45 protein-coding genes (1 of these 45 cut by a window edge) are annotated in these 43,677 nt (G+C 41.2%); 23 read left to right on the top strand and 22 right to left on the bottom strand.

Going from position 1 to position 43,677, the window contains the following annotated elements; translation table 11 throughout:
• Window positions 1–94: 94 nt before the first annotated feature.
• On the bottom strand, window positions 95–967 hold the full coding sequence (locus R2Q85_RS21400; RefSeq protein WP_316813837.1) for a hypothetical protein: 873 nt from the start codon (window positions 965–967) through the stop codon (window positions 95–97).
• 140 nt (window positions 968–1,107) lie between these two features.
• Here R2Q85_RS21400 and R2Q85_RS21395 point away from each other — a divergent pair, with 140 nt between their 5' ends.
• The 6 genes from R2Q85_RS21395 to R2Q85_RS21370 all read left to right on the top strand — a co-directional run bounded on the left by R2Q85_RS21395 (window position 1,108) and on the right by R2Q85_RS21370 (window position 8,487).
• Window positions 1,108–1,701, top strand: coding sequence for a TetR/AcrR family transcriptional regulator (locus R2Q85_RS21395; RefSeq protein ID WP_316813836.1), 594 nt, complete (start codon window positions 1,108–1,110; stop codon window positions 1,699–1,701).
• A 40-nt stretch (window positions 1,702–1,741) separates the two neighbouring features.
• A complete protein-coding gene (fabF, locus tag R2Q85_RS21390) occupies window positions 1,742–2,995 on the top strand; it encodes a beta-ketoacyl-ACP synthase II (protein ID WP_316813835.1) in 1,254 nt (417 codons plus the stop codon).
• Between the two features lie 134 nt (window positions 2,996–3,129).
• A complete protein-coding gene (locus tag R2Q85_RS21385) occupies window positions 3,130–4,758 on the top strand; it encodes an acyl-CoA carboxylase subunit beta (RefSeq protein WP_316813834.1) in 1,629 nt (542 codons plus the stop codon).
• A 101-nt stretch (window positions 4,759–4,859) separates the two neighbouring features.
• The gene (gene trxB / locus R2Q85_RS21380; protein WP_316813833.1) at window positions 4,860–5,828 is read left to right on the top strand and encodes a thioredoxin-disulfide reductase; all 969 of its coding nucleotides are present in this window, start codon (window positions 4,860–4,862) and stop codon (window positions 5,826–5,828) included.
• A 116-nt stretch (window positions 5,829–5,944) separates the two neighbouring features.
• Window positions 5,945–7,855 (top strand): beta-N-acetylhexosaminidase, encoded by a 1,911-nt coding sequence (locus R2Q85_RS21375; protein WP_316813832.1) that lies wholly within the window; start codon window positions 5,945–5,947, stop codon window positions 7,853–7,855.
• Window positions 7,856–7,866: 11 nt separating this feature from the next.
• A complete protein-coding gene (locus R2Q85_RS21370; protein ID WP_316813831.1) occupies window positions 7,867–8,487 on the top strand; it encodes a hypothetical protein in 621 nt (206 codons plus the stop codon).
• 11 nt (window positions 8,488–8,498) lie between these two features.
• Here R2Q85_RS21370 and R2Q85_RS21365 read toward each other — a convergent pair whose 3' ends face one another.
• Both R2Q85_RS21365 and R2Q85_RS21360 read right to left on the bottom strand, forming a co-directional pair.
• Entirely contained in the window at window positions 8,499–9,131 is a 633-nt protein-coding gene (locus R2Q85_RS21365; protein ID WP_316813830.1) for a response regulator transcription factor, read from the bottom strand.
• A complete protein-coding gene (locus R2Q85_RS21360) occupies window positions 9,088–12,042 on the bottom strand; it encodes a two-component regulator propeller domain-containing protein (RefSeq protein ID WP_316813829.1) in 2,955 nt (984 codons plus the stop codon). The genes R2Q85_RS21365 and R2Q85_RS21360 overlap by 44 nt, the downstream gene beginning before the upstream one ends.
• A 265-nt stretch (window positions 12,043–12,307) precedes the next feature.
• Between R2Q85_RS21360 and R2Q85_RS21355 the strand changes: the two genes are divergently transcribed.
• From R2Q85_RS21355 to R2Q85_RS21345, 3 genes are all read left to right on the top strand, one after another.
• A complete protein-coding gene (locus R2Q85_RS21355; protein ID WP_316813828.1) occupies window positions 12,308–12,670 on the top strand; it encodes a hypothetical protein in 363 nt (120 codons plus the stop codon).
• Window positions 12,671–12,687: 17 nt separating this feature from the next.
• A complete protein-coding gene (locus R2Q85_RS21350) occupies window positions 12,688–13,545 on the top strand; it encodes an AraC family transcriptional regulator (RefSeq protein WP_316813827.1) in 858 nt (285 codons plus the stop codon).
• Between the two features lie 84 nt (window positions 13,546–13,629).
• The gene (locus R2Q85_RS21345; RefSeq protein WP_316813826.1) at window positions 13,630–14,055 is read left to right on the top strand and encodes a hypothetical protein; all 426 of its coding nucleotides are present in this window, start codon (window positions 13,630–13,632) and stop codon (window positions 14,053–14,055) included.
• A gap of 143 nt (window positions 14,056–14,198) precedes the next feature.
• Here the strand turns inward: R2Q85_RS21345 and R2Q85_RS21340 are convergent, their stop codons facing one another.
• A complete protein-coding gene (locus tag R2Q85_RS21340) occupies window positions 14,199–14,798 on the bottom strand; it encodes a hypothetical protein (RefSeq protein ID WP_316813825.1) in 600 nt (199 codons plus the stop codon).
• Window positions 14,785–15,282, bottom strand: a complete 498-nt coding sequence (locus tag R2Q85_RS21335; RefSeq protein WP_316813824.1) for an RNA polymerase sigma factor — start codon at window positions 15,280–15,282, stop codon at window positions 14,785–14,787. The genes R2Q85_RS21340 and R2Q85_RS21335 overlap by 14 nt, the downstream gene beginning before the upstream one ends.
• Window positions 15,283–15,414: 132 nt before the next feature.
• Between R2Q85_RS21335 and R2Q85_RS21330 the strand changes: the two genes are divergently transcribed.
• The 4 genes from R2Q85_RS21330 (at window position 15,415) to rpmA (ending at window position 18,243) form a co-directional block, all read left to right on the top strand.
• Window positions 15,415–16,842 carry a dicarboxylate/amino acid:cation symporter gene (locus tag R2Q85_RS21330; RefSeq protein ID WP_316813823.1) on the top strand — a complete coding sequence of 476 codons (1,428 nt, stop codon included), beginning with the start codon at window positions 15,415–15,417 and terminating at the stop codon, window positions 16,840–16,842.
• 2 nt (window positions 16,843–16,844) lie between these two features.
• Window positions 16,845–17,360: a hypothetical protein gene (locus R2Q85_RS21325; RefSeq protein ID WP_316813822.1), complete on the top strand. Its 516-nt coding sequence runs from the start codon at window positions 16,845–16,847 to the stop codon at window positions 17,358–17,360.
• A gap of 88 nt (window positions 17,361–17,448) precedes the next feature.
• Window positions 17,449–17,760 carry a 50S ribosomal protein L21 gene (gene rplU, locus R2Q85_RS21320; protein WP_008241463.1) on the top strand — a complete coding sequence of 104 codons (312 nt, stop codon included), beginning with the start codon at window positions 17,449–17,451 and terminating at the stop codon, window positions 17,758–17,760.
• A 54-nt stretch (window positions 17,761–17,814) separates the two neighbouring features.
• On the top strand, window positions 17,815–18,243 hold the full coding sequence (rpmA, locus tag R2Q85_RS21315; RefSeq protein WP_316813821.1) for a 50S ribosomal protein L27: 429 nt from the start codon (window positions 17,815–17,817) through the stop codon (window positions 18,241–18,243).
• Window positions 18,244–18,326: 83 nt separating this feature from the next.
• On the opposite strand, the gene R2Q85_RS21310 is transcribed toward rpmA, so the two are convergent.
• Complete coding sequence (locus R2Q85_RS21310) at window positions 18,327–18,692, bottom strand: helix-turn-helix transcriptional regulator (protein WP_316813820.1); 366 nt, start codon at window positions 18,690–18,692, stop codon at window positions 18,327–18,329.
• A 204-nt stretch (window positions 18,693–18,896) separates the two neighbouring features.
• Here R2Q85_RS21310 and R2Q85_RS21305 point away from each other — a divergent pair, with 204 nt between their 5' ends.
• Window positions 18,897–19,859 carry a response regulator gene (locus R2Q85_RS21305; protein ID WP_316813819.1) on the top strand — a complete coding sequence of 321 codons (963 nt, stop codon included), beginning with the start codon at window positions 18,897–18,899 and terminating at the stop codon, window positions 19,857–19,859.
• 1 nt (window position 19,860) lies between these two features.
• Here the strand turns inward: R2Q85_RS21305 and R2Q85_RS21300 are convergent, their stop codons facing one another.
• Entirely contained in the window at window positions 19,861–20,829 is a 969-nt protein-coding gene (locus R2Q85_RS21300) for a polyprenyl synthetase family protein (protein WP_316813818.1), read from the bottom strand.
• 20 nt (window positions 20,830–20,849) lie between these two features.
• Window positions 20,850–22,979, bottom strand: a complete 2,130-nt coding sequence (rnr, locus tag R2Q85_RS21295; protein ID WP_316813817.1) for a ribonuclease R — start codon at window positions 22,977–22,979, stop codon at window positions 20,850–20,852.
• A 101-nt stretch (window positions 22,980–23,080) separates the two neighbouring features.
• On the opposite strand from rnr, the gene R2Q85_RS21290 reads away from it, so the two are divergent.
• Window positions 23,081–23,992 (top strand): mechanosensitive ion channel family protein, encoded by a 912-nt coding sequence (locus tag R2Q85_RS21290; protein ID WP_316813816.1) that lies wholly within the window; start codon window positions 23,081–23,083, stop codon window positions 23,990–23,992.
• Here the strand turns inward: R2Q85_RS21290 and R2Q85_RS21285 are convergent.
• Entirely contained in the window at window positions 23,989–25,695 is a 1,707-nt protein-coding gene (locus R2Q85_RS21285) for an ABC transporter ATP-binding protein (RefSeq protein ID WP_316813815.1), read from the bottom strand. The two genes, R2Q85_RS21290 and R2Q85_RS21285, sit on opposite strands and share 4 nt — an antisense overlap.
• A gap of 96 nt (window positions 25,696–25,791) precedes the next feature.
• On the opposite strand from R2Q85_RS21285, the gene R2Q85_RS21280 reads away from it, so the two are divergent.
• Window positions 25,792–27,102 carry a nicotinamide mononucleotide adenylyltransferase gene (locus R2Q85_RS21280; RefSeq protein WP_316813814.1) on the top strand — a complete coding sequence of 437 codons (1,311 nt, stop codon included), beginning with the start codon at window positions 25,792–25,794 and terminating at the stop codon, window positions 27,100–27,102.
• On the opposite strand, the gene R2Q85_RS21275 is transcribed toward R2Q85_RS21280, so the two are convergent.
• Both R2Q85_RS21275 and R2Q85_RS21270 read right to left on the bottom strand, forming a co-directional pair.
• Window positions 27,099–27,542 (bottom strand): GNAT family N-acetyltransferase, encoded by a 444-nt coding sequence (locus R2Q85_RS21275; RefSeq protein ID WP_316813813.1) that lies wholly within the window; start codon window positions 27,540–27,542, stop codon window positions 27,099–27,101. The two genes, R2Q85_RS21280 and R2Q85_RS21275, sit on opposite strands and share 4 nt — an antisense overlap.
• A gap of 61 nt (window positions 27,543–27,603) precedes the next feature.
• A complete protein-coding gene (locus tag R2Q85_RS21270; protein ID WP_316813812.1) occupies window positions 27,604–28,095 on the bottom strand; it encodes a YajQ family cyclic di-GMP-binding protein in 492 nt (163 codons plus the stop codon).
• Window positions 28,096–28,234: 139 nt separating this feature from the next.
• On the opposite strand from R2Q85_RS21270, the gene R2Q85_RS21265 reads away from it, so the two are divergent.
• The 3 genes from R2Q85_RS21265 (at window position 28,235) to R2Q85_RS21255 (ending at window position 32,186) form a co-directional block, all read left to right on the top strand.
• Window positions 28,235–29,113 (top strand): hypothetical protein, encoded by an 879-nt coding sequence (locus tag R2Q85_RS21265; protein WP_316813811.1) that lies wholly within the window; start codon window positions 28,235–28,237, stop codon window positions 29,111–29,113.
• A gap of 110 nt (window positions 29,114–29,223) precedes the next feature.
• A complete protein-coding gene (ppk1, locus tag R2Q85_RS21260; protein WP_316813810.1) occupies window positions 29,224–31,284 on the top strand; it encodes a polyphosphate kinase 1 in 2,061 nt (686 codons plus the stop codon).
• 5 nt (window positions 31,285–31,289) lie between these two features.
• Window positions 31,290–32,186, top strand: coding sequence for an exopolyphosphatase (locus R2Q85_RS21255; protein WP_316813809.1), 897 nt, complete (start codon window positions 31,290–31,292; stop codon window positions 32,184–32,186).
• Here the strand turns inward: R2Q85_RS21255 and R2Q85_RS21250 are convergent.
• From R2Q85_RS21250 to R2Q85_RS21200, 11 genes are all read right to left on the bottom strand, one after another.
• Window positions 32,177–32,647 carry a 4'-phosphopantetheinyl transferase superfamily protein gene (locus R2Q85_RS21250; protein WP_316813808.1) on the bottom strand — a complete coding sequence of 157 codons (471 nt, stop codon included), beginning with the start codon at window positions 32,645–32,647 and terminating at the stop codon, window positions 32,177–32,179. The genes R2Q85_RS21255 and R2Q85_RS21250 overlap by 10 nt on opposite strands.
• Window positions 32,637–32,897, bottom strand: a complete 261-nt coding sequence (locus R2Q85_RS21245; protein WP_316813807.1) for an acyl carrier protein — start codon at window positions 32,895–32,897, stop codon at window positions 32,637–32,639. Before R2Q85_RS21245 ends, R2Q85_RS21250 begins: the two co-directional genes overlap by 11 nt.
• Window positions 32,890–34,167: a beta-ketoacyl-[acyl-carrier-protein] synthase family protein gene (locus R2Q85_RS21240; RefSeq protein ID WP_316813806.1), complete on the bottom strand. Its 1,278-nt coding sequence runs from the start codon at window positions 34,165–34,167 to the stop codon at window positions 32,890–32,892. Before R2Q85_RS21240 ends, R2Q85_RS21245 begins: the two co-directional genes overlap by 8 nt.
• Entirely contained in the window at window positions 34,160–34,606 is a 447-nt protein-coding gene (locus R2Q85_RS21235) for a 3-hydroxyacyl-ACP dehydratase FabZ family protein (RefSeq protein ID WP_316813805.1), read from the bottom strand. The genes R2Q85_RS21240 and R2Q85_RS21235 overlap by 8 nt, the downstream gene beginning before the upstream one ends.
• 179 nt (window positions 34,607–34,785) lie before the next feature.
• On the bottom strand, window positions 34,786–35,838 hold the full coding sequence (locus R2Q85_RS21230; protein WP_316813804.1) for a type III polyketide synthase: 1,053 nt from the start codon (window positions 35,836–35,838) through the stop codon (window positions 34,786–34,788).
• Complete coding sequence (locus R2Q85_RS21225; RefSeq protein WP_316813803.1) at window positions 35,835–36,560, bottom strand: methyltransferase domain-containing protein; 726 nt, start codon at window positions 36,558–36,560, stop codon at window positions 35,835–35,837. Before R2Q85_RS21225 ends, R2Q85_RS21230 begins: the two co-directional genes overlap by 4 nt.
• Window positions 36,551–37,693 carry an NAD(P)/FAD-dependent oxidoreductase gene (locus R2Q85_RS21220; RefSeq protein ID WP_316813802.1) on the bottom strand — a complete coding sequence of 381 codons (1,143 nt, stop codon included), beginning with the start codon at window positions 37,691–37,693 and terminating at the stop codon, window positions 36,551–36,553. Before R2Q85_RS21220 ends, R2Q85_RS21225 begins: the two co-directional genes overlap by 10 nt.
• Before the next feature lie 64 nt (window positions 37,694–37,757).
• Window positions 37,758–38,744, bottom strand: coding sequence for a type IX secretion system membrane protein PorP/SprF (locus R2Q85_RS21215; protein ID WP_316813801.1), 987 nt, complete (start codon window positions 38,742–38,744; stop codon window positions 37,758–37,760).
• 12 nt (window positions 38,745–38,756) lie between these two features.
• Window positions 38,757–39,704 (bottom strand): gliding motility-associated C-terminal domain-containing protein, encoded by a 948-nt coding sequence (locus tag R2Q85_RS21210; RefSeq protein ID WP_316813800.1) that lies wholly within the window; start codon window positions 39,702–39,704, stop codon window positions 38,757–38,759.
• A 37-nt stretch (window positions 39,705–39,741) separates the two neighbouring features.
• Window positions 39,742–40,431: a hypothetical protein gene (locus R2Q85_RS21205; RefSeq protein ID WP_316813799.1), complete on the bottom strand. Its 690-nt coding sequence runs from the start codon at window positions 40,429–40,431 to the stop codon at window positions 39,742–39,744.
• Window positions 40,432–40,448: 17 nt separating this feature from the next.
• Window positions 40,449–41,318, bottom strand: coding sequence for a hypothetical protein (locus tag R2Q85_RS21200; protein ID WP_316813798.1), 870 nt, complete (start codon window positions 41,316–41,318; stop codon window positions 40,449–40,451).
• 181 nt (window positions 41,319–41,499) lie between these two features.
• Between R2Q85_RS21200 and R2Q85_RS21195 the strand changes: the two genes are divergently transcribed.
• From R2Q85_RS21195 to R2Q85_RS21180, 4 genes are all read left to right on the top strand, one after another.
• Entirely contained in the window at window positions 41,500–41,994 is a 495-nt protein-coding gene (locus tag R2Q85_RS21195) for a PPC domain-containing DNA-binding protein (protein ID WP_316813797.1), read from the top strand.
• A 303-nt stretch (window positions 41,995–42,297) separates the two neighbouring features.
• Window positions 42,298–42,576, top strand: coding sequence for a hypothetical protein (locus tag R2Q85_RS21190; protein WP_316813796.1), 279 nt, complete (start codon window positions 42,298–42,300; stop codon window positions 42,574–42,576).
• A 500-nt stretch (window positions 42,577–43,076) separates the two neighbouring features.
• A complete protein-coding gene (locus R2Q85_RS21185; RefSeq protein WP_316813795.1) occupies window positions 43,077–43,268 on the top strand; it encodes a type IX secretion system membrane protein PorP/SprF in 192 nt (63 codons plus the stop codon).
• A 395-nt stretch (window positions 43,269–43,663) separates the two neighbouring features.
• On the top strand, window positions 43,664–43,677 hold the beginning of the coding sequence (locus R2Q85_RS21180) for a putative Ig domain-containing protein (protein ID WP_316813794.1). It continues 6,673 nt past the right edge of the window; only the first 14 of its 6,687 coding nucleotides appear in the window; its start codon is at window positions 43,664–43,666; its stop codon lies off the right edge, out of view.

The following is a 43,677-nucleotide window of genomic DNA, read 5'->3' as shown; positions in this document are numbered from 1 at the left end:
GGCCGCTTTCGGGAAACTGTAAAAATACTATCCATAAAAAAAAGAAAATAGGTAGTTGATGAATAAACAAAGGCCGACATCCAGCGGCCTTTGTTTATTTGATATGCTGCAGCAATGCCTGGTAATAATTTTCCATAGCCTTAGAATGATTGTTCAGGTAAAGATAAGGTTCAATAAGCTCCAGTTCCATCAATACCAGTTCTCCGTTAACAATGAGGCCGTCGACACGTGCGTAAAAGGTATCTTTAGCAAAGTGGTCTATGTAACTTTGCGCTGCTTTGATGTGTTCAGCAGGTGCTTCAGTTTCAAGTATGTTGCCGCCAAAAAATTGTTGTACCCGGAAATCGCCTGATTTTGGAACTTTAAGCAGGCTATGGCTGTACTTGCCGTTAAAAAATAAAAATGACCATTCTCCTTCACGAACCTCTTCCATGAACGGCTGAACCATATAGCTTTCCGCTTGCAGCAGCCGGTATACTTCTTCCTGTAAGGTGTTCAGGTTATCCCTGTCTATAATCAGTGTGTTTTTGGCACCCGCGCTGACACAAGGTTTAATAATCAGTTTTTGTGCCGCCAGGAAACCGAAGAAGTCGACTAAAAATGGCCTGGTGTTTTTTTCCAGGAAAAGAGACGGAATAATTTTAAACCCTGCATCCGAGATTTTTTTCAAATAATGCTTGTCACTGTTCCAGCGGATCAATTGGTAGCTGTTTAAAAGTTTTAATCCTTCTGCTTCCCTGTTGTTCAGCCAGTTGTTAAAATCCGTAAAATTTTCATGATAATCCCAGGGTGATTTGATCACTGCCATATCGAATTGCTGCCAATCCGCATCAGGTTCATTCCAAACCATGCGTTTACAATCCACACCTTTGTTCAATAAAAAATTAAGCAGCGCAGTATCTTCATCATATTCTGTTGCTGCACTGTATCTTTCCTGTATCTGGTAACTTATAAAAGCAATCTTCATCGGGTTAACGTTTTGGTAAAAGTAGCCATAATGTTTAAAAGCAGCTTTATTCGTACAGACATTTAAATATTAAAATGGAGGATAAATTTGGTAAATTATACCGAAAGGTATAATTTTGCCCTTGTCCAGAAGTACAACGTATGACCAAGGCAAACCGTACAAGGAATTTTATAATAGAGAAGACAGCTGCAATATTCAATACAAAAGGATATTCAGCTACATCTTTGTCTGATATGACTGCTGCTACGGGCTTAACAAAAGGTAGTATTTATGGAAATTTTGCCAACCGGGATGAGGTAGCAATTGCGGCATATGAATACAACAGCAAGGCACTGAGTGAGCAGATAGACCGTGCTTTGAATGCTAAAGAAACAGCGAAAGACAAACTGATGTCTTTTGTGGCACATTACCGTACAGCCTGGAAAGATGAATTTGACAGAGGTGGTTGCCCGATATTAAACGCCTCTGTAGAGGCTGATGACAATTTGCCTTTCTTAAAAGAGAAAGTGCAGCAAAGTATATCCAGCTGGGCCTTAAAACTCAGCCAGGTGATTGTAGAAGGGCAGGAGCATGGTGAATTTAAAAAGGAGGCCTCTGCGAGGGATTATGCTTATGTAATGATCACCCTGATTGAAGGGGGAATTATGCTGGGCAAGATCACGAATGATGAAAAGCACCTGTTTTTGGCGCTGGATAGGGTTGTTCAGCTAATTAATAATGAAATAATACGGTAAAATATTATTAAGAACCGTTTGGTGTAATTAACAAGTAAATATGAAAAGAGTAGTAGTAACGGGTTTAGGCGCTATAACCCCATTGGGGAATACAGTAAGCGAATTTTGGAAGAACATTGTTGCCGGAAAGAGCGGTACAGCAGCGATCACAAAATTTGATACTGCTAAATTCAAAACTAATTTTGCTGCGGAAGTAAAGGACTTCGATATTGAGGCTTATATTGATAAAAAAGAAGTTAAAAAGTATGACCTGTATACGCAATATGCGATAGCGGCCAGCGACCAGGCCATTCAGGACTCCGGCCTAAACTTTGAAACTATGCCGGAAACCGAACGTTATGAAGTTGGTGTGATCTGGGCATCTGGAAACGGAGGGATCAGTACATTTGAACAACAGCTGAAAGAGTACCACCTGGGGGATGGAACTCCGAGGTTTAGCCCGTATTTCATTCCAAAAATGATTGTAGATATTGCTGCAGGTGTAATCTCTATCCGCCATAAACTGCATGGTCCCAACTATGCTACCGTGTCTGCATGCGCCTCATCAAATACAGCAATTATCAGCGCTTTTGATACCATACGCTTGGGCAAAGCAAATGTCATGGTTGCAGGGGGATCGGAAGCTGCAATTACAGAATCCTCAGTAGGAGGATTTAATTCTGCACATGCCTTATCCAAAAGAAATGATAATCCGGCAGGTGCTTCCAGGCCTTTTGATAAAGACCGTGATGGCTTTGTTATCGGCGAAGGTGCGGGTGCATTGATTTTAGAAGAGCTGGAACATGCAAAGGCAAGAGGAGCGCATATTTATGCAGAAATTGTTGGTGGTGGTATGGCTGCTGATGCCTATCATTTAACAGGCACACCTCCAGATGGCCTGGGTGCATCGCTCGGTATTGCTAAAGCGCTGGCGGATGCTGGTATTGGCGCAGAAAAAATTGATTACATCAATGCACACGCTACTTCTACCGGATTGGGAGACATAGGCGAGCTGCATGGGATCAAAAAGATATTTAAAGAGCTTCCGGTGGCGATCAGCGCTACAAAGTCAATGACCGGCCATTTGCTTGGCGGTGCAGGTGCTATTGAAAGTGTCATCAGTATAATGGCTATAAAAGATGGCATTATTCCCGGAACCATCAATACAGAAAACATTGATCCTGAAATTCCGGCAGGCTTAAATCTGATCATCGGAAAGTCTGTTCATCAGCCGGTTAACTATGTGTTGAACAATACTTTTGGCTTTGGCGGACATACGGCAACTTCGATATTTAAGAAATATGAGGCTGATTAGGCTATAATTAAACGTATACCTGGATGGGTTCGGCCGTTTTTTGAATGACCGGACCCATTCTTATTTTTCGGGTAGTATACCAAAGCCCGAAACAGACTTTTGCTCTCCTAAAAATAAAAATTTAACTTGGCCTGATGAATATAGAATTCAACAAAAACGAGGATGTCAATAAGCAATCGGTTTACGAATTAAAAACCAGGCTTAAAAAGATATATAAAGGTGGGGGAGATAAAAATGCCGCCAAACAAAAAGAAAAAGGCAAGCTGCTGGCCAGAGAACGCATTGCCTATTTAACAGACAAGGAAACCGAGTTTTTAGAAATAGGCGCCTTTGCTGCAGAGGGGATGTATGCGGAACAGGGTGGTTGTCCTTCGGCGGGTGTAGTATGTGGTATTGGGTATGTTTCCGGCAGACAGTGTATGATCATTGCAAATGACGCAACGGTAAAAGCCGGTGCATGGTTTCCGATGACCGCTAAAAAGAATTTGCGCGCGCAGGAGATTGCCATGGAAAACCGCTTGCCTGTAATTTACCTGGTTGATAGTGCTGGTGTTTACCTACCTATGCAGGATGAAATATTTCCGGACAAGGAACATTTTGGAAGGATGTTCAGAAATAATGCCATCATGTCTTCAGCAGGCATTGTACAAATTGCAGCCATTATGGGTTCATGTGTTGCCGGCGGTGCTTACCTGCCGATCATGAGTGATGAGGCTATGATTGTTGATGGCACGGGTTCTGTATTCCTGGCCGGATCGTACCTGGTTAAATCGGCGATTGGTGAAGAGGTGGATAATGAAACACTGGGCGGCGCAACTACACACTGTGAAATATCCGGGGTTACCGATTACAAGCATCCAAACGACCAGGCCTGTTTAGATAGCATCAGGAACATCATGAGCAAACTGGGGGCGCCTGAAGTGGCCGGATTTGACCGGATTAAGCCTGTTCTGCCCAAAAAAGAGGAAGAAGAGCTTTATGGGATATTGCCTGAAAACAGGGAGAAACCCTATGAAATGCTGGACGTTATTGAGCGTTTAACCGATGCTTCTGAATTTGAAGAGTATAAAAAATTATACGGACAAAGTATCATCTGCGGTTTAGGACGTATTGATGGTTGGGCTGTGGGTATTGTCGCCAATCAGCGCAAGGTTGTTAAATCCAAAAAAGGAGAAATGCAGTTTGGGGGTGTGATCTATTCTGATAGTGCCGATAAGGCTGCAAGGTTTATCATGAACTGCAACCAGAAGAAGATCCCGCTGGTATTTCTTCAGGATGTTACCGGGTTTATGGTGGGGAGCAGATCGGAACAGGGTGGGATCATTAAAGATGGTGCAAAAATGGTGAATGCGGTTTCAAATTCAATAGTGCCGAAGTTTACAATTGTAATCGGAAATTCTTATGGTGCAGGTAATTATGCGATGTGTGGCAAAGCTTATGATCCCCGACTGATCTATGCCTGGCCAAGCGCAAAAATTGCAGTAATGGGCGGGGCACAGGCGGCAAAGGTATTGCTGCAAATTCAGGAGGCCTCATTAAAGGCCAAAGGAGAAACGATCAGCCCGGAAAAGGAAGCAGAACTGCTAAAGGAAATTACCGACAGGTATAACAGCCAGACCACTTCATATTATGCGGCTGCCAGACTATGGGTAGATGGCATTATAGATCCTAAAGAAACGAGAAAAGTGATTTCTATGGGGATTGAAGCAGCAAATCAATCACCTATAAAAAAGCAGTTTAATGTAGGTATCATCCAGACCTGAGCCCAATTATAATCTATATATCACAAAGTTGCATTTGTTGGTGCATTGGTATTTGTGTATAGACAGATAAAGCGTAATTTTGTATCACAATAGAAAAATATATGTTACAAGAACAAGAAATAGAACACGTTCCATGTTTAATTATAGGTTCAGGGCCTGCAGGTTACACGGCAGCAATTTATGCAGCCAGGGCAGATCTTAAACCGGTTATGTATACTGGTATGGAGCCTGGCGGGCAATTGACGCAAACCACTGATGTTGATAATTTTCCGGGATATCCAAACGGAATCATGGGGCCTGAGATGATGGAAGATTTTCGCAAACAGGCAGAACGTTTTGGTACTGATATCCGTTTTGGCTATGTAAGTGGTGTTGACTTTTCTTCTTTGCCGCATAAAGTAATCGTGGATGATATCAAAACGATTACTGCGGATACTGTGATCATTTCTACAGGGGCCACAGCAAAGTGGCTGGGGCTTCCTAGTGAACAAAAATATAATGGCTTTGGAGTTTCTGCCTGTGCGGTATGCGATGGTTTCTTTTTTAAAGGCCAGGATGTTGCGATTGTTGGTGCCGGTGATACGGCTGCTGAAGAGGCTACCTATCTTGCAAAGCTTTGCAATAAGGTATATATGCTGGTGCGCAGAGATGAATTCAGGGCCTCAAAAGCTATGGTACACAGGGTGTTGAATACTCCGAATATAGAAGTGATCTACCATACCGAGACAAAAGAGATCCTGGGTAACGGTAAAAATGTTACGGCAGTCAGGGTAGTGAATAACCAGACTGGTGCTGAAACTGATTTGCCGGTGGAAGGATTTTTTGTAGCTATAGGACATAAACCGAATACAGATATTTTTAAAGGATGGCTGGATATGGATGATACTGGTTATCTGAAAACAATACCCGGCTCTACCAAAACCAATGTTGAAGGTGTTTTTGCCAGTGGAGATGTGCAGGATAGTTATTATCGCCAGGCTGTAACTGCAGCTGGCTCAGGTTGTATGGCTGCGCTTGATGCGGAACGTTACTTAGCGGCTAAAGAACATGACTTGAAAGTGGTATCCTAGTTATTAATAAAAAATAATAAAGGGCAGGATCATTTATTGGTTCTGCCTTTTTTTGTGGTTTATTTAGTAAGATTTTTTTTACCTTAGGCATGAAATCAATCCAATTATTAACCAAAATGATGAAAAAACCATTAGCTATTGTTTTACTGGCATTCCTGTATGTGCATACTTTTGCGCAAGACGATATAAACATGGGAATTATCCCTGCTCCGGTAACTGTAAAGAAAAGTTCGGGGAATTTTAAACTGGATAAAACAGTAGTTCTGGTATCAAATGACGGCAAAAATGCAAAATCAGCCGATCTTTTAAATGCTTTTATTGTCAGCCGAGGCGGATTTTCTTTGAGAACAGTTAAATCGGCTACAGCAAATGAAAGGGCTATTGTACTCAGCTCGGCCGGCGCGGACCAGTTGCCTGCCGAAGGGTATAAAATCAATATCAGCCCTAAAAACATTACCATTACAGGTAAAGATGCCGGCTTATTTTACGGAGTTCAGTCCATAATGCAATTGATGCCAGAAAAACAAGACAACCAGATCCTGATCAATGCAGCCGAAATTAACGATTATCCGCGCTTTAAATACCGCGGCCTGCACCTGGATGTTGGAAGGCATATGTTTCCTGTTGTTTTCATAAAAAAATACATCGACCTGATGGCCCAGTATAAGCTGAACAATTTTCACTGGCACTTAACGGAAGACCAGGGCTGGAGAATTGAAATTAAAAAATATCCTAAATTAACGACTACTGGTGCCAGCAGAAACGGAACGATCATCGGTCACTACCCGGGAGTAAATAATGACGGAGAAGTCTATAAAGGATTCTATACCCAAAATGAAATAAAGGAAGTTGTAGCTTATGCTGCGGCGAGGTTCATCAACGTAATCCCTGAAATTGAAATGCCAGGGCATGCGAGTGCGGCAATTGCGGCTTACCCGGAGTTAAGTTGTTTCCCGGATAAAGATACTTTTGTGGCCGACATTACACCCTGGGTAGGTTCGCGTAAAGGCAAACAGGTACAGCAAACCTGGGGCGTGTTCGACGACGTTTTTGTTCCTTCAGAAAACACCTTTAAATTTTTAGAGAATGTTTTAGATGAAGTCATTGCACTTTTTCCTTCTAAATACATCCACATCGGTGGCGATGAATCTCCTAAGAAATATTGGGAGCAAAGCGAGTTTTGCCAGAAATTAATCAAGCAGCTTGGTTTAAAAGATGAGCATGAACTGCAAAGTTATTTCATTCAGCGGATTGAAAAATATGTAAATTCTAAAGGTAGGAGTATTATAGGCTGGGATGAGATTTTAGAAGGCGGACTGGCACCTAATGCAACGGTAATGTCCTGGAGAGGTACAAAGGGAGGGATCGCAGCAGCTCAGCAAAAGCATGACGTCATCATGACTCCAAATGCAGGTGGTCTGTATTTTGATCATAAACAGTCTGAATCTGCAGATGAACCAACAAATATTGGGGGACTGGCACCTTATTCAAAATCTTATGCTTACGATCCCGTGCCAGCTGAGCTTAGGGCAGATGAACAAAAATATGTAGTAGGGGTTCAGGCAAATGTTTGGACAGAATATATTCAAAGCTCGTCTAAAGTAGAATATTTTCTCCTTCCCAGATTGTTCTCTTTATCGGAGATTGCATGGAGCCAGAACTCGCGTAAAGATTTTAAGAATTTCTCAGAAGAGCGCTTACCGCTGCACTTATCAAGGCTGGATAAAACAGCTGCAAATTATTGGGTGCCAACACCCCTGGGACTGGACCAGAAAGTACTTAATGGTGAAAACTTCAGCATAACTTTAAAGGAACCCCTTACCGGATCAAAAATCTATTATACCCTTGACCTGACCCGTCCTTCCGAAATAGGAGAACTGTATACCAAACCCATCCAGGTAAAGGTGCCAAAGGGCCAAAAACAAATTTTAAAAACCATTGTGGTTACACCCGCAGGCAAACGTAGTGTGGTAACTGAAACTATATTAAACAATGGGAGTGCTGATGTAAAAGCTAAACAGGAATAATTGACAGACACATGAAAACAATAAAATATTTAAGAAGATCCAGCCTGATTTTTGCAACTGTGCTTTTAGTAACGTCCTGTGGTGGGAATCAGGAAGAAAAAACACCTGTAAAACAACAAACGGTAATAGCAGAAAAAACAAAGGGGCCATTTGCCTTTTATAAAGACATTAATGTGAAGCCCGGATTGAATTTTGAGGTGATCAGCTGGGGTAAAGGAATAGATAGTGTTGGTGGGTACTTGATATTGATGTCGGATTCCGTTAGAAATAATTACAATTCTTTTTCTAATGAGCGAAAAGGGATCATTACCGATGCCTGGAATATGGACATGGATAATGATGGAAACCCTGAGATCTATATCGAGTTACTGAGCAAGAAAAATGTATTGGATTTAAACGTTTACGAATACGCTGGTGGGGAGTTTAGAAAGATCACTTTTCCCCCATTGAGCAGTAATATGAAAAAGAACTATGCGGGCAATGATAAATTTACGATTAAAAACGGTGACCTGTTCCGTTCCTTCCCTGTGGTAAATCCGGCAGATACGACCATTAAACCAGGGGCCTTGAAAAAGATCGTATACCGGTTAAATGGCAATAGTTTTTCTGCAGACGAAGTGAAGCAGGAGTAAGCGCAGCTCATTTATACCAGCCGGTTGCTTTTGGCAACTTTAATCGCATCTGCTTTGGAGTTGACATTGAGTTTAACATATATATTTTTGATGTGCGTTTTAACAGTCTCAATCTCTATAAATAATTCGTTCGCAATCTGCGACCTGTCTTTACCCCGGGTAATCAGGCTAAGTATCTGGGTTTCCCTTTTTGTAAGTGGAGAATCTGGATTTTTTTGCAGGGAAGTGATGACCTTTTTTGCAACACTGGGACTCATCGGGCCGCCGCCCTGTAATACGTCTTTAATGGCTTCAATGATTTTTGAAGCAGCTGTGTTTTTAGTAAAGTAGCCCGAGGCCCCATTGGCCAGCGCTTCCAGGATGATTTTTTCTGTCTCATATACCGTTAACATGATGATATACACCTGCGGCAACAGCTTTTTCAATATCGGTATCGCATCTATACCGTTAGTTCCGGGCATTTGTATATCCAGGATAATCACATCAGGATTGTCTTTACTGATCTTCTGCCTTGCGACATCGAAAGACGGATAGGTATTTACCACCTGGTATGGAGAAGTATGGTTAATCAGATAGGTATAACCCTCTCTGATGGTCTGATCATCTTCTATAATCACTATTCTTGCGGCTGCCTGATTTTGCATTTTTTGATTTTTTAAATTTGACAGTGAGCGCTATCGTTGTTCCAGTATGATTGGAAAGGATACTTAAAATTCCGTTGATCCGCGTTGCCCGGACATTCATGTTGTTCATCCCATGGCCATTTTTAGCGGATTCCATATCAAAACCAGTTCCGTTATCCCGAAGCTGAACGTTTAAAACACCCTGGTCCATAGTTGCGGTAAATTTAACCTGATCTGCTTTTGAATGTTTCAATGCGTTGTGTATAGCTTCCTTAAAGATCATCAAAATATTTCTGCTGACTTCAAGCGAAAGCCTGGTGCCTGTATCATTTACTGAAATTTCTTCAACGAAACGAATGGAAGTTTCGTTGAACATCTCCTGGCCAAAGTCCCTGATGTGTGTCAGCAGTTCACCTAAGGTGTCATTTTTTGGATTTAAAGACCAGAGTATATCTTTTGTCCCTGTGTACAGTTCATTTACATTGGTCTTTATTTTTTGAAGGATTGCCCTTTTTTCTCCGTCATTTTGGTCTGTCATACTGATCAATACTTCTGATAAGACAGATATGCGGGTAAGTTTGTTACCCAGGTCGTCGTGAAAATCTTCGGCGGTTTGCTTTCTGATCTTAAACTGTTCTTCCAGTTTTATTTTAAGGCGTAATTTGCGCTGCCTTTCGTTCAGATTAATAATGACATATACCGAAAGTATAATGAGCAGAACAATAACAGCAAGTATGAAGATACTGAAAATGGCAGTCTGATAATAAGGCGGGGTGATTTCAAAATTAAGAGATGCGGTGTTGGCTGATTCCTGGCCTGAAAGGGTAACGGCTTTAACCTCGAAGGTATATTTGCCCGGCGGAAGAGCAGTATAGTTAACGGAAGAATTGATGCTGGGTTTACTGTATTTGGTGTCCAGGCCAATTAATCTGTACGTGTATGTCAAAGCCTTTGGGTTGGTTAGGTAAATGCCTGTAAAGTTGATGTTAAGGTGGTTCTGGTGATAAGGAATTGTTATTTTTTGATGGAGTTCATGTTCCTTGTAGGTAAGTTGCAGGTTGTTTTGTTCCCCTTTTTTATGTTGCGATAATATGCCTGCGGAATTAATGAAAACAAAGGGGGTGTGCTGTACAGAAGAATCTGTTTTGTTGTCATAAACGATCGCTCCTTTAGTAGTCCCTATCCAGATTTTATCTGAATACTCCAGCATTGCATTCTGATTACATTCTACGAGTAAAGCATTTTCACCGGTGTTTTTTATCAGGGCAAGGTCTTTTGAATTCAGCCGGTTTATACCCCTGCCTGTCCCAATCCAGATCACACCTTTTTTGTCGGGCAGCAAACTGTAAATATGGTCAGACAGAAGCCCGTTTTTAGTACTCAGCTGTTTAATTTTTCCGCTGATGTGGTTCCATACAATCAAGCCATTGTCAGCTGTTCCAAAAAAAATGTAAGGGCCATTTTTAAGCATTGATAAAATACTGGAACCTGCAACGAGTCTGAGTTTTAATTTCTTCTGTTCTTTTTTATGTGTAACCAGGTAGGCGCCGTTTGGTGTGCCTGTGATCACAGAGTCTTTGCCAATTTCGAGTAAACTACTGCCAAATTGATTCGATATCTGGTTTACCTTCCTGCTTTGAGCCACTATTACAAAGCAGCCAACATTGGTCGATAGCCATATGTTTTTATCCTGGTCTTCCATGATGGCATTGTAAGCCAGTCCAGTGCTTCCGTTGCCGATGCGCTTAAATTTATTTTTATGGTAAACCCACAACCCACCGCCAACCGTACCTACCCAAATATCATTTTGACTGTCTTTTAACAGAAAATTAATGCGTCTGGTATCTTCAGCGCTTGAAGGGATAACAAGCCTTTTAATCTGGTTATCTTTATGAATAAACAAACCATCGTAAGTACCCAGCCAGATTTCACCCGGTTCGGGGCCATTGACGATGCTCATGACGATATTGCTCTGCAAACCCTGCGACTCATCGAATGTTACATAAGCATTGCTGTTAAATTTGTAAATTCCGGAACCGTCAGTACCCAGCCAGATGTTGTTTTCGGCATCTTCAAACAGATATTTGACTACATTGTCGGTAAAACCATTTTTAGCATTAAAATGAATCATATGACCCATGCTGATATACCAGGCACCTTTATTTGTACCCAGCCAGATATTTCCTTTCGCATCCTGTATGATGGTTGTAGCCTTTTTGATCTTGTCAGCATACGCACTTTGTATTCTTCCATTTTCTGAAGTGAAAATGCCGTTTGTGGTCAGCAACCAGATTTTATCTTTTACCTGTTTATCCAGCAAAAGATCGGTTATAATTAAACTTTTTACCTCATGGCTGTTGATTTTTGGATGCCACTTGTTCTTTTCCTGATAATATACGCCATGCCGGTATACGGCAGCCCATAATTTACCTGAGGCATCAATGGCTAAGGTTGTGACCATTTCGGAAGTATCGCCGGTCACATTTATGCGTTCGGTTTTTAGTCCCTTCGTTTTAAAAAGATGTCTGGCTGATATGCCGTAGACAGTGCCGCCGGCATCGGTTACCAGATTTGCTGTCCAGTCATCTGTCGCCCTGTAATTATAAAAGGACCTGCGGTTGTAAGCAGATAGTCCCCGTTCAGAACCGATAAAAAGATTGTTTTGGGTATTGATCGTAAGCGATAAAATAAAATTGCTGTTCAGTCCGTCAGTTCTGCCCAGGTTAATAAACTGATTGCCATTAAAACAACTCAGCCCGCCCAGGGTGGCTATCCACAATCTTCGCTGTTTATCCTGGGTAATTGCTGTGACCTGGGATTGGATCAGACCATCTTCAATGTCATATTGCTCAAAATTGTACCGCTGACTGAAGGAATGAAGGTCATTGATCAGCAGAAAAAATACAATAAGACTTGTTTTTATGTAGGACACGGTTTAAAAGTATACAGTTTTCACCAATTGTAAATATAATTATCAATAAGCTGTTAAAAATCACCCCGGAAGGGTGGTTTTTGCAAGGTTATTCCTGTCTGCTATTAATTAATCTTGAGTACAACTCAAATCAATACCCGCTAACGAAATAACAAATATATATTAAAATAAAAAAATACCCCCTAAAGGGTTAGTGTTATTTGTTTGCATTATATTAAATTTGTTTAATCTTCAGTTAGTTATAGGGTGGCTGAAGTAGGGGATTATGGATTTTCATCAAAGTTATAAAGTCATTTTTGTTAATTGTGAAGAAACTTCGTTAAAGTTTTTCACGGATATACCCGGCTTTAGGCTATATGAGCGAATAGCTATAGAAGGAAAACAATGTCCTATTTTACAATTGAGCAATGGAGACTTCATGATGCTGGTAGAAAAGGAAGTTGTCGGACCTGATACCGTTGTTTTGAAAACGGATGATTGCCTGAGGGACTATCATTTATTCAGGAAAAAAAATATAGCTACACTAAGCAGACCACGTTATGTGGATAATGGTCTTGAACTTTGTTTTTCCGATCCAACAGGTAACCAGTTTGTTATACTGGAGGAGCGTGACTATAAAGATGCCTGAACAATAAAATTTGTGTCATGAAATATAACAGGATCCTGATCGATAAGAATGAAATTATAACTGAAGTTACCTACGATGCCCATAATCCTTTTTTTACCGGCAAATATGCTTTTAATGCCGTATTTAATGGTGAAGTAAATTATGCCATAGAAAAAAGACAGCTAACCCTGGTGCCGGGGAGCTTTATTTTTCTGAACCATGATACCTGTTATTCCAAAAAAATAGATTCGGCTGTTGAGGTTAGTACACTTTCGGTCTTGTTCGACCCCGAATTTGTTCGTGATTTTGAGTACGCATACTACACTGAAACAGAGACTTTACTGGATAATCCGACTGGTTTTAAACAAAGACAGCCCCGGTTTATTGAATCGATTTATCCCTTGCAGGGAGATATCAAATATAATTTACAACACCTTTCCAGGCATATTGAAAATGGAACAGATGACCAATTGCTGTTGAATGAATATTTATACCATTGCCTGATCAATTACTACAATCTATACCATTCAGAAATAGTGAGCAGGGAAGCATCCCTGAAATTTTTAAGCTGCAGTACAAAAACAGAAATATTAAGGCGCTTGTCAATCGCCAGGGATTATATGATCAGCAATTATAATAAAAATATACGACTTGATGACATTGCACAAACAGCTTGTTTGTCGGTTAATCATTTGTTGCGTACATTTAAACAAGCTTACCAGCAATCACCCCATCAGTTTCTTACAAAAATCAGGTTGCAACAAGCTAAACACTTGTTAAAAAATACAGACTACCCCATAAATGAAATTGTAGATATTTTAGGCTTTGAGTGTCCAAGTTCATTTATCAGGTTGTTCAGGAATTCTTTTAATGTAACTCCAGGTCAATACCGCTGAACCTGTTTTTTTTATTTTTCATTTAAAGTGGTATTAGCATATTGATTATGAATTGATTGGCTGAAATTTATAAGAAAAAAGCAAATGAAAAGCAAAATCTTATGGAGTCTGGCTATATTGGGTATAACCGGATTCAGCGTATCCGCAGATCCGGTTAAAGGGCTTACTTCAAAACCTGATCTCGTTATTGGCGCGTTTATAGATGCTCAAATGCACAATGACGCAACATTATTTGATGAAATCATTGATAATAATGCGCTGATTAGCGTATGCAGGGGAAAAGGAATTTTAAAGTATACTAAAAAGCAGGTGGTATCATTTTATAAAAAGATTGGCACTGTTAATCTGAACTGTGAATCTGACTACCAGGTACTTTCACAAGGTGACCATGCCATGGTGGTGCGTGTTGATTTTAAGTTTTATCATTTTACCCAGCAGAACTTTATTGCCATAGAAAAAGATAAAAATGGCAATTGGAAAGTTGTGAATGTAAATAGATTTAACATTTAGTAAACACAATGGTGATTTTCGCTTATTGATGGATAGCTTTGTTAAGTTAAATTTGAAGCAGGAAACCCAGTATATAAGTTTGGATGAATTTAATTTGGGTTAGTTAATAATAAGGTCATCCGAAGAGTCCGGATGACTTTTTTTTATGCCTGTTCTTTAAACTGACTGGCCAGTCGTTCAAATTTTTCAATCAGTAATGCAATTCTTTCCTTTTCTTTCTTTACCACAGCTTTACGTACCAGGGTAGAGCAGAAAACCATCCAGCTAAAAGTCAGTAAAATAACCAAAGCCCATAACCAGGTTTCAAAATAAGCCAGTATTTCCACAAAGCAGAGCGATATACCCAGGCTTAAGGCAATGGCATATATCCAGTAAAGTTTATTATAAAGGTTGAAGCGGCTGATCTGATAAAGCTTTAGATTCACAAGAAACTCATTTGGATGGGTGGTGAAATCATTTTTAGAAATCAGCCGGTGCCCCCTGTACAGCATCAGTGTAGTAACAGCAATCGCTGCTAAAAAAATAAATATTCCTGCATGGGTAGTCCATGACTGGAAATCAAACCATACCAACAGACTGGCCACTGCTACAAATGACAGCAACATACCTGCAATATTCAGTATAGATTTGTTGCGGATGGAATTTACTTCCTTTTTAGCTTGCATCAGCATTTCCTCAGATGAGATCTTTACCTCAATAGAATGTGATTGCCAAAGCGATTGTATGTGATCAAATTCTTGCATGCTGGTTATATAATTCTGTAAGTTTTAATTTAATGCGATGAATTTTAACCCTTAAGTTTCCTTCACTGATACCCGAAATGTCGGCTATTTCATGATATGGCAATTCATCAAGTACCATAGTAATGATGAGGCGGTCATTTTCTTCCAGTTGAGCAATGGATTTGTAGAGCAGCGCTATTTGTTCATTTTTTTCCGAAAGTTCTTCGGGTCTGTTTTCTATTATATTATCGGTAAGCTCATCCTTTGCCTGTCGTTTTTCAGATCTTAAATAAGTTAAACAGGTATTTACAGCAATTCTGTAAATCCATGTGGAAATGAGTGACTTGTTCCTGAATTTATCAAGATTTTGCCAAACCTTTAAAAAAGTTTCCTGCAGCAGGTCATTTGCTGCATCTTCATCCCCGGTATAACCGTAGCATAAATGGAAGATCTTTTTAGAATTTGTATCGAAAATTTGTTTAAATAATTGATCCTTTTTTTCCATCAATTAACGGCTAATGGTGGTTTGATTGTCCTAAGCCTGAAATGTTACAGCCTGGATGGGCAAAAATAATAAATGTTTGCGGGCTTGACACAAATAATTACTTTTGTTGCGAATCAAACAAACCATAAGTATATGAAACAAAACCGCGTGGGGTTAATCACTTTGTTGTTTATCACTGTTGCAGCATGCTTGGGTGTTTTAAAGGATTTCAACATTGTTGATGTTCCGGATAACGTCATGATGGCAACACGTTGGCTGCTGGCACTGGAACTGTTGGCTTATGCCTTAATCAGAAAAAACCTGACCACATGGATTTTGGTTTGTATGGTACTCGGGATATTTATAGGGATAGACTATCCGCATGTTGCTGTAGCACTTCAACCGCTGAGCAAAGGTTTCATTAAGTTAGTTAAGACCATTGTAGGACCTATATTGTTTGGAACCCTGGTTTATGGAATAGCCGGCCATTCTGATTTAAAACAGGTGGGGCGCATGGCATGGAAATCTATGCTGTATTTCTATTTTGCAACTACTATAGCCTTATTTATTGGGCTGGCTGCGATTAACCTTACCCATGCCGGAGTTGGCGTCAATATTGAGAATATGCCCCATAATGATCTGCCAAAGCCCGTAAAGGATGTGACAGATGAAAGCATACTGAGTACTTTGCCTGACGGCGTGCACTGGCTTTATAAAACACTGGCCTTCTTCAGGAACATTTTTCCTGAGAATATAGTGAAATCTGTTTATGATGCACAGATCTTGCAGATCGTTATTTTCTCGGTTATTTTTGGTATTGGTTTAGCTATGGTAGATGAAAAGAAAAGGAAACCAATGGTTGATTTCTGTGAGAGCTTATCGGAGACCATGTTTAAGTTCACCAATGTCATTATGTATTTTGCCCCGATAGGCGTAGGTGCAGCCATGGCCTATACCGTCGGACACATGGGGGTCGATATCCTGAAACACTTGTTTATGCTGGTGGCTACGTTGTACATGGCACTCATTGCCTTTATACTGATTGTGCTGCTGCCTATTGCCCTTTATATCAAATTGCCCATACTTAAATTTATCAATGCCATAAAAGAACCGGTATCCATTGCATTTGCGACCACAAGTTCGGATGCGGCATTGCCAAAAGCAATGAGTGCCATGGAGAAATTTGGAGTGCCGCGTAAAATTGTATCCTTTGTCATTCCTACGGGTTATAGTTTTAACCTTGATGGAACAACGTTATATTTGTCCCTTGCATCTATATTTGTAGCGCAGGCTGCAGGAATGCACTTGAGCTTTGGCGAGCAGCTGCTCATTGTATTTACGCTGATGATCACCAGTAAAGGGGTGGCAGCTATTCCAAGGGCGTCACTCATTATCCTGATCGCTACAGCAGATCAGTTTGGCCTGCCGACTTTTATTATTGCTGCCATTTTAGGAATTGATGAGTTGATGGATATGGGAAGAACATCTTTAAACGTTATTGGGAATTGTCTGGCCACGGTGGTGATTGCCAGGTGGGAGGGAGAATACAATCCCGATGCGGTTGAAATTAAGGAAGCATAAATATGAGTTCAAGAGGAAAAAAAATATTTCTGGCATTAACTATTGTGGTGCCGTTTCTGATTTATTGTGTTGTTTATTATACGCCAATGTTTCGTAACGCGCCATTTAAACTTAAAGAGTTTGAATCCATAGAATTTAAATGGGGGATGGGTAATGACCTGGAAAATAGCTACAACTCGGCTACGGGTGCTTATCAATATGTAAATGCGCAGGATTCTTTGGTCAAAACCAATGTTAAGCTTAGAAAAGATGATATTCTTTATCTGCATTCAAAAGCAAGTGAGCTGGGCTTCTGGAATTTTCCTGATGTGATCGCCAATTCAGGTACCAACCTGGATTCTTCTAAAGTACTGCGTTATGTGATGCAGTTCAATTACCAGAAAAAATCGAAGAAAGTGATATACGTTACCGATTATACTGAAATACAGAAACTTAAAGGTCTGGCAGAACAGATGAAAACGCTGTTGATGCAAAGCATTAACGATGCGGAAGAACGCTATGGAAAGAAAGCCCGTTAAAAAACTAAATCATTTATATTATTAGAAAATAATTTCTATATTTGCACCTCGATAAAAATAAACAATTTAAAATAATAATTAATTAACAATGTACGCAATAGTAAATATAGCAGGACAGCAATTCAAAGTTGCAAAAGACCAGCACCTTTTTGTACACCGTTTACAAGGGGATGAAGGCGCTAGTATTGAATTTGACAATGTATTGTTGGTTGAAGATGGTGGTAAAATCTCTGTAGGAGCTCCTGCATTGAAAGGCGCGACTGTTTCAGCTAAAATCGTGTCTCATTTAAAAGGTGATAAGGTAATCGTTTTCAAAAAGAAACGCAGAAAAGGTTACAAAAAGAAAAACGGTCACCGTCAGTATTTTACAAAGATCCAGATCTCTGGTATCAGTTTATAATTATTGTTGAACAAAAAATACCGTTCATTTCGGTAGTTAATAAAATATAAAAAGATGGCACATAAAAAAGGAGCCGGTAGTTCCAGGAACGGACGTGAATCGCATAGTAAACGCCTTGGTATTAAGATCTTTGGTGGACAGGCTGCAATCTCTGGAAACATCATAGTACGCCAACGCGGTACAAAACATCATCCTGATAAAGGAGTAGGTATTGGTAAAGACCATACTTTATTTGCTTTGGTTGATGGTACGGTAATCTTCAAAAAGAAACAAGACAACAAATCGTACGTTTCTATATTACCTGCAGCTGTAGTTGCTCCTGTAGCAGAAAAAAAAGCTCCAGTTGCTAAAGCTGAGAAAGCAGAAGCTCCAGTTAAAGAAGTAAAAGCTGAAAAAGCACCTGCTGCTAAGAAAGCACCTGCTAAGAAAGCAGTTAAAGCAGAGACAGAAACTACTGAAACAGAAGCTGCTCCGGCAGAATAGTTAAAAGTATGGCATAAAAAAAGGTCACAACAACTGTTGTGACCTTTTTTTATGCCATATCATTCAGGCCGAGGTGCTCCGTGCTAAATCCTAACCTTAGCTCTCCTGGCTTTTATATGGTTTAGCTCCTGTTCCAGTTTCTTTAACGAACTGGTAAAATTTCTGAACGAGGTTTCGAGATCATTTAAGATCACATCTATTTTAGCTGGACTTTCGCTTGCAGGTTTAGCATCTGTTCCATGGAGTAACCAATCGTATGTTCTGCTATAATAACTGGCAATTTCATGTAGTGTGTTGAACGAAGGGTACTGATTGCCAAGCTCTATTTGAGAATAATTACTTCTGGATAAATTTAGAATATTGGCTATAAAAGCCTGTGAAAGACCGTTTTTAATTCTTAAGTCCTTTATACGTTCACCAATCTCTTTCTTTGATAGAATTTCTTGCATAAGTAATATATATTTCGTTGATTTGTGATGGACGGGATAATTTTTGCTAAGAAATAGAGCAATTATAGCTCCATAAAATTTGTTAGGGTAGTATTTGTGTTGAAAGGGGTTAACTATGTTAATGCCAAACCAAGATTGGATTATAAATAAAAGAGGTATTTATGATGATGAATATGCGCTGCAACAGCTTAAAATACGTTGAATATGCCAAATAGAAACGGTTGCGGACCAAGCTCAAGTTCCTATTTTTTAATTGATAAAAATTATCAGCTTACTTTTTTTAAGATAGATTCGCCAAATGATCTGGGTAGTCTTCTTGCAAAAAATCCCGTAGTTGGGGAGTCAGTTGTGGAAATCATTGCACAACAGTACAGGAGTCGCCTTAGCAGTTTGCTGGCCAGATGCTTTGAGGGAAATTGTTTCAGCATTGAACAAAGACTTTCCGTATTTAAATCAAACGACCTTATTTTTCATATTATTTTTACTCCTTTAACCGTCAATAAACGGACAGATGCAATTGTTTGTACTGTGGTGGATATCAGCAGTTCAAAAGGAGTGATCAATATGATCAAGGCCTATTCACATTTAACTTCACACCAGTTAAGAGCCCCAATTACCAACATTTTAAGTCTTTCCACCATTACCAATTACGCCAGACTGGCCTCATATGATGCTTTAAAGATCAGTCAGTTGCTCAATGATATCAATGTTCAGGCAGTTAAACTGGATGAGATCATCAAGGTGTTGAACAATATGCTGAATAAGGAGGATCATGTTGATCTGTTTGATCAACTGAGCCCCAAATCAGATCATAACCACATTGTATTGGTTGATGATGATGTTGTTACCAATAAACTCCATAAAATGCTGATCAGAAAGCACCATAGCGGCAAAAGGATTGTACTGTTTGATAACCCGCAAAAAGCACTTACCTATATTCAGCAGCATACACCTGATCTTATCCTCCTGGATCTGCATATGCCGGAGATTAATGGCTGGAAATTTCTGGAAATGATGGAAGAACTCCATATTTTTATTGATGTGGTCATTGTATCTTCATCTATAGATCCGGGAGAACGCTCTAAAGCGAAATCCTTTCTGTCTGTTAAAGATTTTTATACCAAGCCTTTAACCATTGAGAAAGTGAATCAATTGCTGGATCACTAAACTAGTGTTCCCTGCTCATGAGCAGGTCTGCCAGTTCAAAAAGTTCAGATTTCCTGGATTCAGCTACCGTTAAGGAACTCAGGGCATCAAATGCTTTATCCGCATAGTTTCTCATTTCTACATTCGCCAGCTCCCTGATGTCATATGCATTATAAAGACCGGTAATATTTTTTATTTTATCAGCATAATCTTTATTCATACTTTGTTCGTCCAGTTTAAGGAGGTCGGCAGGGCTGGCCAGCTCTTTTAATTTCAATAACAGCAGCGTTTTTTTATTCGCAATGATATCTCCACCTACTTGTTTGCCGAATTTCTCCGGGTCGCCGTAAACATCCAGGATATCATCCTGAAGCTGGAAGGCAATCCCAAGGTTCACACCAAATTGATAAAGCTGCTCCGCTTCGGTAGCGCCTGCACCAGCAACCTGTGCGCCTAGTTTCATAGCTCCACCCAAAAGTACCGCAGTCTTTAAACGAATCATGTTGATGTATTCAGGGATGCTCACCAGGTCCTGCTGCTCAAATTCCATATCCAGCTGCTGGCCTTCGCACACTCCCTGTGCAGTAGCATTAAATGTTTCCAGCGCTTTCTTCAATATCGCGCTGTTTAGCATAGACAGTTGTTTATTGGCCTCAACCATCATCACATCACCACTTAAAATCGCATTGTTAACGCCCCATTTTTCGTGTACGGTTTCTTTACCCCGTCGCAGCGGGGCATTGTCCATAATGTCGTCGTGTATCAGCGTAAAATTATGAAAAGTCTCAATGGCCAGTGCCGCAGGTAGTGCCTCCAGGATATCGGTTTCAAATAGATCTGCAGCCATAAGGGTCAATGCTGGTCTGATCCTTTTGCCGCCCAGGCTCATGATGTAACGGATGGGTTCATAAAGTTTTGCTGGCTGAGCCGGATAATTGATGTCTTGAATAGCGTTTTCTATAACTTCTTGTAATTGAGCGGGAGTATACATGATGTTTACCGGAATCTATTTTATTGAATTAAAGTGAAGTCTATCTGGCGTTTGGCAAGGTCTACTTTTTTTACTTTTACCTGTACTTCATCGCCCAGCTGATATTTTTTCTGTTTGCGCTGACCAACTATGCAATAATTTTTCTCGTCAAGTACATAGAAATCATCTGTAATGTCTCTAAGACGTATCATGCCTTCACATTTATTTTCAGTCAGTTCCACATACATTCCCCATTCGGTAACACCGGATATGATACCTGCGAAGGTATTACCTACGTTTTCTTCCAGGTATTCAGCTTGTTTATATTTAATAGATGCTCTTTCCGCATCAGCCGCACGTTTTTCCATAGCAGAAGAATGTGAAGCTGCAATTTCATATTCCTCCTCATTGGCAGATTTTTCATTGTTTAAATAAGCGGCCAGTAACCTGTGCACCATTACATCAGGATACCTGCGGATGGGAGAGGTGAAATGTGTATAATGATCAAATGCCAGTCCGTAATGACTGGTTTTCTTGGTGGTATAAATGGCTTTAGCCATAGAACGGATGGCCAGTTGCGTCAGTACGTTCTGTTCTTTCTTGCCTTCCACATCTTCCATGAGGTAGTTTAAAGATTTTGCAATCTCCTTATCCGATTTCATATTGATCTTATAACCAAAACGTGCGGCAAACAAAGCAAAGTTACCCAGGTTTTCCAGGTTAGGTGAATCATGGGAGCGGTAAACAAAAGTATATTTCTGTTTTCCTTTACCTTTTTTAGCAATAAATTCAGCCACTTTTTTGTTGGCAAGGAGCATAAAATCTTCTATCAGTTTATGCGCATCCTTACGTTCTTTTACATAAACGCCTATTGGTTTGCCTGTTTCGTCCAGCTTAAATTTCACTTCTGTACTTTCAAAACTGATCGCGCCGTTTTTAAATTTTCTGTCCCTTAAAACATAGGCAAGCTCATTCAGTTTCAACAGCTCAGCTGCATAATCGCCTGTTTTGTTTTCAATTACCTCCTGTGCTTCTTCATAACTGAAACGCCTGTCGGAATGGATCACTGTGCGTCCAAACCATTCGTTAACCACATTTGCTTTATCATCCAGTTCAAAAACGGCAGCAAAGCAAAGCTTATCTTCATTGGGCCGTAAGGAACAAACCCCATTGCTTAAACGTTCCGGCAACATCGGAATTACACGGTCTACCAGGTATACCGAAGTGGCCCTGGAATAAGCTTCTTTGTCCAGGCTGCTGTTGGGCTTCACATAATGCGATACATCAGCAATGTGTACACCCACTTCATAATGGCCATTTTCCAATGTTTTAAATGAAATGGCATCGTCAAAGTCTTTTGCATCAGCAGGGTCTATCGTAAAGGTAACGGTGTCCCGAAAATCCTTGCGGCCCTTTATCTCGGCCTCAGTTACCTGTTCTGGGATGGCATTAGCCTCCTGCTCCACTTCAGCAGGGAAACTCAGGGGAAAGCCGTACTGCGCAAGTATGGCATTCATTTCTGTATTGTTCTCGCCCTGTTCTCCCAGGATGTTGATGATCTTACCAATTGGATTTTTAGCGCCTTCCGGCCATTCTGTAATGCTGACCTGTACTTTTTGCCCATTTTTTGCGCCGTTGAGATCACTTAGCGGAACAAAAATATCATGGAGCATTTTACGGTCGTCAATATTTACAAAGGCATAGCGGTCAGAAATCCTGATCACACCAATAAAGTCTGTTTTTGCCCGTTCTATGATCTCTACAACTTCACCTTCATTTTTACGCCCGCTTTTTTTAGCGTAGATATAAACCTTAACCTTATCGCCGTGCAGGGCATTGTGCAGTTTCCTGGCCGATACAAACACATCTTTTTCAAACTCATCATCAGGGATGATAAATGCGGCGCCATCAGCTGTCATATCTACTTTACCGGTAATGAAGGTTTTCAGGTCTTTTAGCCTGAATTTTCCCTTTTCAGGTTCTGAGAATATACCTTTTCTTGCCTGTTCTTTTAATATTTCCAGTATGGTTTCCCTCGAATCAGCGTCGGTAAGGTTTAGTTTAGCCGATACCTGTTTGTAATTCAGGGCTTCTTTATTACTTTTCTCCAGTACATCGCTAATCAATTGGATTAAAACGAGTTCTATATGAGATGATTTCTTTTTTGCCATAATCTATTTATGAATCACCCGAAGGTAACAATTTGAACTGAGTATTGTTGTATTTTGTACCTTTGATGACCAGCTAATGGTTTAACTTAACACGTTATAAAATGATTGAAGATAGAGAACGAAAGACCGGTAAAGAGATACTGATGATCCTGGTTAAAGCCGTTGTCTATCTGTTTCTGGTCTATTTCTATATCCATAAACCCTTGCTCTATGCAGAATATCCCCGATTAGATAAAGCAGCAGGTGCAGTTATGGTTTTTTTGGGCCCAAGTCTGGTTATATCAATTGTACGATTGATTATCATTTACTGGTACATCCGCAAGCATAAGTTTAAAAGCAATGTAAAAGACAATTTCATCCTGGGTATCAACCGGATCCAATCCATTTTAAATACCGTATTTTTTGTCATTGCAGGTATCACTTTATTTAATGTGGATATCAAAGATTTTATATTCAGCGTGTCTATTGTTGCGGCAGCGATAGCGGTAACATTTAAAGACTACATCAATAATATGATCAATGGGCTGATCATCATGTTCTCAGACAGGCTTTCGCTGGGTGATCATATTAAAATAGGGGAACATGAGGGTAAGATCCTCGACATCACGCTGATCAATATGATCCTGCAAAATGAAGACAGTGATATGGTGATCATTCCTAATTCGTTGGCTTTCAGTTCTGTAATCGTTAACCAATCCAAACAGAATACCAAGAAACTGAGTATTGAATTTGACATGTCCCTGAGCAATGGCTTCACTCCTGAATACCTGGAAAATCATTTATATAAGGTTATTCATGACTATTCGGAAAATGTTGTAGAACAGGGATTAACTGTTAAAACCATCGCCATAAATAAGGATGTGGCCATATTTAAGGTCATGATCTTATTGAAAAGATATGATAAATTGAAAGAAAGGGAAATCAGGAGAGCAATCAATACAGCACTGATCAGACTTTCTGCCACGCTACATAAGGACAAACAAATCGATACCGAAAAAAAGGAATCCTTTTAAGCATTGCCAGGTATGGCTGCAATCAGCTTCCTGGTATACTCCGCCTGTGGGTTATGGTAAATTTCTTCAGGAAAACCCTGCTCTTCAATTTTGCCTTTGTTCATTACGATCATCCTGTCAGATATGTGTTTGACTACGGCCAGATCGTGCGAGATAAAGATATAGGTCAGTCCAAACTCCTGTTGCAATTCCCTCAGCAGGTTTAACACCTGCGCCTGCACGGATACATCCAGCGCCGAAACCGATTCATCACAAATGATAAACCTGGGCTGCAGGGCCAGGGCCCTTGCAATTACGATACGTTGCCGCTGCCCGCCCGAAAATTCATGTGGATACCGGTTAAAATATTCCGGCTTTAAATCTACCCGGTTTAATAAATTCAGTACATGGTCTTTCCGCTGTTCATTGTTGTCAAATATCCCATGAACCTGCAAAGGCTCCATCAGAGCATTTCCAATGGTTAAACGTGGGTTAAGAGAGGAGTATGGATCCTGAAAAATGATCTGGATGTCTCTTCTCATGTTTCTTAATCCAGCGGTATTTAATGCCGAAAGGTCTGTTCCGTCAAATAGCAGCTCGCCCGAGGTAGGCTCAACCAGCCTTAGAATGCTTCGCCCTAAAGTGGTTTTTCCACATCCCGATTCACCAACCAGCCCTAAAGTTTCACCAGGAAAAACATCAAAAGTAATGTCGTCCACTGCTTTTACGTAGGCTGTTGTTTTGCCGAAAAGCCCCTTGTTGATCGGGTACCAGGTACACAGCTGTTTTACCTGCAGTATAGGTTCCCGGCTGTAAAGGTCCTGCCTGCGCTGCTCAATTTCGGCTGATGTATAACTGTTGATTTCCAGTAAATGTTTCAGCCCCATATCTTTGTTATCGTGCAGGAAATCCGCAACCACCGGAAGTTTTTTCAACAAGCGCTGAGGGGAAGGACGGCAAGCCAGCAAACCCTTGGTATAAGGATGTTCCGGACTGTTAAACAGTTTTGCTGCCGGTCCCTGTTCCACAATCTGCCCTTTATACATTACTGCCACGTCATCCGCAATTTCACTGATCACCGCCAGATCGTGCGAGATAAAGATCATAGCCATTCCGCGTTCCTGTTTAAGTTTTAGCAGCAATTGCAAAATGGTTTTCTGTACCGTAACATCCAGTGCAGTAGTCGGCTCGTCTGCAATCAGCAGTTCCGGATTGCAGCTTAAGGCCATGGCGATCATTACCCTTTGCTTTTGTCCGCCCGAAAGCTGGTGTGGGTAACTGTCAAATATATTTTCTGGACGGGGCAGCTGTACCTCCTTAAATAAAGCGATCGTTTTCTCTTTTGCTGTTTGCCTGTCTACCTGCTGGTGCAGCATAATGGCTTCTTTAACCTGGTAGCCACAGGTAAAAACCGGGTTCAGGGAAGTCATGGGCTCCTGGAAGATCATGGCAATTTTGTTGCCCCGGTATGTTCTGATCTCCTCGGATGACAGACCGAGCAGGTTGATGTTCTCAAAATCAATATGGCCGTCAATTTTTGTGCCTTGCGGATCATGTAACCGCATAATGGAAAATGAGGTAACTGATTTTCCGGAACCGGATTCGCCTACAATACCCAGTACTTTTCCCTTTTCAACCTGGAAATTTACACCATTTACCGCCTTAAGCCAGGATTTATCCTCTTTATTAAGAAATTGTATGTTTAGATTTTTAACCTTTAGCATCTGAGAACCAAGGTAGTGATTTCAGCGCATACCAGCAGAATTTAAGAAAGCAATTTTCCTAACCTATAATTCGGCCTGTTTGTTTAATTTTGCAGCATGGAAAGAGAAATTCTTGATACCAAACGCAAAGCTTTAAAAATTAACTTAAACCCTAAAATTTACGGAACCTTTGCAGAGATTGGTGCCGGACAAGAGGTAGCCCGTAATTTTTTTACAGCAGGTGCGGCATCAGGTACAGTAGCTAAAACCATGTCGGCTTACGACATGACTTTCAGCGATGCCATTTATGGTGCCGAACCATCTGGCAGGTATGTCAGTCAATCCAGGTTATTAAAGATGATCAACCATGAGTTCAGCCTTTTAACAGAACGGTTAAGCGGGGAGAAATATGAAGAACGTACTTTTTTCGCTTTTGCAGATACCGTTACTACATTAAACTACAACAAATCCAATGATCCGCATGGCTGGATCGGCGTCCGTTTCCAGGCAGAACCGGGAGGGGAGCCCAATGAGATCTTTTTCCATGTGCGCTTGCTGGATACCGATGCGGCCCTGCAGCAAAATGTGCTGGGCATCATCGGGGTAAACCTGGTCTATGCAGCTTATTATTACCATCACGACCGCAAGGCGATGATTGAATCCCTGGCCGATAATTTAACCGTAGGTTCAGTAGAAATTGACCTGATATCGGTTAACGGCCCGATATTTAAAGATGCCGATAACATCTTACTCAATCTATACCTGATCGTCAAGGATTTTTCAGATGCCGCCATATTTGATGCCACTGGTAAACCCTGTCTGCCCAAAGACCTGCTGTATAAAAAAGACATCATGATTTTGCGTACCAAGTACGCACAAAAATCCAATCCTAACTTCAGTATGTTAAATAAAGCTGTAGACCAGTTTGTCAGAACAGAAAATGTACAGGAAGATAACTTGAGTGTACTCATTGAAGTACTGATGTCCAATGTGCTGTCGGCCGATGACACAACAGAGGATATCGACCTCAGGGCCGTTGCCAAAAGGGCAGAAGAGATGTGTAAAACAGGAAACAAGGTCATTGTATCTAATTTTGCACGTCACAATAAGCTGGCTAAATACCTGGACCGCTGCAGACCAAAAAGCGTAGGAATCTCTACCAATATCAACAACCTGAAATTTGTGTTCAACTCCGGCAATTTTGGGGAGAATTATTCCAGCATGCTATTGAGTTATGTCAGCGATATGTTCAGCAAAAACGTAAAGCTTTTTGCCTATCCTTTTCTGGATAAAAAGACAAATGAAGTCATCACCAGTGCCAATATGCCGGTAACGCCGGATGCCAGGCCGCTGTTTGATTTTCTGATCATCAATGGTTATATCACAGATATTGAGGACTATAGCGAAAGCGATGTGAAAACAGTTTAACCCTGTTTCTGATAAGGATTTTCTATCGCAATACCCATGATCCTTTCGGGATGCTCAATGGCTTTAAATCCAAACTGTGCGTATAAACCATGTGCATCCAGTGTGGCCAACATATACCTTCTTAAGCCTTGTAGGTCTTTATGAAAAAGCATCAGCGACATCAGCTTTTTAGATAAGCCCTGCCCGCGGTATGCCCCATCAATATAAACATCAGCAAGGTAACCAAAGGTAGCCTTATCAGTGATCCAGCGGGCAAAACCTACCTGTCTGGTATCTTTATAAATACCGAAGCATAAGGAATTGTCTATAGATCGTTGTACAACCTCCAGTGGAATGTCCTTAGCCCAGTACGATTGTGTACTTAAATAATGATGAATTGCAATTGGATCGATCTTATTTTTGTCATCAGAAAAAACAAACCCGTTTTCTTCGATTTCCATTAATGTAATTGTTTTTTTACGTTAAGACTTAGCTGTGATTTTAATGGCTAAAACAAACAGGCTAGTTTCGCATATTGATAAACTGCAGGGGCTGGCCAAAATCCTCCTTTTTACAAAGGGCAATTACCCCCTGTAAATCGTCAATGCTCTTGCTTTGAACACGTACCTGGTCGTCCATCATAGAAGCCTGTACCTTTAAGCCGCTGGCTTTTATTTTTGCTACAATTTTCTTAGCTGTTTCCTTGTCTATGCCCTCTTTAATGGAAATTTCTTTCCGGATCATGTTTCCGGATGCATACTGTTCTTTTCCAAAATCCAAGCTGTTTGCATCCAGGTTTTGCTTGATCATTCTGGAAATAATCGCATCCTGAATTGCTTTCAGACGCATGTCATCCTCGGTAACAATGGTAATTACATTTGTTTTTTTATCGTGGTCAATGGTACTTTTAGAGGAACTGAAATCATAACGGTTTAGGATCTCTTTTTTTGCATTGTTCATCGCGTTGTCTAAGGTTTGCGCGTCTACTTTGCTTACAATATCGAAAGTGGGCATGATTATTATAGCTTTAGAATAAAAAATTAGCGTAGATTTAATTATCAGATTATTTGATCTGCCTAAGCAAATATAAAACAATTAACTATAGCAAGCTCCATGAGCTTGAAATTTATCTAAAAACATAAAATTAATACTGATGAAATCTAGTAAACCAAAAGCTCAGAAAAAAGTGGCAAAAAAAGCTGCTAAAAAACAATTGGAAAAAACTTTAACTGAAAAGATCCTGGAAACTGTTAAACATTTAGGACAGGATGCAGAGAAGATTGGGGGAGATATCGCTGTAGTAAGTAAATTTGTAGCTAAAAAGCTGTCCAGGAAATTCAGTAAAGTGAAAGCCGCTGTTAACGAAAAAATAGACGAAGCCAAAGCAGCGAACAAGAAGGCCATAAAGAAAGCCGCTAAAAAAGCAGCATCGGTTAAGAAAAATGTAAAGAAGGAAGTGACCAAGGATGCCAAAAAAGCTAAAAAAGCTGTTAAAGCTGCAACAGCAAAGGTAAAACCGGTAGTCCAAAGTGTTAAAGTAGCCGCCATTGCCACTGAAAAGAAAGCAGCCAATGCGATTGCTAAACCAGTAGCCAAAGTTGCCAGCAAAGCTAAATCTGCGGCATCGGGCGTTGCAGAAAAAGCTGCAGAAATAAAACAGGAAGTGAGCGCTGCAGTTAAATCAGCCGCCGCAAAACCGGCAGCAATTAAAAAACCGGCAGCAAAAAAACCGGTTGCCAGAAAAGCACCTGTTAAAAAAGCAAGCCCAGCAGCCGCAAAACCTGTAGTTACAGCAGCAGCAGCTCCTGCAAAAGCTGCCCCTGCTAAACCTGTGGTTGTAAAAACTGCTCCAGCAAAAGCTGCCCCGTCAAAGGCACCGGCTAAAAAAACCAGTCCTGTAGCTAAATCAGTTGCCAGTAAAGCTACGCCTGCAAGCAAAGCAACCGCCGCTAAAGCACCAGAACCTGCAACAAGTCCTGCATCAAACGGTACTGTTACAGCCCCGGTAAAAACAGAAACTGAAAGTAAATAGCATACGTTAATAAAAATTGTATAATTGCCTGATAATTAACAATTACTTAACAATAGAATTCGCAGTTTTGGGCATCCCTGTTTTAAACAGGGATTTTTTTGATTTTTTAAATGACGAAGAAAAAAGCTCCATTTCTAAACAGAGAGATCAGTTGGTTATATTTTAATGAGCGCGTTTTACAGGAAGTGGCCGATGAAACGGTTCCGCTTATAGAACGTATCAAATTCTTGTCAATTTTTTCTTCAAACCTGGAAGAGTTTTATCGTGTAAGGGTAGCTACGCTCAGCCGGCTGGCAAACCTAAATGATAAGGCCAAAGCCTTGCTGGGGTTTAATCCCAAAAAGATCTTAAATGAGATCAAAAACATCGTTGTAAAGCAGGAACGCAAGTTTGAACAACTATTCAAAGCTACGCTGATCAATGAACTGGCCCAAAACCGGATTTTTATTTTAAACGATACCCAGTTAAACGTTTCCAGAGGAGAATTTGTAAGGAACCATTTCAGAGACCGGATCCTTTCCAATCTGGTTCCTATTATGATCGACCTGGAAAAACCATTTCCAGAGCTCAAAGACCGTTACCTGTACTTTTTTGTCAGGCTTTCCAAAGAATCAAGTAAAAATAAAAACCATAAATATGCGCTGATCGAGCTTCCGCCCGATCTTCCACGCTTCCTGGTCCTGCCGGAAACAAACGGCTTAAAGTTTATTATCCTTGCTGAAGACATCATAAAGTACTGCCTGGACGATATCTTTTATGTGTTTAATTATGACATTCTTGAAGCTTACTCCATACAGCTAACCCGCGATGCAGAGCTGGACATTGACAAGAATGTGAGCGATAAGTTCATTGAGGAATTAAAGGCCAGCCTGGATAAACGTAAAAAGGGAAAACCCATGCGTTTATTATACGATACAGAAATGCCTTTTGAAATGCTGAAGGTACTGATCAATAAATTGAAGATTGAGGCCGAAAGCCTCATCCCGGGCAACCGGTACCATCGTTTTGGTGATTTTATCGCCTTTCCAAATGTAGGCAGCAAAGACCTGGAGTATAAACCAAATGTGCCGCTTAAAGTATATGGCTTGCACCGTACGGAAAGTATATTCAATAAACTACAGGAAAAGGATTATTTGATCAACCTGCCTTATCAATCTTATGATTATATCATTCTTTTTCTGCGTGAAGCCGCCATTGATCCTAAAGTTACCGAAATCAACATTACCCTTTACCGTCTGGCAGAAAACTCAAGGGTGATCAACGCCCTGATCAATGCCGTCAAAAACGGAAAAACTGTAAACTGCCTGGTGGAGTTAAAAGCCAGGTTTGATGAGCAGGCCAATATTTTCTGGACCAGCAGACTGGAAGAAGAAGGGGTAAATGTTAACTATGGCTTAACCGATTACAAGGTGCATTCTAAAATATGCCTGGTCAGAAGAATCGAAAAGGGCCGTGCAGTTTATTATGCCAACCTTGCTACCGGTAACTTTAACGAGAAAACAGCCAAATTGTATTGCGATCACAGCATTTTTACTTCAAAAAAAGAAATTACCAGCGATCTGATCCGGCTTTTTAAAGCCCTGAACAAAAAAACGGTTATCAAAGGATTCAAATACCTGATCGTTTCTCCGCTGGAATCCAGGAACAAATTTTATCACCTGATAGAGCGGGAAATCAAAATTGCCAGACAAGGCAAGCCCGCTTACCTGATCTTCAAAATAAACAGCCTGGCTGATGAAGGGATTGTAGAAAAATTGTATGAAGCCAGCAATGCCGGAGTTAAAGTAAAACTGATTGTACGGGGGATATGCACACTTGTTCCCGGTATTCCCTATTTCAGCACCAATATTACAGTGATCAGTATCATTGACAAATTCCTGGAACATGCCAGGGTATTTATTTTTGGCAACAATGGCAAGGAAGAAATGTTCCTTTCTTCCGCCGACCTGATGAGCCGGAATTTTGAGCACCGGGTAGAAGTTGGTTTTCCTGTCTTGGACGAAGAGGTAAAACAGGAGATCAGGGACATCATAGAGTTTCAGCTGCAGGATAACGTGAAAGCCAGGGACATTACCCGGCTCAACAACAATAAATACCATAAGAACAATTTAAAAACAAAAATTAGGGCGCAGGTGCAGACCTATAATTACTTAAAAAACAAACATCAATAAAGCCAATGTTAAGATACGCTGCCATAGATATAGGCTCGAATGCGGTTAGGCTGTTAATTGCCGATATTTCCAAAACTGATAACGGTTATGGGTTTAAAAAGAATACCCTGGTAAGGGTTCCGCTGCGTCTTGGCGACGATGCTTTTTTAGATCATTACATATCAGAACGAAAAGTAGAAGAATTGCTGAAAACCATGTCAGCCTTTAAAAATCTGATGGAAGTGTACCATGTTTCCGAATACCTGGCCTGCGCAACTTCAGCCATGCGTGAAGCGGAAAACGGGACAGAGATCATTAAAAAAATAAAGAAACAGTGCAACATTGACCTGGAGATCATCGCCGGACAAAGGGAAGCCAATATCATTTATGCCAACCATATTGAAGAAAACCTGGACATCAAAAAAAGCTATTTATACATTGACGTGGGCGGGGGCAGTACCGAGCTTTCCGTTTTTGTAAACAGGATACCCATTGCTTCCAGATCCTTTGATATCGGAACCATCCGTATCCTCGACAACCAGGATAAAGACGAAACCTGGGAAGAAATGAAAAACTGGGTAAAGGAACATACCAAATCCTTAAAAAATCTTGCCGGTATCGGAACAGGAGGGAACATCAATAAACTCTTCCGCATGTCTGACGAAAAAGAAGGGATGCCTTTAACCTTTCTGAAATTAAAAAGCATGTATAACCAGCTCAACTCCCATTCACTTAAAGAACGGATCGGTGTGTTTGGCTTAAACCCCGACAGGGCCGATGTCATCATTCCCGCCTGCGAAATTTACATCACCCTGTTAAAATGGACAGGTATCAAACAAATCTATGTGCCAAAAGTTGGTCTGGTAGATGGCATCATCAGTTTGCTTATTGAAGAAAACCTCAGTAATGTTGCCTATAAATAGGCCAGGGCAAGGTACCCGCCATGATGGCTCACTGAAGCCGGGTTGCTGGCGCTGTAAGTACTGTCGCCAGGATCATAACTGCTTATTTTAACCTCCACTTTATTCAGTAGGTCCATATCGGGCACAGCTATGGTATGGATGTATTTTTCGGTGATGCTGCTTCCGGTAAAATACAACTGATTCTGATGACGGACATGGCCTGTCGCTGTATTTTTATGTATAATCAGGTTGTTGCAAACAATTGCAGCAGGTGCAAAGATCCTTATTTTTTCTGCCCTGCTGAAGATTTTATAGGCCGATTCTTTCATGGTCCACAGCAGCCATACCATGGTTTCCGCATCTTTAGCAGAACTGATCAGGAACCTTTCATCCGGGCTGAATATCTTTTCCAGGTAGCCTTTTCTTCTCCAGTCGCTTTCTTTTAACGCAGCTTCCAGGTCAACAATGTCATTACCGATCAAGTGCTTTCAGTTTAGCCTCAATAATCTCCAGGGTAGCGGTAACATTTAACATACGGGCCATTTCCAGGTTGTCAATTTCTATGTCAAACTCTTCCTCCACATCCAGTACCACATCTACCAGATTGGCCGAGTTGATCTTCAGGTCTTTGATGAAATCTGTGTCGGGGCCGATGTTTTCTAAAGCATTTTTATCATGGGTGTAAGGAGCAACAATTGTTTTCAATTTTGCTACGAGTTCTTCTTTATCCATTTTTATACTTTTTAAAGATGATGCAAGCATTCACATCGCCAAACCCGAAACTTGCTTTAGCTAATATATCAATGTTTTTATAAAGTATTTGCTGCGGAATCTTATTTTTAGCTATTAAATCAAGAATTTCCGGGTTCAGGTCTTCACAATTGATGGAAGGAAAAATGAAGCCCTGCTGCAGCTGCAGTACTGCAGCCACGCATTCAATGCTGCCCGATGCACTTAAACAATGTCCTGTCATCCCTTTTAAACTGTTGATATAAGGAAAAGCTTCCCCTTTTCTATTTAAGGCAATGGTCCAGTTCTGTATTTCCAGCGCATCTTTCGTTGTGGCCGTGAGGTGTCCGTTAATGGCGTCAATATCAGTGGCCCTGATGCCGGAATTTTCTACAGCGGCACTTATACAGCGCTGCACGGCGATGCTGTTAGGGGCGGTCATGCTGCCCGTACCACGCTGCCCGCCCGAATTGATATTTCCACCCAATATTTCGGCATAAATAAAAGCTTTCCTTTCCAAAGCACTGTCCAGCGATTCCAGCAGCAGGGCACCCGCTCCACTACCTGGTACAAAACCACTGGCACTGGCACTCATTGGTCTTGATCCCTTTTCAGGTTCCGCATTGTGTTTAAACGTACAAACTTTCATCGCATCAAAACCGGCCCATATGTAGGGCCCGCTATCGCTGGTGCTGCCCGCCAGCATTCTGGTTGCCTGCCCGCTTTTGATGCGCTCAAAGGCCATTAAAATGCTCTCTGTTCCGGTTGTGCAAGCTGATGAGTTGCTGCTTACCTGGTTGCCCAGGCCCAGTTTACCACCCAGGTAGGCGCTGATGCCGCTACCCATGGTTTGTGCCACTACCGTGCTGCCCAGTTTGCGTACCTGCAGATCATCAACCTTATAAATAGATTCCCTGAATTTTTGTATGCCCGATGTGCCTGCGCCAAATATGGTACCGCTATTCCAGTCGGGTTCTTCCATAGGCGCTAACGGTAAACCGGCAGCTGCCCAGGCATCCATACCAGCTATAATGCCATACAGGATTCCACTGCTGTTAAAATTTCTACGTTCCAGATCGCTCAGGTAAGTCGATATCAGATCATCCGGTAATTCAGGTTTCCCGGCAATCTGACAGGAAAACTGTAGTCTTTCCAGCTCAGGATCATGTTTGATGCCTGAAGTGCCGTTTTTAATGGCTTCAGTGAACGCAGCTAACCCAACACCATTTGGTGCCACTACGCCTAAACCGGTTATTACTACACGTTTATGCATTCATTTTGGTGGTCACCATGCCGGCTATGGTGCCTTTACAAACTACTTCGCCGGCGGCATTTGTCATTTGTACCGTACAATTTAACTTTTTAAAACGGAAATATACCTTTTGAGCAGTTACCGTAACTTTTTCTCCGGGAAATACCGGCTTCATAAAATCAATAGCGGTAGAGGTCAACATCACATGGCCCGACATTCCACCTTCAGCACTGCCGGATAAGTAAATACCCAGGCAAACCAGACCGATCTGGGCCATAGTTTCCGTTAAGATCACCCCTGGTGTAACCGGATTATCCTTAAAGTGACCTTTATAAAAATCTAGATCTTTGTTAAAAGTGTAAGTGCCAACCGCCTTATTCTCGTCAATTTCAAGTAATTCATCTACAAACAGAAAAGGCTTGGTATATGGCAGGTGTGCTGGAATTTCTTCTTTATTCATGTTGTGTCTATATCTTTTTAATTTTCGTCATTGTTTAATACTGCCGCCATTGAAAGTTGTCATCTCGAACGCAGAGAGAGATCTCTTGAAATCGCAATCATAAACAAGAGATCTCTCTCTGCGTTCGAGATGACGAGCGTGCAGAAACAACAACTGCATTCAGCAAAACCAGGCTTAAATCACCACTTCAGCAATATCCGTTGCGCCGAAAAGCCGGGGCCAAAGCTCAGCATCAAGCCCAGCTCAGCGCTTCCCGCCGGTCTTTCCATAAAACGTTCCAATACATACAGCACCGTTGCACTCGACATATTTCCGTACTCCTTTAAAATGTTTTTAGTCTCGTTTATATTTTTGCCTAATTTATCAAATAAGCCTTCAACTGTCTGGATAATTTTTTTTCCTCCAGGATGGAAGATCAAATGATCAATATCCGCTATCATCAAGTTATTTTTGGCCAGAAAGGGATGAATGATGTTAGGGAAATGCTGGGCTATACGTTCCGGAACGGCAACATCCAGCACCATCTGCAGGCCAGTATTGACCAGGTCAAAACCCATCATCCTGGTAGCATCATAAAAATGGTACATTTCTTCGGCTATAATTTCCGGCCCCCGGTCTTCTTCTCGCGAAGAAAGCAGGGCACAGGCAACCCCATCCCCGAAAATTGCTGCACTCACCATGTTGGCCATAGAAAAATCTGCTGTCTGGAAGGTAGCCGTAGGTGATTCATAAGCAATTACGGCAGCCCGCTTACCCGGGTTCGCTTTTAAAAAATTTTTAGCGTAAATGATCCCCGAAATTCCGGCGGCACAACCCATCTCCGTTACCGGCAATCGCACAATATCAGGCTTCAAATTTAAAGCATTGATCAGGTAGGCATCCATAGAAGGGATCATCAGGCCGGTGCAGCTCACAGTGATCAGGTAATCCAGGTCATGTGCTTGCCAGGTGGCTTTTTCTAAAGCCTCCCGCAGGCATTGGCTGCTCAGTTTAATCCCCTCCCGGATGTAAATGTTGTTTCTTTCTTCAAATGAAGCATTGCTGAATACTTCCTCCGGCGACATGATGGAATAGCGTTTATCCACAGCTGCACCTTCAAATATCTTCTTTACTTTCCTGACGAAACGGTCATCCTGGCCGGTTAACCAGGCATCCAGAAAGGGGATGATCTCTGCCGTAGTTCTGGAATATTGCGGCAACAGCTTGGAAACAGTAGTTATTTTTACGTTCATATTGTCGGGATGATCCACTGGTAACGGAATGCCCATTTCCATTTCAGGATATAGGTGCTAAAATTTAATTGTCTGGAATAGGATTGTAGATCCCTTTTTTTAAAGCCTCTTAAAATAGAAACGAGCCCGTCATCTTTAGACATTTGATTGAGGCCAAATATAAAGCACAGCCCTGTAAATAAGTAATAAGCGAGCTTGCTTCTGTGCAGGTCATTTACTACAATACCCAATGCCGAACTTGCTTTAAAGCCTTTCATAAGCGTTATAATTTCCTCATCTTTAAAATGATGTAAAGTCAATGTACATAAGATAACATCGTAAGTGCTATCTTGTTTAATTTCCTCAAAAATATCGCTGCAGCGATAGCTGATATTTGGGTAATCAAGCGACAGTTGCGCTGCATGTGTAATGGTGAATTGATTGGCATCTATGCCCAACAGTTTAAAGTTCAGTTGTTTTTGTCTTGCATAGTCGGCCAAAGCCCTCAGCATATCCCCATTGCCACAACCTACATCCAGAATGGTAATTTCATCAGTACTGCTATTATCCGCTGATTTTATTTTAAGCAGGTATTCTACACCTTGCAGGGTAACTTTATTGCCGCCCAGCAGCCTGTTGATACCGGCAATTTTATCCAGGGCATCCCTTAATATTTCCCCTTCTAAACTAAAGTCGTCCATGATCTCGGGCGCTTCACTTCGCTTACTGGTATCTATGCGCATACGATGGGTTTTCCGTGGGTCATTTTTACAATTAAAGGCAGTGCCGAGGGGAAATGAACCAATAAAGATTGTATTGGTTTAAATAATTTTTCTTTTCTGATGATCCCTGATAAGAACCGGCCCATCAGCAAACGGTTTTTAAAGTTGGCATTCCAGGTTGTGGTATATAGTTGTTCAAGGGACTTTCTGGAGATCAGCTGGCCATTAAGGTACTTTATGCTCAGTTCTGCACAAATTTTAGCACTGTGAATGGCCATAGCCATGCCGTTTCCGCAGAGTGGATGGATCAATCCCGCAGTATCACCGATCATCAATACATGATCGCATACCAGTTCTTTTTTTGCGAAAGAGATCTGACTGATGCTTAAAGGCTGATCAAAAATCATCTCAGTTTCTTCAAAGACCTTTCTGAGCTGCGGGTTTTTATACAATACCTTTTTTTGGAAATCGTCGAGGTTGCGGCAGGCTTTAAAACTTTCATAATCTGCCAGGTAACAGATATTGATCTGTTTATTTTCTATCGCCGAGACCCCGCAGTAACCACCTGCAAAATTGTGCAATTGGACCAGATCACTAGGGATAACGCCATTGTAATGTGCTTTTACCGCCAGCCATGGTGATTTTTTCTGTATAAAGTTGCGGGAGAGTTTCTGATCTAAGGCAGATCTTTTTCCAAAAGCACCAATAACCAGGTCTGCTTTTAAGGTTCCAAACTTGTTGGTGGCCAGCTCAAATCCATCACCGTTGAAAACGACAGCTGTAACCCGGTCTTTGATCAGTTTACAATCCCTTAAAAGTGTTTTTTCATAAAGGAAATTGTCAAGGGCAAATCTGCTTAACCCAAAACCACCCATTGGCAATGCGCAGCCTACAATTTGTCCGCTCAAGGAAGAAACAGCAAGTCGGTTGATGTTTACCGGAAGCAGTTCCTGCGGATCAGCATCCAGCCATTGTAAATAAGGGAGCACCTCGTTTGATAGGTATTCGCCACAAACTTTATGCAGGGGATATTCGTTTTTTTCGATCAAAGTGACTTCAAAACCTTCTTTTAGCAAATGCAGGGCACAGGTTAGTCCTGCAAGACCACCGCCTATTATTAAAACAGTTGCGCTTTGATTGGGTTTTGTTGTCATATCGGGCCTTAAGAGCTGTACCAATATAACACTAAAAAGACCAAAATTGTTAGGGAATGAATCTCTAAAACTTATTACATCTCAATTGCCTTTTTTCAGCAGCAGTTCGGCGGTTGATATAAAAACCTGCCGATAGCTCATGGCTGCCATAATTGTAGTTGCGTAATTTATTAAGTGAGTAGTCATACGAATAACCTATCCTGATGTTCTCCGTAGCAAAAACTTCTAAAATGACACCCATAGCATGCTCTTTGGCCAAACCTTTTTGCTGGTAATCTTTTTTGTACAGGTCAAATGAGGTACGGGCGAAAGCGCCGATCCAAAGCAGCTCTTTAAGCTGCAGAAAGGTAGTGATATCCAGTGCGGAAGGCCCGTTGATGTCATCTTTGAAGAGAATGACCGGTTTAAACTTTACATCTTCACTGAACGGGAACAGGGCCCCGGCGGTAAAATATAAATGTGGTTGGGGAACAGGTATCCTGTTGTCCTGCAAATTCTTTTTTGCGATGTATTTTGCCAGCATATTGGTCATGGAAAAACCTGCGAAAAAGCTTTCATTGGCATAATAAATCCCAAAGCGGGCGTCTGGTACCGTACTGGTCTGCAAAGCCAGCGGAATCAGTTCATCGCCGGGTAGGTATCCTTCCAGTTTATTGCCGTCCAGGCCCATCTGCACTATACCAGCTGCAATCCCAAATGCAAGCTGACCATCGTCATCATAACCTGTTCTGATTCGGTAGGCATAATTTGCGTAGGCGGTAAGGTAGCTTTGTGCGCCCAGCTGATCGTTTGTTACGATTAATCCAAGCCCAACCTTACCATTGTTAAAAGCTCCATCGGCCGCAACAGAGAAAGTTTTTGGAGCTCCTTTAATTCCTGTCCATTGAGAGCGGTAAAACGATTGAACGTAAATGTCTTCTTTGTATCCGGCATAGGCCGGATTGATGTGGATCCCATTAAAAATGTACTGCGTAAACTGGCTGTCCTGCTGTGCATTGGCACTGAAGATCCAACCTGCAATGCCTATTAAACTTATTATTCTTTTCATCATATCGCCTTCCTGTTATTTATTACGGAGTATGGTTATATAGCCTTTATATATTTCCCACTTGTTGCCCGCAGCTTTAACCTTTAGCAGGTAGAAATAGGTACCTTCATTTAGTCCGGGGGCATCCCAGTCGTTTCTATAACTTATTTTATGGTACACAGTACCCCCCCACCGGTTTAAAATGCTCAGTTCGTTGGCTTCATAAAGTTCCAGACCAGGTATTTTGAAGGTATCGTTTAAGCCATCGCCGTTTGGTGTGAAAACATTAGGGATGATTATCCCTGCTACAGATTTGCTGTCTGTTGAACTGTTGTTTTTTGGATTTGGATCTGTTTCACTGCCAGTAACGGTAGCAGTATTTTTAATGATACCGGCGTTTACCGCTTTAACTTTGATTTTCAGATCAGCCGTTTCACCATTGTCAAGCCTGCTGATTTCCCATAAAATGGTTTTACTGCCATAATTGTAACTGGCAAAGCCCATGGCGGGATTGATCAGCTGCTCAAATTTGAGTTCTTCAGGTAAAACATCCTCAACCTTTATGTTTGTAGCCGCATCAATACCATTGTTTTTAACCTGTATCAGGTATTCAAAAGTATCATTGAGGCTTACCGCCCGTTGTTCTGAGTTTTTGTTGATCATCAGATCGGCGGTGAGTACGACAGAAGGACCAATGTTTACAATGACCGGATCCGAGATGTCAGATGCGCAGCCCTGAGCATTAAATGATACCACAGTATAACTGCCGGATAATATCACGTTATAATCTGAGGATGTAGCACCCGTAATTGCAGCACCGTCCTTTATCCATTGAAAAGATGTTGCGTTAACAGAACTGGCACGCAATTTCACCGGGGCACCCGAAAGTGCATTCACGGTTTGCGAACCACCAGATTGCGCAAAGCCTGCCGTTGCGCTCAGCAACAGCAGGCTTGACACAAAATTGGCTTTTCTGTTAAACATGAATCATAATACTTTAGGTAACAACATCAAAACAAGTTTACCACGATCCGGCAGAAGCACCTGTAATGGTTACTGTTGGTTTGGTAGGTTTAGCAAGTACTTTAACATCATGGTCTATGGTAGTTCCGCAGTATTTATCAGTGCCAATCAGGTATCCGACCTGTAATCTGTAGGTTGTTGTAATGTCTGATGTGGTCGTATTCACCAGGGTAGGGGTATAAGTTGCGTTGGTAGCTCCTTGAATAACTGTTGGAGTACCTCCTGATACGGTATACCACTGATATGCATAGGTTGTTACGTTGGGGTCAGCTGCAACTGCAGAACCGGTAAAAGCAGAGGCTGCAGCATTTTCAGAACAGTAATCTGCAAATGTAAATTGTGCAGCTATAGGCGCCAGTTTATAAACCGGTATTTCCTGTGGTTCCGATTCGCAGGATCCGGCAGCGGTCCCTTTGCTGATCAGGTAATAATATCCCGTTTGCAGATCTGCTGCTGCAACGGTATTTCCTGTTAAGGTAACCCCAGTTGAAGGTGTGGTTGTAGAAGTAGCACTATACCTTACAATCCAGGTTGTGCTAGCTGCAGGGGCGCCAAAATCGAGTGCGCCGTCTGAACACATTAAAGTTACACCAGAAGTTGATGGGGTTACCTGGGCTAAAGATTTTGTTGCGCTTACCAATAGTATCAAAATAGTTGTTACTAAAAGTTTTGTAATGTTTGTTTTCATGTTTTTTGTTTTAAGAGTTAATATTGAGAATTTGTTGTAATGATTACGTGAGGAGAGGGGGGCTTAGGGGTTATGGTAACCGTGATTGGGCTTCGTGCAGAATAATATGTTCCACCAACAGTTTGTACTGCTTCAACATAATAGGTTGTGGTTGCAGTTAAATTAGGATTGGGTGTAAATGTTGTTATTGTACCGGATTGTATGGCGGTACCGCCTGTGTTTGTTGAATACCAATTGTAGGTGTAACCTGCCTGGGCGTTTGTAACTGACAAGGTTACCGGTGTTCCACTGCAGATAGTTACCGGGCTTACTGTAGGCGCTACAATAAAAGAAGCATAATAGTATCTGCCTGACAAAGCTACCCCAAGTAAACTGGAGCTAACTTTTAGTCTGATACCATCATAAGAAATGCCAGGAGCAGGGAGAGTGATCTCGGCATCTGTAGGCGTGCCTAATGCTGATAATAAAGATAACACGGTGGCATTAGAATATGCTACGCCGACAGGTGTCCCGTTCAATGTAGGTTGAATAGCAATCCCATCAAGTAAACTTAAAAGAGACGTCGTAGAACCAAATCTTATAGTAATGGGTGTATTTGGAACTGGTTTGTAGGTGCCTGTAAATTTTATATTTTGCCAAGCCTCAATTAACCCTAATGCACCTATATTCGCACTTAATGTTGAGAAATTTGTAAGGTCAGCCAAATCGATCGCACGACCTGGGTTGGTAACCTGAGAAAGGGTTACCACCAAAATTTGCGGGCTACTGTGCGTTTCTGCATCCGCATAAATTCTCTGCCCTTTAATCGTTCCTATACCAGCAATCATCACCAAAACCAATGGCAAAAAATAATGCATTAATGTATATTTGATTCTGGCAGAGCGCATGAACATTTTTTCCTTTTAATCCCTTTATTGAAAGAATAAAGACAGTTTTTTTCTGTCCTTTCAAAATTAGGGTGCAAAGGGCCTTAATTTTTGTTCATGTTGTTCAGTTTGATGTGGCTTTAGTGTTCATCCTGTTCAAACTTATTCTACTCCGGCCTGTTAAAAGGTTAAACTCCTAAATATGAAACGATTTTTTTTACTTTCAATAATCTTTTGCGTGTTCATTATACGCGGATATGGCCAGGTGGCTGATACAGCAAGGTATATCAAAACATCAACAGGCTACCTGATGGTCCTCAGGCAAGGTGATGATGTGTTTAAGGAGATCAGTAGAATGGCTGTAGCCGAAAAGATACCATCGGCAAATTTTACAGCGATGGGTTTTGTAGATGCGCGGTTTGGATTTTTTGACTTTAAGACCAAGGAATATAAACCCAAGGACTTTAGAGACGTAGAAATGGCCAGTATGACTGGCTCCATTGCCTGGCAGAAAGAACAGCCCTCTTTACACATTCATGGGGTGGTTACAGATGCATCGTTTACGGCTTTCGGTGGGCATCTGCTCTCAGCTACCGTCGGTACGGGGTCGCTGGAAATTACAGTAATTGTGCACGATAAAAAGCTGGAGCGCAAAATGGAGGAGCCTTTGGGTGCCAACGTACTGCAGCTTCAGTAGGTTATTTAGCGCGAGTTATTTGCAAGCCTGCTCCTTTGCTGCTGTACTCCTGCCATTGGCCTGCTGTGCCGCTTTAAGTTCGGTTCATCTTCGGTTCACCTTCGGTGTTGGTTCGCTTACAGCCGAAGTTATACCAGTCTTGAACTGGAGCTGATACATGGTTTTAGTACAATAGCAGGAGTACAGCAGGAATGGAGCTGAAGCATGAATAACTTTAAAACAAATCCTGGCGAATGCTGTTGGGGATTTAAACATCCAGAAGCGCTTCTTAATATTTCTAACCATTATCAAAAAAACAAAATTATGGAAACGCAAAATCGAGATCCAAACGATCAGGACCGTGAACAGAAACAGGGTGGGAAACCACGAAATGAGTACCAGAATCAGAACAGGGATGGCGAACCAAATGGAGCAATTCCTGATAACAGACCAGACCAGTTGCCTACGGGTGAAGAAGGTCATGAGGAGGAATCAGCAGAGGACAACACAGAAGAAAAACCAAATCCAAATGACCTTTCTGACCCGGCCAATCAAAAGCAGGCTGACATCTCGGGCCATGATGATCAGCAAAATTACCAATAAAAATATTCCTCAGCTAATGAGGTTAAATCTTATTCTGGGATGGTGAACCCGTTTAAGAAAGGTTGAACTCCGGCAGCTCAAACAGAGCTGCCGGTTTTTTTATGGCTGATTTCGTGCAATGTCGTAAGCCACCTGAATCATGCACCTTGGTTTACGAATACTGCCGTTGGTGTAATTAGTTGCTGATTGTTATTTATCCTTTTAATTTAGCTCCTGCATAAAAAACCTATTTTTGAAGCGTTATTTTAAGGTTTTAAGGCTCGTTTTATGTGTTTTTAATAAATTGTAAATTCTTTTAAAATAGTACCTAAATTATTTTTACATTTATTAATCTCTAATTAACAATATATCTAATCAAACTGGCTGATGTGGCTACTTTCTACACGGCGGCAAGTTATAAATTCAACATCAGCGAAGGTGCTGAAGGTATGGATGTGGAGCCCAAGGTTGCTTACCGGGGCGTAAAAGGGTTTGACAACATCTGAGATGCAGGTGCGCAGTTGTCTATTGCGAACCAGCAGGTGTTTTTAATGGCCATGTACCATAGCACTGAAAACGGGACTTTTGGTTTAGGAATGGATTTTAAGAAGAAATACCTGATCAGCGGAACCTATACTACGCAGACTTCGGCTTTAAGCAGCTATACCAATGGGAGTTTTGAGCTGAACCTGAGGTTGAATTTGAGCAAGTAAAGTTGAAAAATAACCGTTCTCTGCTAAAGCTGGCATATTCCTGATTTTTCCTTTGTGAAAAATCAGAAAAACGCCTATGCTTTTTCAGAGAACGGTTATTTTTCTTTTCAGGAGGCTATTGTGATTTTATTATTTAATTAAATAAATAATCTTAAAAACGCCTGTTCATTAATATGAACAGGCGTTTTATATTGAAACAGCTTTCGGATTTGAGGCGTTCGTTTGGGAGCGCAGTCTCAGGGGGGTTATTGTGGATTTGAATGGGGATAATTGTAAAATTTTAACTACAATGTGTAGAAATAAATTCTCATAAATATATTTATAGTCTCAAATCTAAAATATACGCACTAAGTCCTACCTAATGCCTCAATCTATCTAAATTAATCATGTCTTATATGAAAAAAGCGTT

It is taken from the genome of Pedobacter heparinus, from assembly GCF_032678725.1.
Classification (GTDB): Bacteria; Bacteroidota; Bacteroidia; order Sphingobacteriales; family Sphingobacteriaceae; genus Pedobacter; species Pedobacter heparinus_A.
The sequence above is the reverse complement of the archived record's forward strand: the minus strand, read 5'-3'. Positions and strand labels throughout refer to the sequence as shown.

Bases quoted from the DNA above. Each gene is read 5' to 3' on its own strand.
- R2Q85_RS21190 (WP_316813796.1), top strand. From the start codon at position 42,298: ATGGAAACGCAAAATCGAGATCCAAACGATCAGGACCGTGAACAGAAA.
- R2Q85_RS21225 (WP_316813803.1), bottom strand. From the start codon at position 36,560: ATGCGCATAGATACCAGTAAGCGAAGTGAAGCGCCCGAGATCATGGAC.
- R2Q85_RS21330 (WP_316813823.1), top strand. From the start codon at position 15,415: ATGAAACAAAACCGCGTGGGGTTAATCACTTTGTTGTTTATCACTGTT.
- R2Q85_RS21265 (WP_316813811.1), top strand. From the start codon at position 28,235: ATGAAATCTAGTAAACCAAAAGCTCAGAAAAAAGTGGCAAAAAAAGCT.
- R2Q85_RS21350 (WP_316813827.1), top strand. From the start codon at position 12,688: ATGAAATATAACAGGATCCTGATCGATAAGAATGAAATTATAACTGAA.
- trxB (WP_316813833.1), top strand. From the start codon at position 4,860: ATGTTACAAGAACAAGAAATAGAACACGTTCCATGTTTAATTATAGGT.
- R2Q85_RS21280 (WP_316813814.1), top strand. From the start codon at position 25,792: ATGGAAAGAGAAATTCTTGATACCAAACGCAAAGCTTTAAAAATTAAC.
- R2Q85_RS21370 (WP_316813831.1), top strand. From the start codon at position 7,867: ATGAAAACAATAAAATATTTAAGAAGATCCAGCCTGATTTTTGCAACT.
- R2Q85_RS21235 (WP_316813805.1), bottom strand. From the start codon at position 34,606: ATGAATAAAGAAGAAATTCCAGCACACCTGCCATATACCAAGCCTTTT.
- R2Q85_RS21300 (WP_316813818.1), bottom strand. From the start codon at position 20,829: ATGTATACTCCCGCTCAATTACAAGAAGTTATAGAAAACGCTATTCAA.
- R2Q85_RS21365 (WP_316813830.1), bottom strand. From the start codon at position 9,131: ATGCAAAATCAGGCAGCCGCAAGAATAGTGATTATAGAAGATGATCAG.
- R2Q85_RS21335 (WP_316813824.1), bottom strand. From the start codon at position 15,282: ATGGAAAAAAAGGATCAATTATTTAAACAAATTTTCGATACAAATTCT.
- R2Q85_RS21340 (WP_316813825.1), bottom strand. From the start codon at position 14,798: ATGCAAGAATTTGATCACATACAATCGCTTTGGCAATCACATTCTATT.
- rplU (WP_008241463.1), top strand. From the start codon at position 17,449: ATGTACGCAATAGTAAATATAGCAGGACAGCAATTCAAAGTTGCAAAA.
- R2Q85_RS21245 (WP_316813807.1), bottom strand. From the start codon at position 32,897: ATGGATAAAGAAGAACTCGTAGCAAAATTGAAAACAATTGTTGCTCCT.
- R2Q85_RS21240 (WP_316813806.1), bottom strand. From the start codon at position 34,167: ATGCATAAACGTGTAGTAATAACCGGTTTAGGCGTAGTGGCACCAAAT.
- R2Q85_RS21215 (WP_316813801.1), bottom strand. From the start codon at position 38,744: ATGATGAAAAGAATAATAAGTTTAATAGGCATTGCAGGTTGGATCTTC.
- R2Q85_RS21395 (WP_316813836.1), top strand. From the start codon at position 1,108: ATGACCAAGGCAAACCGTACAAGGAATTTTATAATAGAGAAGACAGCT.
- R2Q85_RS21195 (WP_316813797.1), top strand. From the start codon at position 41,500: ATGAAACGATTTTTTTTACTTTCAATAATCTTTTGCGTGTTCATTATA.
- R2Q85_RS21285 (WP_316813815.1), bottom strand. From the start codon at position 25,695: ATGCTAAAGGTTAAAAATCTAAACATACAATTTCTTAATAAAGAGGAT.
- ppk1 (WP_316813810.1), top strand. From the start codon at position 29,224: ATGACGAAGAAAAAAGCTCCATTTCTAAACAGAGAGATCAGTTGGTTA.
- R2Q85_RS21210 (WP_316813800.1), bottom strand. From the start codon at position 39,704: ATGTTTAACAGAAAAGCCAATTTTGTGTCAAGCCTGCTGTTGCTGAGC.
- R2Q85_RS21400 (WP_316813837.1), bottom strand. From the start codon at position 967: ATGAAGATTGCTTTTATAAGTTACCAGATACAGGAAAGATACAGTGCA.
- R2Q85_RS21275 (WP_316813813.1), bottom strand. From the start codon at position 27,542: ATGGAAATCGAAGAAAACGGGTTTGTTTTTTCTGATGACAAAAATAAG.
- fabF (WP_316813835.1), top strand. From the start codon at position 1,742: ATGAAAAGAGTAGTAGTAACGGGTTTAGGCGCTATAACCCCATTGGGG.
- R2Q85_RS21230 (WP_316813804.1), bottom strand. From the start codon at position 35,838: ATGAACGTAAAAATAACTACTGTTTCCAAGCTGTTGCCGCAATATTCC.
- rnr (WP_316813817.1), bottom strand. From the start codon at position 22,979: ATGGCAAAAAAGAAATCATCTCATATAGAACTCGTTTTAATCCAATTG.
- R2Q85_RS21375 (WP_316813832.1), top strand. From the start codon at position 5,945: ATGATGAAAAAACCATTAGCTATTGTTTTACTGGCATTCCTGTATGTG.
- R2Q85_RS21290 (WP_316813816.1), top strand. From the start codon at position 23,081: ATGATTGAAGATAGAGAACGAAAGACCGGTAAAGAGATACTGATGATC.
- R2Q85_RS21205 (WP_316813799.1), bottom strand. From the start codon at position 40,431: ATGAAAACAAACATTACAAAACTTTTAGTAACAACTATTTTGATACTA.
- R2Q85_RS21345 (WP_316813826.1), top strand. From the start codon at position 13,630: ATGAAAAGCAAAATCTTATGGAGTCTGGCTATATTGGGTATAACCGGA.
- R2Q85_RS21255 (WP_316813809.1), top strand. From the start codon at position 31,290: ATGTTAAGATACGCTGCCATAGATATAGGCTCGAATGCGGTTAGGCTG.
- R2Q85_RS21305 (WP_316813819.1), top strand. From the start codon at position 18,897: ATGCCAAATAGAAACGGTTGCGGACCAAGCTCAAGTTCCTATTTTTTA.
- R2Q85_RS21310 (WP_316813820.1), bottom strand. From the start codon at position 18,692: ATGCAAGAAATTCTATCAAAGAAAGAGATTGGTGAACGTATAAAGGAC.
- R2Q85_RS21355 (WP_316813828.1), top strand. From the start codon at position 12,308: ATGGATTTTCATCAAAGTTATAAAGTCATTTTTGTTAATTGTGAAGAA.
- R2Q85_RS21220 (WP_316813802.1), bottom strand. From the start codon at position 37,693: ATGACAACAAAACCCAATCAAAGCGCAACTGTTTTAATAATAGGCGGT.
- R2Q85_RS21270 (WP_316813812.1), bottom strand. From the start codon at position 28,095: ATGCCCACTTTCGATATTGTAAGCAAAGTAGACGCGCAAACCTTAGAC.
- R2Q85_RS21385 (WP_316813834.1), top strand. From the start codon at position 3,130: ATGAATATAGAATTCAACAAAAACGAGGATGTCAATAAGCAATCGGTT.
- R2Q85_RS21200 (WP_316813798.1), bottom strand. From the start codon at position 41,318: ATGCGCTCTGCCAGAATCAAATATACATTAATGCATTATTTTTTGCCA.
- rpmA (WP_316813821.1), top strand. From the start codon at position 17,815: ATGGCACATAAAAAAGGAGCCGGTAGTTCCAGGAACGGACGTGAATCG.
- R2Q85_RS21325 (WP_316813822.1), top strand. From the start codon at position 16,845: ATGAGTTCAAGAGGAAAAAAAATATTTCTGGCATTAACTATTGTGGTG.